The sequence below is a fragment of the Pseudomonas sp. FP215 genome, from assembly GCF_030687795.1.
Taxonomy (GTDB): Bacteria; Pseudomonadota; Gammaproteobacteria; order Pseudomonadales; family Pseudomonadaceae; genus Aquipseudomonas; species Aquipseudomonas salmasensis.
In genome coordinates this window covers 3,211,140-3,268,810 of sequence record NZ_CP117447.1, presented here as the reverse complement: position 1 = coordinate 3,268,810, position 57,671 = coordinate 3,211,140, and the positions used below count along the sequence as shown (strand labels likewise).

Below are 57,671 nucleotides of genomic sequence, written 5' to 3'. Positions count from 1 at the left end.
CGACAGCTGGAATTTCTCGATCAGGTAGAACGTGAAGTAGCTGGTCAGGCTGGTCATGTACCAGTATTTGGAGAACACCAGCACGGCCAATACCACCAGGGCGAAGGTCACGCGGCCTTTGGACAAGCCGTGGGTCGCCTGGCTGCCTTGCTTGAGCTTGAACAGGTTGAGGTGGTGGCGGTACCAGCGGCTCAAGCCGTACAGCACCAGGATGGCGAACACCGCAAACAGGCCGAACCAGGCGATGTGGCTTTGGCCGTAGGGAATGATGATCGCCGCCGCCAGCAACGGGCCGAAGGCGCTGCCGGTGTTGCCGCCAACCTGGAAGGTCGATTGCGCCAGGCCGTAGCGCCCACCGGAAGCCAGGCGTGCAACGCGGGAGGTTTCCGGGTGGAAGGTCGATGAGCCCACGCCCACCAGCGCCGCCGCGAGCAATATCGCCGGGAAGTTGCCGACAAAGGCCAGCATCAAGATGCCGACCAAGGTGCACACCATGCCCGCCGGCAATAGCCAGGGTTTGGGGTGGCGGTCGGTGTGGTAGCCGATCCACGGTTGCAGCAGTGAGGCGGTTAACTGGAAGGTCAGGGTGATCAGGCCGACCTGGGTAAAGCTCAGGCCGTAGTTGGCCTTGAGCATCGGGTAGATCGACGGCAGCACCGCCTGGATCAAGTCATTGATCAGGTGCGCCAGGGCACAAGCGCCCAGGACGCGCATGACTAAGGGGCTTACTTGCGGGCTGGTCGAAGGTGCGGCGGGTGACGCTGTGACTGTGGACATGCGGGCATTCCGTACAAGGCAGCTAACAGGCGTGGAGGCGGGCGGCGGTGATGTGAACCGCCACTCCATCTGGACTCGGCGTTTATGCTAGATTCGGCGCCAATGCCTGTCTCGCGCAATTCGGGCAGAAACCATCGCAAAAAGGGCGAAATGATCAAATCACTGGATAAATTTCTGCGAGAAATCGATGAGGGCGACTGGGCCGTCATCAGCTCGGCCACCGATTACCCCGAAAACTGGGTGATCCCCGAACACAGCCACAACAAGCACCAACTGCTGTACGCCATTGGCGGTGTGATGGTGGTGTACTCGGCCCTGAGGCAATGGACGGTGCCGCCCAATCGTGGCTTTTGGATGCCTTGCGGTCAAGTTCACTCACTGCGCTGCGTGGGCACGCTGCAGATGCGCAGCGTGTTCGTGCGCCCGGACAGCTTCCCCAACCTGCCGGCCGAGCCCAAGACGGTGACGGTCTCGCCGCTGCTGAGTGAACTGATCAAGGCCTCGGTGAGCTTGAAGCCGCCGTATGCCGAGGATTCACGCGACGCGCGGATCATGCACCTGATTCTTGATGAGCTGGCCATCCTGCCGGCCTTGCCGCTGTCTTTGCCCCAGCCTGCCGACCCACGCCTGAGCCCGATCTGCCTGGCGTTGCAGGACGAGCCGAGTGATGCCTCCACCGTCGCCGACTGGAGTGCGCGGTTGGGGTTGGACCAGACCACCATCCAGCGCCTGTTCCGCAAGGAAACCGGCATGACCTTCGGCCAGTGGCGCCAGCAAGCGCGGCTATTGCTGGCGCTGGAACGCATTGCGGTGGGGCAGAAGATCATCGATGTGGCGTTTGAATTGGGCTATGAAAGCCCCAGCGCTTTTACCAGCATGTTCAAGAAGCAGTTTGGCAAAACGCCGAGTCATTTTTTCAAGTAGTGCTGCTCGCCATGCGCGCATGAGCCGTGCGGCGCGATGCCAGGTAAGCCAGCAGCGTGGCAACTACCAGCAAGGCGGCGCTCAGCTCGAAGGTGGCCTGATAGCCGCTCAAGTCGAATGCCACTCCACCGACGGTGGCGCCGGCGGCAATCGCCAGTTGGATGATGGCGACCATCAATCCCCCGCCGGCCTCGGCGTCGTCGGGCAAGGCGCGCGCCAGCCATGTCCACCAGCCAACCGGTGCAGCAGTGGCCACCAGGCCCCAGCAGCCCAACAGCACAGTGGTGGCAATCGCTGAACCGCCGAACGCCACCAACGCAAGGGCGATGCCGGCCATGATCAACGGGATGGCAATCAGCGTCGGGTAGAGGTGGCGCTTGAGCAAATGCTCAATCAACACCGTACCCGCCAGACCCGCCAGGCCGAGCACCAGCAGCATCAACGACAGGGTGGATACCTCAACCCGGGTCACGCCTTCCAGGAACGGCCGCAGGTAAGTGAACAGCATGAACTGGCCCATGAAGAACAGGCTGACAGCGCACATGCCCAAGGCCACCTTGGGGTTTTTCAGCAGGCGCAGTGCATTGCCGGTGTTCGCTGCGCCGCTGTGCTTGAGCGCCGGCAGGCTCAGCCACAGCCAGGCCAGCGCAATCACGGCCACTGGCACCACGCAAAAGAATGCGCCGCGCCAGCCGATCAGGCCGCCGAGAAAGCTGCCCAGCGGCGCCGCAATCACCGTCGCCAGGGCGTTGCCACCGTTGACGATGGCCAAGGCCCGTGGCACTTGGGCGGGCTCGACCAGGCGCATTGCCGTGGCCGCCGACAGTGACCAGAAGCCGCCAATCGCCACGCCAATCAACGCGCGACCGAGCATGAACACCGCATAATTCGGTGCGAACGCCACCACGCTGCCCGAGACGATCATCAGCAAGGTCAAGGCCATCAGCAGGCGCTTGCGATCCATCCGTGCGGCAACCGCCGCGATCACCAGGCTGGTGAGCAGGGCAAACACACCGGACACGGAAATGCCCTGGCCGGCCTGGCCTTCAGTGATCTGCAAGTCAGCGGCCAGCGGTGTCAGCAGGCTGACCGGCATGAACTCGGAGGCGACCAAGGCAAACGCTGCCAGCGACATCGCCAGCACCGCGCCCCAGCGTTGCGGTTGAGGGGTCACGGAACTCACTGCAAGTGGCTCTGGAAGAAGGTGGTGAGCGTGTCAAACGGGATCAGTTCGACGCGGTCGTACAGGTCTACATGGCCAGCGTTGGGGATGACCAGCAATTGCTTGGGCTCGGCAGCGCGTTGGTAGGCGTCTTCACTGAATTCTCGGGAGTGCGCGTCGGCCCCGGTAATCAGCAGCAGCGGGCGCGGCGAGATCGTCTCGATATCGTTGAAGGGGTAGAAGTTCATGAACTTGACGTTGCTGTTCAGCGTCGGCCGGGTGGTGGTTTGCGATGAGGCGCCTGCCGGGGTGACTTCGCCGCGCTGGGTGCGGTAGAAGTCGTAGAACTCGTCGCCGATCGGATTGCCCGTGAGGCTGTGCGGCGTGCCACCGGTGTAGAGGGTCTCGCCGCCCTGGAACTCTACATAGCGCTGGTTGGCGGCCTGGCGCAGGATCTGCTGGCGCTGCTGTAAGGTCATGCCGTGCTTGAGGCCATTGCGGTTGGCCGCGCCCATGTCGTACATGCTGACGGTGGCAATTGCCTTGAGGCGCGGATCGATCTTCGCCGCACTGATCACGAAACTGCCGCTGCCACAAATGCCGATGGCACCGATGCGCTCCCGGTCGACCTGTGGGCGAGTGCCAAGAAAGTCCACGGCGGCGCTGAAGTCTTCCACGTAGAGGTCGGGCAACACCGCGTTGCGTGGTGTGCCGGCGCTTTGGCCCCAGAACGACAGGTCCAGGGACAGGGTCACGAAACCCTGTTCAGCCATTTTGGTGGCGTAGAGGTTGGCGCTTTGCTCTTTGACGGCGCCCATCGGGTGGCCGACGACCAGGGCTGCGTGCTTTGAGCCTGGGGCCAGGTGCTTGGGCACGAACAAGGTGCCTGCGACCTGCATGCCGTATTGATTGTTGAAGGTGACCGGTTCGGCCGTCACTGTGTTGCTGCTGTAGAAGTTATCCGCACCGTTGGACATATCGGCTCCAAATGAAGAAAGAGAAGTCACCAGCAAACCCAAGGCGAGCAAGAGGCGTTTCATAGGGATGTTCCTTGTGAAGTGTCCACACATTTTCCGGGTGACGGCAGGGCTTCTGTAGTGCATTTGAGTGGATTACTTGCCTGATCCTCTGAGTTTCGGCGCAAGGTGACGACGCCCGTGGCTTGCGCGGGTAAAGTGCAATGAAGCATTGAAAGGGTCTGCTATGACGTCCACTCCCACCCCCCTGAACGCGCTGATCCAGTCGATTGGTTCGCGCACGCCGTCGCCCGGCGACTACGCCATGCCGATCCCCGGCCTGGGCTTTTATCGGCGTGAGCAACCCGCTGCGCCGGTGGTGTGCATGGTGGAGCCGTGCATCGTGCTGGTGGCCCAGGGCGAGAAGCAGTTGTGGGTGGGCGGCGAGGGCTACCCCTACGACACGTCCCGGTTCCTGGTGACATCGCTGGACATCCCCGCCAATTCCGAGGTGCTGGCGGCCAGCCCCGAGCAGCCGTGCCTGGGGCTGACGTTCAAGCTGGACCTGCGCATGCTCACCGAGCTGATCGCCCAGGGTGGCCTGCCGCCGGTGCGTGAGCGTGCGGTCATGAAGGGCGTGGGGATCGGCACGGTCACCGACGGCATGCTGGCCGCATTCGCGCGCCTGGTGGCGTTGCTGGATGAACCCGAAGCCATCCCGGTACTCGCGCCCTTGATCCAGCGCGAGATTCATTACCGGCTACTGAAAAGCGACCAGGCCGGGCGATTGCGCCAGATCTGCTCGGTGGACGGGCAGGGCTATCGGATTGCCAAGGCCATCGACTGGCTGAAGTTGAATTTCGACGCCGCCCTGCGGGTGGAAGAGCTGGCAGCGCGGGTGCAAATGAGCGCGGCGACCTTTCACCATCACTTCCGGCAACTGACCGCGATGAGCCCGCTGCAATACCAGAAATGGCTGCGTTTGAATGAAGCGCGTCGGTTGATGTTGAACGAGCACCAGGATGTGTCCAGTGCCGCGTTCAAAGTCGGGTATGAGAGCCCGTCGCAATTCAGCCGTGAGTACAGCCGGCTGTTTGGGGTGCCGCCCAAGCGCGACATGGCGACCCTGCGGGGCAGGGCGGGTGTCAGTGATCTGCCGGGGTCAAATTAGCGTAGAAAATGCAGCCAATCAGCCGTGCGAACAGGCTCAGGGTTTCCGGCAGGTTCGGGTCGTCGAACAACATGGCCCGTGAGTCCAGCGCACACAGCGCGCCGAACAGGCGGCCATCGGGCAGGAAGATCGGCGCGCCGGCGTAGCTTTCGATGGCGTATTGCTTGACCACCGGGCGCGCCGCGAAACGGCCGTTCTGGCTGATCTGAGGAATGAACAGGGTGTGTGGGTTGATGCAGAACTCACTGCACAGGGTGGTTTCAAGGTCGAGTACGTCGTCGACGTTGATGCCCATTTGCAGCGGGTCGTAGGCCGAACACACCACCCATTCCTGGTCAGTGAACTTGGCGATGCCGGCGAATCTCATCCCGGTCAGGCGGGTGACCAGCTTGAGGATGTTGGTGGTTGCTTCTATTTCGGCAATGGCGGCGCGCTCGTCTGCGCTGAGTAACCTGTGTGCGGCGGTGACGCTTGAAACCATGCTTTACGCTCCAATGGCGTGGTCGCAGGCGGCGACCACGCACAGTCAGGTTGTTAATTGATGCGCGGGTGTTGCTGTACCAGGTTTTCCCGCTTGGTTTGCAACGCGGCAATCTCGGCGTCGATGTCTTCGATTTTCTGCTCGATATTGTCGTGATGCTCTTGCAGCAGTTCCTTGGCTTCTTCCATGTCGGAAGCTGCCGGGGCCGCGCCACGCAGGGGTTTGTTGGCAGTTTCCTTCATGGTCAGGCCCGTGATCAGGCCAACCACTGCGAACACCATCAGGTAATAGGCGGGCATGTACAGGTTGTTGGTGCTCTCCACCAGCCAGGCCACGGCGGTCGGCGTAACACCGGCGATCAGTACCGAGACGTTGAAGGCACTGGCCAGGGCGCTGTAGCGCAGGTGGGTGGGGAACATGGCTGGCAAGGTCGACGCCATCACACCGATAAAGAAGTTCAGCACTACCGCCAGAATCAGCAGGCCGCCGAAGATCAGGCCGGTCTTGCCGCTGGTGATCAGCATGAAGGCCGGGATCGACAGGAACAGCAGGCCAATGCTGCCGGCGATGATGAACGGCTTGCGGCCGATCTTGTCGCTGACAAAGCCAATGAACGGCTGCACGAACAGCATGCCGACCATGATTGCGATGATGATCAGCACGCCGCTGTTTTCGGCATAGTGCAGGTTGTGGGACAGGTAGCTCGGCATGTAGGTGAGCAGCATGTAGTAGGTCACGTTGGTGGCCGCGACGATACCGATGCAGGTCAGCAGGCTACGCCAGTGCTTGGTGGCGATTTCCTTGAATGAGACTTTCGGGCCGTGGCTCAGGCCTTCGCGGTCACCCTGTTCGAGTTTGTCGACATGCTGTTGAAACGCCGGTGTCTCTTCCAGCGCATGGCGCAGGTACAGGCCGATGATGCCCAGGGGCAGGGCGAGGAAGAACGGCAGGCGCCAGCCCCAGGCCTCGAACTCAGCCTCACCGAGCACGGTGGAGATCAACACCACCACACCCGCACCGAGGACGAAACCGGCGATAGAGCCGAAGTCCAGCCAACTGCCAAGGAAGCCGCGCTTGCGGTCCGGGGCGTATTCAGCCACGAAAATCGACGCGCCGGTGTACTCACCGCCCACCGAGAAACCCTGGGCCATTTTGCACAGCAGCAACAGGATCGGCGCCCAGATGCCAATGGAGGCATAGCCGGGGATCAGGCCGATGGCAAAGGTGCTCAAGGACATGATCACGATGGTGGCGGCGAGGACTTTTTGCCGCCCGTACTTATCGCCCAGTGCACCAAAGAACAGGCCGCCCAGCGGGCGAATCAGGAAGGGAACGGAGAAGGTGGCCAGTGCTGCGATCATCTGCACGCTGGGGGAGGCGTCGGGGAAGAACACCTTGCCCAGCACGTAGGCGACAAAGCCATAGACGCCAAAGTCGAACCATTCCATGGCATTGCCAAGTGCGGCAGCGGTGATCGCCTTGCGCATCTTGTTGTCGTCGACAATGGTGATGTCTTTCAATCCGATGGGTTTGACGCGTTTTTTACGTAGTTTCATGCGGGCCACTCAAAAGCTGAACAGGGGAGGTGCCATCGCTACGATGGCACCGCTCTGTCAGTTCAGATACAAGTGGACACGAAATAATTCACCGCTTTGTGTATTTTTTCTCCCGGGGGTGAAAATGCCTGGTTCAGGAGGCCGATGCATGGCTACCGGAAAAACAGATCAAATGTGGGAGTTGTCGAGCCCCGGCGAGGCTACGAAGGCGGCGGCACTGTTGGCATTTGTGTTGCCTGAACTATCGCCATCGCGGCCTCGCTAAAGCTCGAACGCTCCCACAGGGGGTTGTCATTGTCAGTCAGGCAAAACAGGGAAGTCATTCATATGCCAAGCAGCCATTCACGCCTTACCTACCGCCAACCACAGGCCGCAGACCTTCAGCGATTGTTCGCGATCTTCGGTGATCCACAGACCCACTTGTTCAATCCTGCTGGCCCGCTCCCCAACCTGGCTGCGGCGCAACGGCTATTGGATCACTGGCTGGAGCAATGGGCATCCCAGGGTTACGGCTGGTGGGCGATTGCCCGCAAAGAGAGCCCCGAACACATCATCGGATTTGGCGGCATTGCGCCACTTAACTACCTGACGCAGCGGCGCATCAACCTTGGCTATCGCCTGGCCGTCGAGGCCTGGGGGCAGGGGTATGCCACTGAACTGGGGCGGGATGCCCTGGCGCTGGCCTTCGACACCCTGTCTTTACCGGAAGTGTTCGGTTTGGTGCGGCCCGATCATGCTGCGTCGATCCGCGTATTGGAGAAGCTCGGCATGCAACGCTTTGGCCTGCTGGATGATGTCCCCGGTCAAGCCCCCAGCCTGGTACTCAGGGTTTGTCATCCTACAACTGCGCAGCTCTGACATTCTCATATTTCACATAAATCATAGATAAACGGCAATCTTTGCGATTGACACCCCGTGGGCGTCCCGATATAAAACTCAAAGTTGTACGATGACATATGACGTTACATATGTCCTACCTAACAAAAATAAAAAGTGATGCCATGAATCTGAACGAGCCCATCAGTGCCCTTCGTGTCGGCCAGGCGGTCGGCAGCTATCGCTGGACGATCTGCGCGATGTTGTTTTTCGCCACCACGGTCAATTACCTCGACCGCCAGGTGCTCAGCCTGTTGGCACCGCAACTCTCGACGCAGTTTGGCTGGAGCAACACCGATTACGCCAACATTGCGGCGGTGTTCCAGTTTGTCTACGCCATTTCCATGCTGTTTGCCGGGCGCTTCGTCGACAAGATCGGCACCAAGGCCGCTTATGTAGTAGCGATTGGTATCTGGTCCACCGGCGCGATCATGCATGCGTTTGCGGTGCCAATGGGCGAGGGCATCGCAGCCGTCAGCGGTGCCATTGGCCTGGCGGTGATCCCGGTGTCCATTGCCGGCTTCATGCTTTCACGGGCGGTGTTGGCGATTGGCGAAGCGGGTAACTTCCCGATCGCCATCAAGGCCACTGCCGAATATTTCCCCAAGAAAGAACGCTCCCTGGCCACCGGCATCTTCAACTCTGGCGCCAACGTCGGCGCGATCCTGGCGCCAATTTGTGTGCCACTGATTGCTGGCATGTGGGGCTGGGAGGCGGCGTTTATGGTCATCGGCATGCTCGGTTTTGTGTGGGTAGCCGTCTGGGCCGCCGTGTACGAAAAACCGGAACAGCAAAAACGCCTGTCGCCTGAAGAACTGGCCTACATCCGCAGCGACCAGACCGTACAGCCGTTCACCCCGGCGCCGACGGGCACCGCTGCGAAGAAAGTCTCCTGGTTCAAACTGTTGACCTACCGCCAGACCTGGGCGTTTGCCTTTGGCAAGTTCATGACTGACGGCGTGTGGTGGTTTTTCCTGTTCTGGCTGCCCACCTACCTGTCTGCCCAATACGGCATGAAAGGTGCCGATATTGTGATGCCGCTGGCGGTGCTGTACAGCATGACCATGGTCGGCAGTATTGGCGGCGGCTGGTTCCCCAGCTACTTCATGGCACGCGGCGATGCCCCCTATGACGGGCGCATGAAAGCCATGCTGGTGATCGCGCTGTTCCCGCTGGTGGTGTTGCTGGCGCAGCCGCTGGGTTACCTCAGCTTCTGGGTGCCGGTGCTGCTGATCGGCGTGGGCGCCTCGGCACACCAGGCGTGGTCATGCAACATTTTCACCACCGTGTCCGACATGTTCCCGCAGAAAACCGTGGCCTCGGTGGTCGGCATTGGCGGCATGGCCGGGGGCTTGGGCGGCGTGCTCATGACCAAGGTCGGTGGCTGGGTGTTCGACTATTACAAGTCCATCAACGACATCCATACCGGCTACATGATCATGTTCGCCATCTGCGCCCTGGCTTACCTGGTGGCCTGGAGCGTGATGAAGACACTGGTGCCGCGCCACAAGGAAATCACTGACCTGTAGCTTTAATGCAACGCCGCTTGCTCCCGATACAACTGTTTGGGCTGTAGCAGCAAACGCCAACCACGATGCGAAGCGAGCCGCTCTTGATCTTGATCTGCTTTTGATCTTAGGCGCCCCGTCAAACCACGCTGGCCGGAATTCGACAGGGATTTGGGGGGTAAACCGGCAGGGATGCCGGTTTAGCCGCCCCGCGCCATGGATGGCGCGTGGCGGCGGCCCCGCAAATCACTGGCGGATTACGGGCACACCGAGCCCCAGCGAGGTGCCGAGTGGTGGGGCAAGAGCCCTTTGGTTACTTTGGGGCTTTTCCAAAGTGACCCGCCGTCAGGGCGGAACCCCAAGTAGCCGTTACCGCAGCAATGGATATGTACACAATCCAACTGTGTCGCCTGCCAGGCCGCCTTCGCGAGCAAGCCCCCACAGTTGGATCGTGGGGGTGTCAGGTAGATATGGGGCGACTGTCAGGCCGTTATCGCAGGCAAGCCAGCTCCCACAGTTGGATCGTGGGGTGCCAGGTAGATAGGCGTCGGTAGGCAGGCCGTCACGGGAGCAAGCTCCCTCGCCACAGGCCCTGCGTCGCACCAACGTTGCGTCGATATCTATACCGGGATGTGAGATCAAGCAGAGTACATATACGGTCTATCAGTCATACTGGCCAACATGACTTTCGACTCGCCTCTCGCCGCTTATCAACATGCCATCACCCAGCCGGGTTTCGTCGCCGACGACGCCCAGCGCCGGGCGGTCCAAGCCCTGCAAGCCTGTCACGAGGCCTTGCACCAAGGGCGTTCACCGATTGCTGGCGTGTACCTGTGGGGGCCGGTGGGGCGCGGCAAGACCTGGCTGATGGACCAGTTCTACCAAAGCCTGCGCGTGCCTGCGCGGCGCCAGCATTTTCACCACTTCATGGCGTGGGTGCACCAGCGCTTATTCCAGCTCACGGGCACCCAGGACCCCTTGCAGGCGTTGGCCCGGGAGCTGAGCCAGGCCGTGCGCGTACTGTGCTTCGACGAGCTGTTTGTGAATGATATCGGGGACGCGATCATTCTCGGCCGCCTGTTCCAGGTGATGTTCGAGGAAGGCGTGGTGATGGTGTGCACGTCCAACCAGCCGCCCGACCAGTTGTATGCCGATGGCTTCAACCGTGAGCGTTTCCTGCCGGGCATCGATGCGCTCAAGCAGCATATGCAGGTGGTGGCCGTGGACGGTGGCGAGGATCATCGCTTGCATCCCGGCGTGGGCATGCAGCGCTATTGGGTGAATCAACCCGAGGCACTGGCGGCGGTGTTCCAGCAATTGAGCCAAGGCCAAACCGTGACCAGCGGGGCGGTAAACGTAGGGCACCGCACCATCATGACGGTACAGGCCAGTGACACCGTGCTTTGGTGTCGCTATGCGGACCTGTGCGAGCAGCCCCTGGCCGCCATGGATTTCATGCTGTTGTGTGATCGCTTCCGCGCCATCCTGCTGGGAGACGTCCCCAACCTTAGTGCACAGAAACGCCCGGGCCGAATTGCCCGTGGCACTGAAGACGGCGCCGAGCGCGTGGTGGCGGGGGATCGAGAGTTGCCGCAGTTGTCGGTGCACGATGACAGCGTACGTCGCTTTATCGCCTTGGTAGACGAGTGCTACGACCGCAAGGTGCCGCTCTTTATCGAAGCCCGTGTGCCGCTAAAGCACCTGTACACCGATGGTTACCTGGAATTTCCTTTCCGTCGCACCCTGAGCCGGCTGCAGGAGATGCAACTGCAACGCTTCGCCACCTAGGAAAAATCGCCGCTTGCGGGCTCATTGCGTGCTTTGATGCGCGTAACCTTCGCACTTTCTGTCAGTTATTTGTCGCTTATCTCCTTCATCTACTGCCGACTCCACGCTTACAATCGCTCTTCTCAAAGGGAAACGATTCCCTGGTTGTCGCTATCGAGGAAGGACATGGACACCCCAGACATCCTGGTGCTGCAAGCCAGCTATACCAACGCCGTGCACGCCGACGCCATTGGCCTGCTGCTCAACCATTACGCTGAAGATCCGATGGGCGGCGGCCACAGCCTGCCAGCCGATCTCTTGCAGCAACTGCCCGCCGAACTGGCCAAGCGCCCCCACGCGTTCAGCGTGCTGGCGTTTGTCGGGGGTGAGCCAGCGGGGTTGGTCAATTGCTTTGAAGGTTTCTCGACCTTCGCCTGCCGGCCCTTGGTCAACGTCCACGATGTGGTGGTGAAGGAGCAATTTCGCGGCTTGGGCTTGAGTCAGAAGATGCTGCAAAAGGTCGAGGAAATCGCCCGGCAGCGTGGTTGCTGCAAGATCACCCTCGAAGTGCTGGAAGGCAATGAATTGGCGCAGTCGGCATACCGCAAGTTCGGGTTTGACGACTCAGTGTTTGATCCCGCCCATGGGCGAATGCTGTTCTGGCATAAACCGTTGTAATAACTAACCGGCAAAAAAAGGGCGCCATTCAATGGCGCCCAATAAACCTTCGCCAACGGAGCAGAATGGCGCAGGGTGCTACGGATTAAGTAAGTATTAATTCAGCTGTTCGGTTGCGTCTGATCAACCGTCTCAGACTTAACCGATTTGCCATCGGCACTGGCAACTTGTTGTTCAGCCTTGCCGTGGGTTTTTTCCTGAATGAAGCTGAAGTTGTTGTAGAACTCCTTGGAACGCTCTGCACCGCCCTCTGCAAAGGCGGCGGCGGAGGTCAGGGTCATCAGGCTGGCCAGCATCAAGGTCGACAGTTTCATCGCGGTATTCCCATTAAAAGTGATAGGTGTCCGGTCGCTCCGTGATCAGATCATGGAGCGACTATGGCGTTATCTTATTAAGTGGGAATTAACTGAAAGTGCCGTTGAAGTTAACAGTTTTGTTAGCTTCAACGTACGCGGCTACAGCTTCCAATCCAATGCCAACGTGACGGAACGCGGCGCGCCACAATACACGCCGTTATAAAAACCGACGCGCTCGTAGTATTTCTTGTCAAAGAGGTTATTCACGTTGACCGACGCCGAAACCTGTTCGTCGAACTGGTAGCGCGACATCCGCTGCAGACTCCTTGTCGTCTTTGATACCTCCCCAGGCAGGGAGGGCTTGGTTCAAAGACGAAAGGAGTTGCGCAACTTCAGGGTTAAACGAGAAAGATTGTTATCTTTTCGTCATAAGACCCTGGCTTACTTGGCCACCACTTCGGCGCCGTCGGCCTTCTTGGGCTTGATCAGGCTGAAGTCGATCAGTGCCTTCTGCTTGGTTTCGTAAGGGTTGCCGATCAGCAAGGGGCGTGGCTTGAAGCTGTCGCTGACCAGGCTCTTGCTGTGGTCCAGTTCGTCGAAACTCAAGCCTGCCATGTCGGCCCAGGTGTGGATCAACTGGGAACTGCTGTACGGCCGTTGCAGGTCGCCGGCAAAGCTCCAGTCGTGGCTTTCGCGCCATTTTGGCGAGGCGTAGGCCATGAACGGGATGGTGTACATCGGCGCGGTCGGCTTGCCTTCGTTACGGCCCAAGGTGTCGTGGCCGGCGGAGTCGAACACGTCTTCGCCGTGATCCGACAGGTACAGCAAGAAGCCGTTGGGGTCGGTCTTGGCGTAGTCCTTGATCAGGCTGGAGACCACGAAGTCGTTGTACAGCACCGCGTTGTCATAGCTGTTGTAGGTTGGCAGTTGCGCATCGCTGACACCCGCCGGCACACCCTGGCGGTCGGTGAATTTGTCGAAGGTCTGCGGGTAGCGGTACTGGTAGCTCATGTGGGTGCCCAGCAGGTGCACCACGATGAACTTGCGTTCGGCGGTATCGGCCAGGGCCTTGGAAAACGGCGCCAGTACGTCGCCGTCGTACTGACGGGCGTTCTGGTTGCGGTTGTTGTTCAGGTACACCTGCTCGTCGGCCTGTTCGGAAAAGGTCGTGAGCATGGTGTTGCGCTTGGTCATGGTCTGCTGGTTGGTGATCCAGAACGTCTTGTAGCCGGCCTGTTTCATCACGCTGACAATCGACGGCGTCTTGAGGTACAGGTCCGGGTTTTCTTCGTCGGCGAAGGTCAGCACCTGTTGCAGCGCTTCAATGGTGTAGGGGCGCGGGGTGATGACGTTATCGAACACGGCCAGTTGGTCGCGCAGCTTGTCCAGTTCCGGCGTGGTGTTGCGCGGGTAGCCGTAGAGGCTCATGCGCTGGCGGTTGGTCGACTCGCCGATTACCAGGACCAGTGTGGACGGCTGGCCGGCCATGCTGTCCTTGAGGTTGTTCAAGGGCGGGATCTTGCTCGCACTGGTGAGCATGCCTTGCATGTTGTCCAACTGCTCGGTGTAGCGACGGTAGGCGACGATCATCTGCCAAGGCACGGCAGGCTCGATGCGGGTTTCGAAACGGTCGATGGCCAATTCCATGGTTTCGCTGGTGGCGATCTGCTTGACCAGTGGGTAACCCACCACCGCCAGGACGATGGCAATGGCTGCCACGATCGACTGGCCGCGCGGCAGGTACACCGGGCGCAAGCGCGTCCACAGGAAGATGGCGAAGGCGGTGTGGGCAATGAACGCCAGCACGATCCACCAGGCAAAATATTGGGTCGCGTATTCGCCGGCTTCAGAGATGTTCGACTCGAACATGATGAAGATGACGCTCTGGGAGAATTCCTGCTGGTAAATGAAGAAATAACCCAGGCTCGCCATGGAGCATGCCCACAGCACCACGCCGATCAAGGCGGCGAGCAGGCGCGTACGACGCGGGAACAGCAACATCGGCGCCAGCCACAGCGCGCTCATGAAGAAGGCCTGGCGGAAGCCACTGAAGCCGGAGGTGCCGGTCAGTTGGATAAGAAGTTGGGTAATACCCGAGAAATACCAGAAAAACAGGAATAACCAGCCAAGGCCGGCCCAATCAAAGCCTTTCGCAGTCGTCGTGCTGCGTTTGAACATCGCCATCCAGCGCCCCATCAGAAAAAGATTGTCGCGCACAGACGCGCAACATCGGGCCGCCCAGGAAGTGAGCGGCATCGCGGAACGGGAGTATCAAGAGGGGAATGTGAAAACTTTGTGAGTTTTCTGTAGGTATTGCCTTACAAGGCTACTGGCGCGGGCTTCAGCACAGCGCAGGCTTGGCATCCGACGGCTGATCGAGATGGGCTTGAAGGTGTGAACGCAGGCGCAGGACTTCCTGTTGCAACTGATCACGCTCGTCTTTCAACTGGCGCAGTTCATCGCGACGGATGGTGACATAGAGGGTCTGTGGCGGACGGGTCATCTGTGCTGTGCTCATTGCTTACCTCGCAAATAGCCGGTAGATCGCGGTGCCAAAACAGGTTTTTGGCAACAGTCGGAAGCAAGTTTGAATTCTTTTTCGCCCCAAGGGAACTTTTTTATTTTTGGTGGTCGTGTGACTTTTGCCGGGGTGATGGTGAAACGATGGCAACTTTTTTGTCATGAAACTACACGGATCCGCTCTGGACTAACCCTCATTAGCCTCATTGCGCTATAAACTATGTCACACATTTTTTAGAAGTTAGGAGCATCAGCACATGCAACTGGGGATTATCGGACTAGGCCGCATGGGCGGTAACATTGCGCGGCGCCTGATGCTCAATGGGCATACCACCGTTGTATACGACCGTAACGAAGCCTTCGTCAAAGCCCTGAGCGAGGAGGGCGCCACCGGCGTCGCCGACTTGAAAGCGCTGGTGGCCGGCCTGCAAAAGCCTCGCGCTGTCTGGGTCATGTTGCCGGCGGGCGCGCCCACCGAAGACACCATCAACGTGCTGAGCGAACTGCTGGAAGACGGCGATGTGATCATCGACGGCGGCAACACCAACTACAAGGACGACGTGCGTCGCGGCAAGGCCCTGGCTGAAAAGGGCCTGCACTATGTGGACGTGGGCACCTCGGGCGGCGTCTGGGGCCTGGAGCGTGGCTATTGCATGATGATCGGTGGCGACACCGAGACCGTGAATCGCCTCGACCCGATCTTCAAAAGCCTGGCGCCGGGCCTGGGTAACATCCCGCGCACCAAGGACCGTTCGGCCTCTGCCGACCCACGTGCCGAGCAGGGCTACATTCACGCCGGCCCAGCGGGTTCGGGGCACTTCGTCAAGATGATCCACAACGGCATCGAGTACGGGATGATGCAGGCGTTTGCCGAAGGTTTTGACATCCTCAAGACCAAGAACTCGGAAAACCTGCCGGAAGACCAACGCTTTGACCTCAACGTTGCCGACATCGCCGAAGTCTGGCGCCGTGGCAGCGTGGTGTCGTCCTGGCTGCTGGACCTGACCGCCGACGCCCTGGCCACCGACCCGAAACTCGACGGCTACTCAGGCTCCGTGGCCGACAGCGGTGAAGGCCGTTGGACCATCGAAGCGGCCATGGAGCAGGCCGTGCCGGTTCCAGTGTTGTCGACCTCGCTGTTCGCGCGTTTCCGTTCCCGCCAGCAGAGCACCTACGGTGACAAGATGCTGTCTGCCATGCGCTTCGGCTTTGGTGGCCATGTGGAGACTTCCAAAAAATGACCGCTAACGGCAAGAAACCCAAGGCCGAACCTGCTCCACCCACCACCTTGTTTCTGTTTGGCGCCCATGGCGACCTGGTCAAGCGCCTGCTCATGCCGGCGCTGTACAACCTGAGCCGCGATGGGTTGCTGGGCGATGGCCTGCGTATTGTCGGCGTTGATCACAACGCCATCAGCGATGCGGACTTTGCCAAGAAACTCGAGGACTTCATTCGTACCGAAGCCTCCAGCAAGGTCCGGGGCAATGCCGAAAACGCCCTCGACCCTGCGTTGTGGGCGCAATTGGCCAAGGGCATCAGCTACGTCGAGGGTGATTTCCTCGACGACAGCACCTATGCCGATATCGCCAGCAAGATCGCTGACAGCGGCACCGGCAATGCAGTGTTCTATCTCGCCACTGCACCGCGCTTCTTCAGTGAAGTGGTGCAGCGCCTGGGCAGTGCCGGCTTGTTGAATGAAACCGACGATGGCTTTCGCCGCGTGGTGATCGAGAAGCCGTTTGGCTCCGACCTGGCCACCGCCGAGGCGCTCAACGCCTGCCTGCTCAAGGTGATGAGCGAGAAGCAGATCTATCGCATCGATCATTACCTGGGCAAGGAGACGGTGCAGAACATCCTGGTCAGCCGTTTCTCCAACGTGCTGTTCGAAGCGTTCTGGAACAACCACTACATCGATCACGTGCAAATTACTGCCGCTGAAACCGTTGGCGTGGAAACCCGGGGCAACTTCTTCGAGAAGACCGGCACACTGCGGGACATGGTGCCCAACCACCTGTTCCAGTTGCTGGCGATGGTCGCCATGGAACCGCCGGCCGCCTTTGGCGCCGATGCGGTGCGGGGTGAGAAGGCCAAAGTGGTCGGTGCGATCCGCCCCTGGTCGCTGGAAGATGCGCGGGCCAACTCCGTGCGCGGCCAATACACCGCTGGCGAAATCGCCGGCAAGCCATTGCCCGGTTATCGCGAAGAAGCCAACGTCGCGCCTGATAGCAGCACCGAGACGTTTGTGGCGCTCAAAGTGATGATTGATAACTGGCGTTGGGTCGGTGTGCCGTTTTACTTGCGTACCGGCAAGCGCATGAGCATCCGCGACACCGAGATTGTGATCTGCTTCAAGCAGGCGCCTTATGCGCAATTTCGCGATACCGAGGTCGATGAGCTCAAGCCCACTTACCTGAAGATCCAGATCCAGCCGAACGAAGGCATGTGGTTCGACCTGTTGGCCAAGCAGCCTGGGCCAACCCTGGAGATGGCCAATATCGAATTGGGCTTTGACTACAAGGACTTCTTCGAAATGCAGCCGTCGACGGGTTACGAAACCCTGATCTACGACTGTATGACCGGCGACCAGACCCTGTTCCAGCGTGCCGACAACATCGAGAACGGTTGGCGTGCGGTGCAGCCGTTCCTGGATGCGTGGAAGCAAGATGACGGTATCCAGGCCTACAAGGCGGGTGAAGATGGCCCGGCGGCGGCCGATGCCTTGCTGGCCCGCGATGGCCGCGCCTGGCATAGCCTCGGATGAGTGACGCGACGATTCAACCCATCCGGTTTGTCCTCAGTGATGTGGACGGGACGCTATTGCATCCCGACCACAGCCTCAGCCAACGCACCGCCGATGCCATCCGCGCCATGCGCGAGGCCGGGGTGCTTTTCAGCCTGGCCAGCGGGCGTCCGCCCAAGGCCATGCGGCATTTGATCGAAACCTTCGGTATTGATGTGCCGGTGGCGGGCTTCAATGGCGGCACGTTGGTCAACCCGGATGGCAGCATCCTGGTTGCCCACCATTTGCCGGCGGAAGCGGCATTAATCACCCTGGCGCTGTTTTCGGCCGAGCCGGACGTGGAAGTCTGGGTGTTTGCCGATGGCGACTGGCTGCGCCGTGATCCGCCCGGGCCCATGGTGCAGCGCGAAGCCGATGGCTTGGGCTATGGGCCGGTGGTGGTAGAGAGTTTCGAGCCGTACCTGGACCGGGTCGACAAGATCGTCGCTGCCAGCAACAACACCCAGTTGTTGGTGGAGCTGGAAGCGCAATTGCAGCCGAAAGTGCAGGGGTTGGCCCAGGTGTCGCGTTCGCAACCGGTGTATCTGGACGTGACTGCGATGCTGGCCAACAAAGGCGAAGCCTTGAAAACCCTGGCCGAGCACCTGGGCGTGCCGCTTGCGCAAACGGCCGCGATTGGCGACGGTGGCAATGACCCGGCGATGTTTCATGTGGCGGGGTTGTCGATTGCCATGGGCCAGGCCGAAGAAACCGTCAAGCGCCAGGCCAATGTGGTCACCGGCAGCAATGTCGAAGACGGCGCTGCCGAAGCGTTCGAGCGTTTTATTCTCGCTGCACGTTAAGCGACGAAGTGTGGCTGCACAACTTCCAGCTCAAGTTTTACTTGGGCTGGAAGTTGCTGCATGCAATTACTTCGGCATTGCCCAGTGTTGCAACTGGTGACCCTCTTTATCGAGCTCGGCGCGGGCTTGCAACAACAGGTTTTCAAGTTGCGCCGGGTCGGTATAGGCAGTAGAGGACAACTGTTTGCTGCCGATGCGGGTGTTGGTACGGTCGATGACGCTCAGGCTGAGGGCGCCAACGCCATCGTGCCAGGCCACGCACTGAAAGGGCTGGAAAGCACGGTCTGCAATCAAAAGAGCTTCGTTGATGCGCAGCGGAGCGTTCATTTGGGTCTTCTCTCTGTATGCCCATTCAAGTGAGTACCGGCGGTTGGGCTGACCGTGCGGTGGGTTACTTGTACTGATGCACGATGGTGGGGTGCGGGTCACATGCTAGGGCAAGAAATTTTAACTTTCCCTGATTGACGTCATGTAAGCGGCTGTTTTGAAAGCGCAATAAGCCTTTCACTGGTGAGCAACTTCTGGCGCGCTACGAAACAGGCATGGCTTTTTGCCCGCACTTATAGCGAAAGGGTACAAGGTCAGCGTCAAAATCTTGCTAGGGTTACCAGCAGTCGCCACAAACTATTGTTTCTAAATAACTTTAATAATCTTGGCGCCAAGGAACAGTCATGATTGCGACGCCCCCTCAACGCCGCTTACTGGTGGTCGACCCCTGTGACGACTGCCACGGGCTTTTGCCCGGTTTACGCACCGCCGGCTGGGAAGTCGACAGCTGTGCCTTGGAGGCAGTGGGTGAGCGCTCCTGCGATGTAGGCCTGCTGCGCTTGCAGCGTGATCACTTGGAGCGTCCCGAGGCGGTGAAGGAGTTGATTGGCCGCAGCGGCACCGAGTGGATCGCTGTGCTCAGCCAGGATGTACTGCGCTTGCAGAACGTCGGCGATTTTGTCTGCGAATGGTTCTTCGATTTCCATACCTTGCCCTTCGATGTGTCCCGGGTGCAGGTGACCCTGGGCCGTGCGTTCGGCATGGCGCGCCTGCGTGGCAAGGGCTACGCGCCGGTGGATGAGCCCCATGAATTGCTGGGCGAGAGCCGCCCCATTCGTGAGCTGCGCAAGTTGTTGTCCAAGCTGGCGCCGACTGAATCCCCAGTGTTGATCCGCGGTGACAGTGGCACGGGCAAAGAGTTGGTGGCCAAGACCTTGCACCGCCAGTCCCAGCGGCACGCCAAGCCGTTTGTCGCGATCAATTGCGGCGCTATCCCTGAACACCTGATCCAGTCCGAGCTGTTCGGCCACGAAAAAGGCGCGTTTACCGGCGCTCATCAGCGCAAGATCGGGCGTATTGAAGCGGCCAACGGCGGCACCCTGTTCCTCGATGAAATCGGCGATCTGCCGATGGAGCTGCAAGCCAACTTGTTGCGCTTTCTTCAGGAAAAGCACATCGAACGCGTCGGCGGCAGCCAGCCGATCCCGGTGGATGTACGCGTGTTGGCCGCCACCCACGTCAACCTGGAGGCGGCGGTGGAGAAGGGCGCCTTTCGCGAAGACCTGTATTACCGCCTGAATGTGCTGCAAGTGGTCACCGCGCCGTTGCGCGAACGCCATGGCGACGTGGCGATGCTGGCTAACCACTTTTCACGTTTCTACAGCCAGGAAACCGGACGGCGCCCGCGCAGTTTCAGCGAAGAGGCCCTGGTGGCGATGGGGCAACACCCGTGGCCGGGCAATGTGCGTGAACTGGCCAACCGCGTGCGCCGAGGACTGGTGCTGGCCGAAGGGCGGCAGATCGAAGCGGTTGACCTGGGGCTGCAAGGCCAACAAGTCATTTCGGCACCGATGGCAACATTGGAAGACTACAAACACCGCGCCGAACGCCAGGCGTTGTGCGATGTGCTCAACCGGCACAGCGACAACCTCAGTGTCGCAGCCCGCGTGCTGGGGATTTCCCGGCCGACGTTCTACCGGTTGCTGCACAAACACCAGATCCGCTAGGGCGGGTAGACCCAATGTGGGAGCTGGCTTGCCTGCGAAAGCGGTGGTTCAGTCACAGATGCAGCGACTGATACACCGCTTTCGCGAGCAAGCCCGCTCCCACAGGGCATCTGCGCCTGGCGCTGATTCTGTGGGCAATGCATGACCAATGAGGGAGCTGGCTTGCTTGGGAAAGCGGTGGTTCAGTTAAATATTCAGTGGCTGACACACCGCTTTCGCGAGCAAGCCCGCTGCCACAGGGGATTGGTGCCTGGCGCTGATTCTGTGGGCAATGCATGACCAATGTGGGAGCTGGCTTGCCTGCGAAGGCGGTGATTCAGTTAAAGATTCAGTGACTGACACACCGCTTTCGCGAGCAAGCCCGCTCCCACAGGGGATTGGTGCCAGGCGCTGATTCTGTGGGCAATGCATGACCAATGTGGGAGCTGGCTTGCCTGCGAAGGCGGTGATTCAGTTAAAGATTCAGTGACTGACACACCGCTTTCGCGAGCAAGCCCGCTGCCACAGGGGATTGGTGCCTGGCGCTGATTCTGTGGGCAATGCACGGCCAATGTGGGAGCTGGCTTGCCTGCGAAAGCGGTAGTGCAGTCACAGATGCAGCAACTGACACACCGCCTGCAGGCAAGCCAATCAGAAGTAATACGGGAATTTCAGGCTGAACGTAAAGTCCGGCGCATCATCGGTCATGCCAATCGCCAGGTTCGGCACGATGGTCAGGTTATCCGAGGCGGCAATCGTCATGCCCACGTTGAAATAACCGGCATTGGCATCGCTGGACACCACCGATTGCCAGTCGCCGCCATCCGGCTTGAGTTTACTCTTGCGTTGCACCAGGTCGGACACCGAGAACGACATGCTCATCTTCTCGTTCAGGGCAAAGGCGACGCCGACCCCGAACTGGAAGCTGTCGCCCAGGCGCACCTTGCCTCCCACCTTCTGATTGACTTGACTGCTGATGTCATCGAAAGAGTCTTCAAAGTTGTGGGTGTACGACAATGAACCGAACAACACAGCCGGATCGAAGGTCTTGACCAGGGAGATGCCCGGTGTAACAGACCAGACCCCGTTGCCCGTCGGCAGGCTTTCGGGCACGTAGAGGTTGTCGTTGTTCGGTTGCTGGACCAGTTTGATGCCAAAAGGCTCCTTGCCCGTCGGTGCCTTGACGCGCACGGATACCACCGCATCCGGCAAGGTCGAAGTTTCGTCGAGGAACTTGTAGGCCACGCCAAAGTTGACATCGCCGATGGTCGGGTCGCGGGTCACGGAGCCTTCGGAGGTGGCGGTGGCGTCGTTGCCAGCGCCGCCCGACTGATAGGTGGACTCGCGGTATACCACCGGCACGTTCAGGTCGAACTGCCAGCGGTTGTCGACGTTGTAGCGCCCGGTGAGGTCCAGGGTCCAGCTGTCGGACTTGATCCGGTCCAGGTTGATGTTGCCGAGGAAGATCGAGTCCAGCGCCAGGAAACCATTGAGGGTCAATTGGCGCGCGTCATAACGGGCATAGGTGATGCCGGTTTCCACGCTGAACTTGCCATTGCCGAAAAAGCCGCTGGCTTCGTTGTACAGGTTGCTCACACTTTGCGCAGGGGCCGAGTCGTCCTTGAGGGCCTGGCCATAGGAACTGCCACCGCCGCCAGCGCCACCGGACGCCGCGGCTGCGCCCGTACCGCTGGCCGCGACAGCGTTAGCGCCGTTCTTGAAGTCGGCAGGTGATTTAGCCAGGCGCCTGGGGGCAGGCGTTGCCGGTTGGTCCTCGACCTGGCGCACACGTTGTTCCAGCACGGCCAAGGCTTTTTGCTGCACGTCATAACGTTGTTTGAGTTCCAGGAGTTCCTTCTTCAGGGTTTCGATGTCAGCGTCTGGCGCGGCATACAGCACGGATGCGGGCAAGAGCGTACTCAAACAAACCACCGCACGAAGCGATAACGATCGATGCATGAAATAAGCCGTCCTTTTCTAATGCGTAAGTGTCGAGGGTCAGCGTAGTTCAATAACCGAGCGTGCGTAGGCCCTTGAGTTGATCCAGGTTGCAATTCAACGCGGCGTTGTTTAGCCCGTTATTGTTCATGACTACGTTGATCTGGGTGATGTTTCTGACAAGGTTGCTGTCACCGGTCAAAACCGTGCCTTGCAGCACGTTCCCCGCGCCGATCTGTTGCAGGCTGTTGCCCTGGTTGTGATTGGCCTGGATGGCCATCTGCACTCCGCCACTGTTGGCCGAGACGCTGACACGGCCTGCGGCGCTGTCGCCGGTCACTGTGCCGCCCGCCACCAGCACCTGGCCGGACTGCAGGTTATTGGCGGGGGTAACCCCATTCTCGACGTTGATGCCCACATTGTTGTAGGCGGCGTTGCCATCGCCGGCGGTGCGTACACTTTGGGTCACGCCCTGGCCGCTGCCGAGGCCGGCACCCCCGACCACATTGCCGGTGCCCGTGTTGGGAGGGGGGCCAGTGCCGGTCGAGCCGGTGGTTTGCACATAGAACTGAGGAGTAATGGTGCTCTTGTCGATCTGCATGTTGGCCGTGCCGGTGATGTTGCTACCTTCGGCATTGGTCCAGGTGCTGCTCATGACAATGCCAAAGCTGATGATGCGCCCCGGCATCACGTAACGGCCACGCAGCTCGGCCATTTCGGCGTCCTTGAGTTCGATGGGCTTGAACCCCGAGGACGCATAAGCAGGCATTGAGGCGGCCAGACACAAGACCGTCAGCCAACGGGAAGTGTTCATCTGCTGCTCCTGGGGCGTCCTGCCCCTTATTGCGCTTCTAGAAGAAGTCGCTCTGGATAAAACCGAAATCCATCAGCTCGGCATCGCCCACGGGCCGGAACTCATTCATCTGGCTCTTGGCGGTCAGCGGCAGGGGCGGGTCGAGCAAGACGTTGGCCTTGTCGTAACCCTCGCCTAGTACGGCGAAGACAATGCCATTCCAGCCTTTGACGAAATCGTCATGGGAATAGCGCTTGTGGCCCAGTACGGGGTCGCCGATGTACACCCAGTCCTTGTCGGCCCGTTGCAACACCACGAAGTGCTTGTAGCCGCGGATTTCCAGCAGCACCACCACGGGGATTTTCACGGTCAGCAGGGTCTCGGGCGCGATCTTGTAGCCCCGGGCGCGCATGCCGATGCTTTCGAGGTAGCGCTTCATGTCCAGCATGGAAAAGCCCTGGGTTCGTACCAGGTCTTGGTCGGCAGTGACCAGCATGCCTTTGATGATGTGGGCTTCGTCGACGTCCAGCCAATAGGCTTGGCGCAGGATGGTGGCGAGTGCCGCGGCACCGCAGCTGAAATCGGTTTTCTGTTCCACCAGGTTGGCGAACCGGCGCTCGCGAATGCTCTCGACCTTCTTGAAAATCACCGCACCACCGGGCATGGCGGAAATCGCCATGGTGCCTGCCCAGCTCGTGCCGGTGAGTAACATCAAGAGGGTGAGGGTCGCGATACGCATGATCGAATGACCTGTTGGACACTGGAATAAAAAAGGGCCTTGTTGCCAAGGCCCCGTTGGATCAGAAGCGCACGCCGCTGGCGCAGACGCTGCAACCTTGGCCGATCGACAGGCTGTTGCTGCCTTGGTTGCCCGCACCCGATTGCAGGTTCACGCCTACGTTGCCGGAGTTGTGGTTAACCGAGTTGTCGAGGCTTGCGTTGTTGGACACGTACTGAGGCTTGCCATAACCATGGCTGCTGGCGGCCGTGTTCAGGTAGCTGTTGTTGAGCGAGTTCTGCTCGGTGTTGGAAGCCGCTGCGATGTTCTTGCCGTCAGCGGTGGTGATGGCCAGGTTGTTTTTACCCTGGTTGCCCTGGCCGGCCTGGCCGTTGTAACCCACGTTGCCGGAGTTGCCCTTGATGGAGCCGTCCAGAGAGGCGTTGTTTTGCGTGCCTTTGTTGACGAAGTTGTTGTGCGAGCTGCCTTGGTCCACATCGATCACGGCAAACACGGTGGCAAAGTCGCCTTTTGCACTGGAGATGGCGCCGGCATTGTCAGCCTGGTTGCCGGAACCGGATTGTGCGTTGACCCCGACATTACCGCTGTTGCTATTTACTGAATTGTCGGCTGATGCGTTGTTCTCGGTGTTGGTATCGTCGAATTTGTTGTGTTCGCTTTTTTGTACGTCAGTGACGACAGCGGCCACAGTGCCGGTGGGTTGTGGGGCTGGATGCCAACCACCCGCTTGAGCAGCAGCAGCCATGAGTGCGGCGAGAGCGAAAACCATTGGTTTCAGAGCCATTTGAGGTTTCATGGTGTTTCTCCTTGCTTCTAATTAGTTGGTTAAGTGTTGGTACGGTCTAACGAACGTCTACCAAGCGGTTACTTGATAGTGATGCCCAGGGTGTTAGCCACTCGGTTCCCCACCCCTGCACTCTGGACCACCTGCGTCACTCCTCGGCTGCCGGTGAAGGCCTGGTCGCTGGTCACGACCTGGCGGCTGCCAGTGGTGGGGGTGAGCCCTGAGTCGGTTGCCAGCGTCGTCGTGTTCTGTTGCAACAGGACGCTGTCATCGATGCTCAGCGGGCCAGGGTTGAGGCTGATCCGCACAGCGTTGATGGATTGGTTATTAGCCCCGGCCGCCTGGTTGATGCCCAGCACACCGTTGCCACTGCTGAATGAGTTGCCCTGGATCGCTGCCTTGGCGTTCAGGGACGGGTCGACCTTGCCGTCGACGCGCTGAATGTCGACGTTGGTGGCCTGGCCACCCAGCGCGATGGCGCGGCTGTTGGACATTTGTTGCTGGTTGCCGGCGGCCTGGTTGATCGACAGCACACCGTCGTACTGCTGGCCGCTGTTGTTGATCACGGCGGTGTTGTCGGCCATGGCCGTGGCGCTGCCCAGCAGGGCGACTATCAACAGGGCGCGCTTCATCACTTGCCCCCCATCATGCTGCCGAGGTTGTTGAGCGGCGCCATGCCACGCTGGATCGAGTCGCTGATCTGCCCGCCCATGCTGCTGCCGCTGCCCGCACCATGGCCGGCCGCTGCGCCAGCGCCGAGGGTCGACATGCTGTTTTGGGTGGCGCCCAGGCCTGACAGGCTGCCGTTGGGCTGGAGGGAGCGGGCGAGGCTGGAGCCACTGCTGATGCCGCCGATATCCCTGTCGCTGAGTTCGCCGGTCAAAGCGTTGTTGATCTCTTTGCTGGGGTTGGCATTGGCGGTGTTGGGGTAGGGGTCGGGCAGCGAGGTGCGCCCATACATATGGCCCTGCACGGTGCGCCCGGTCACGATCACGCCGTCACCCGCCTGGCTTGTCAGGCTGACACCGGCACTGAGCACGCAGCTGATCAGCAGTACGTTTATCGACGAGGCGTGTGTGAATGTGTTCACGGCGGCAGTCCTTATTCTTCACGCTGACCCTAAACAGCGTTATCAGGGAAGGAGCAGAAGGCGTGCCGCTTTCTATTAGATGTGGTTATTCAAGGGCTTGGGATTAAGGCAAGGCAAAGTGATGGCAGCCCTGTTTCAGGTTTGAAACAGTCCGCAAAGCGTGAGATAGGCCCATGCTCGCCTCACGCTGTCTCAGCGATGTAACACTGCCTGTGACAGAACCATGAATCCGCACACGGCGGGCGATGCAGGCGAGGGAGGTGTTTCAAAAACGGACACCCGCGGCCCAAACGTACCCGTTCGTGCGAGCGGGCTCAGCCCTTGGGGGTTTTACGCGGAATGGAATTGAGTACAGGGTTGCCGTCCTGGTTTTGGGTCAGGTAGACCGGCAACACCTTGGGCAGGGAGGGCACGAGGTTGTTGACCTCGTTGATGTTGTAGATGCCGCCGATGCGGATCGCGCCGGTACTGGCGTCGGCGAGCATCACCGGCTTTTTAAGGTAGCGGTTGATCAGGGGCAGGGCGTCCGTCAGGGTCAGGTTGTCGAGCACCAATTTGCCCTGGCGCCATGCCAGCGCGGTGTCATCGGGATTAATCGCGGCGACTAGCGGGGTGGCGTCACCCTGACGGAAACTGGCTTGCATGCCCGGGCTCAGCGGCACACTGGCGTGCTCGCCGTCGCTGGAAATCTGCACCGAGCCTTCCAGTAACGTCACCCGCACCTGGTCGTCATATTCCCAGACATTGAACTGCGTGCCGGTCACTCGCACCTGGCCTGTGCCGGCTCGCACGATAAACGGGTGGTCGCGGTCGTGGGCGACTTTGAAGAACGCTTCGCCCTTTTTCAGGGTGACCCGGCGCTGGTCCTTGTAATGGCTGTAGACCAACTCGGTGCCCAGGTTCAACTCCACTTGGCTGCCATCGCCCAAAGTGACTTTTTTCAAGCCATTGGCGGCTTCGAAGTGTTCATAAGAGCTGGGCAACCAGCCCGCTTCCCAGCCGGTGAAGGCGGCAAGCGGCAACGCCGCCAGGCACACCGCTGCGGCTACCGCGTAGGTACGCAGGCGGTTGCGCGGCTTCTTGAGGGGCACCACCACTGCCTCTGGTATATGGCGGGGCAGATGATCAGCCACGTCCCAGATCTCAAGCATGGCCGCATATTCGAAAGCGTGCAGCGGATGGGCATCGTGCCATTGAGTAAAAGCCTGACGTTCGCCCGGCGTGCAATCTGCAGCATGCAGGCGCATGCACCAATGCGCGGCGGCGTCGGTGATGGCGTCATATTCGGTTTCTGAAAGGGGCTTTTCGCTCATTAACTCATCCTGATTTCCCACATTCTAACCTCCCAAGGTAGACGGCGAGAACCGCATCATGGCGATTGCACATCAATTGGAACTTATTCTTGTTTGCGTGCGCCTAAAAAATCAGGAATTAACCTGTCGTCCACTATGGAGTACGAAAATGTTGAAGAAAACCTTGATCGCCCTGTGTGCTACTTCCGCGCTGTTGAGCGCTGGCGCCGCCATGGCCGACAAGCCGGGTGCAGGCTGGATCACCATTGAAAAAGCCATTGAGGTGGCGAAAACCAAGGCCGGCTACGTTGAAGTCTACGCCGCTGAAGCCGATGACAATGGCTATTGGGAAGTCAAAGGCCGCAAATCCGATGGCACCGTATATGAAGCCCGCATCGATGGCGCTTCTGGCAACGTGCTGCGTGACCAGAAAGACTGATGTTCCTGCCGGGGGCCGCTCAGGCTCCCGGCTCCAGGTAGCGCCCAAGGTGGGTGATCAGGTATGTCACTGAGTCTGCGTTGGCCAGGATGGTATCAATGCGTTTGTCAGGTACAGACATGAAGATGACTCTTGCGTCCTGCAAGGTCTTGGCGCCCGTCGCCTTGAAAATTTTCTTTTCAATTGCCGAGCCTGGCTGGAAATCCTCCCACAGCTCGGTGAGACTGTCTTGAGTCTTGAACAGCATGGTTGCAGGCGTCATCGTCGATAACGCCGTGCTGCGCAGATCTTCCAGGGTGGTTTTAAGCACTTCGGCGCCGGGCCTTTGGATATTGATCAAGTCCGGGAAGGGCCGCATGCTGTCCAGGTAGGCGATGTCTACGGTGTCCAGCTTCAAGTGCGTCAATTCGTGAATCAGCGTACTGGCTCTGGCGTGCGTCGATATGTTGAAGGCCACATTCTCCAGCAGGCGGTTCTGATAAACGTCCAGATTGGGGTCGAAGAAGCGGCTCAGCAGATACAGTTTTCGCTCCCTGTCGGCGGGAATCATGAACGCATAATCCGATGCGGGATCCTGTCGGCTGGTGCCGACCACAAAACGCATGGAATTTGGACCGGTCAAGCTGGGGTCGGTGAGCTCATTGAGTATCTCGTCGATTATTTTGGTGACTTTCGAAACCTGGTCCGGCGTCAGGGTGACGACACCGAACATTTCTCCCAAAAAGCGCCCAACCCGGCTGTTCGGGTCGCGTTGTGTGGCGAATTGCGCGACGTTGCGGCGGCAGTTCAGCGCGTAATAAGTCGCAAAGTTCAGCGCTTCGGTGATGGCTTGGGCTTTCCAGTAGGTCAACGCACCGATATCGCGGATGCCCACCGCTTCAATATTGATATCCCGTGCTTCGTTTCGCCATGTCTTGAGGTATGACTGAGCCCTGCCGAAGCGCGGCTCTTGGTCGCCCAGCTCCAGTACCCATATGCCCTGCGTATTGCGACCGATGTACGGCCCAACCTGTTCATCGTTGGCGAGGCGCCAGCGTTGTGCGGCTTTCTTGACGCTATACACCTTGCCGGCCAGCGGCACGTAGTATTTCGAGGCTTTGCGGTCTTCATACACCTGGCTGAGCGTGCTTTTTTTCAGGTCTTGCAATGCCACATCCTGTGCCTCGAACGGCTGCAGCCGGGTGCGCGAAGGGCTGGTGATATGCCAGGTGTCGAGGGTGGTGGCGGCGGGCAGTGACGTGTCTGTCAGCTCGGCCAGCGAGCGCTCCTTTTCGGAGGGCGGTGCAAGGGCGGTACCGTCCAGCGCACTGCGCAGGGCGGCCATCTGCGCCACGCCCCTGACGAAATCCTTGAGCGCAGCCTTCCACTGGTGCAGTTGCAAGGCTTCGGCCGAGCGCTTGAACAAGGTGTAGCTGCGCCATACCACCAGCGGGTAGGCGAGTTTGCCCGCCATGAACTGTACCGCCGTGGGGATTTCCTTGCCGAACAAGCGGGTCGCATGGTCCCACAAGGTCTTGGCGCCTTCTTCGAATTGGCTGCCCAGCACCTTGAGCAACATCGATGTATTTTCACTGAACAGGTAATGCAGCACATTGCCCGCCACTGGCGATGCGGCCAAGCTGATATCGGAGGGGCGATGGCGACTGTCTTTGAGCAAGTGGCGGTAAGTGGCCTGGTGCGGATCTTCCAGGTGCATAAGCACCCAGTCCTGCAGTGCGCCCGGCCTTTGTATCTCATCGAGCAGGGCCGTTTCATCCGTATATTCCTTGAACACATGTTGTTCGCTGTACGGCGCGTAAAGCACCCATGGTCCATCGCCGGGACTCTGCGGGCCGATCAGGTACACGCCCAGCACTTTGGCGGTACTGGCGCCTTCGGTGGCGATCAGTTCCAGCGGTCGAATCATCGCCGTGGCGCCACTGAGTGAGGCGCGGGCCACGGCGTCCGGCATATCGAAAATCTGTTGCACCAGGCTTAACGCCTGGGTGGAAAGGCGTTCCTGCAAGCTGTGTTCGTGGGCGCATTGCAACGCTTGCCAAGGCAATTGGCGGCAAAACAGGCGTCTGCGTTGGCGCGCATCGTCGGTTTTTGTTTCAAGCTGGCTTCGCACCCGTTGTTGATAAGCACTTTTGAGGTCCAGCTGTCGCACCATTTGTATCACCGCACTGGCGTCCAGGGCTTTTGGTAATGGCTTGGCGATGCGTGAGCGCGGGCGGATGTGTTGCGCCGTCAGGTTTGGCCAGTGCCGCAAGGCAAAGTCGGTCAGGTTGTCGACATTCACATCGAGCACCGCATGGGTGGGGATCAGGATGTCATCGGGGTTGAGCCCCTTGCCGGGAAAGCGCGCCTCAAGCAGCGCCGTCAGCGTGGTTAAGGCATACGCGCGGATGGGTTGGATGTCATGCAGGTAGTCGTGTTCCTCGTCGGCGTTGTTGCAGTACTGCTCCAGAAGCTCGGCCTGGTGGATTTGCTCCTGAGGCGGCGCCATGCCGAGCCACACCGGCAGTGCCTGCTGGTTGACCATGGCATCGGCCAGCGTGATCGCCCTGCCAAGGTTGGTGGGCGGCGGCTGTTCGATGACGGCGTCCAACCGGTCTTGCAAGGCGCGGGCCCCAAGGCCCATGGATAGCAAGTGATCAACGCCCGCCATGACCGCGTCGTTGTAGCTGTTTACTCGATCATTCAAAAGGTCCTGATCGATACGTTGCAGCGGCCCCTGGCGAAAGGCCTGATGGGGCTCGCGCAAGCAGAACGGCAGGTTCTCCAGCAGGCTCAAGCTGTTGAGCGGGTGCGCCAGGCGTTGGGTGATTTCATCGCGCAGGTCGCTGACGCAGGCAAAGACTTCGTAGCCCAGGCGCGGGGTCCAGAGCAGCGCCTGGCCCGAGCGCTGCGGGTCGAGACCGCCGCGCTCAGTGATGACAAAAATATTGGCCAGCGGTTGTGGCGTATCGACGGCGTTCAGGTCCAGCGTCAAGCCATAGGCATCCGGCAAAAAACCGTTAAGGCCATGGCGGGTCAAGCGCGACAGACTCTCGGGCTGAAGTAGCGTGTCGACAATGGCCTTGCTGGCGGGCGCCAGGGTTTTATCCAGCCACCTCAGCTCGGCTTCGCTGCGTAACCCCACCAGCATCGAGTGGGCGTGTTTGGCGAGAGTCTTGACGAGAAAATCATGGGGTTGCTGGCGTATGGCCTGCTTGGAGAACAGCAGCAGGACGCGCTCGATGATGGTGTTGAACGTTTTGAGCGTCATGCTCGACAACTGCATGAAGACATTGCCTTCGCCCTTGGTATAAAACTTCGTCCGGGATGAAAAGGGCACTGCGGGCGCCTCTTGGGCCAGGCGTTCAATGAAGTGTTCAAGCATGCTCAATGACTGCACTGGCGTGCGGTCCTCACGCTCCTGGGCACGGGTGGCGTAGGTGTTGATATACACCTCGCTGGCCTTGACGGCCTGTTGCTGCAGTTTCAGTTCGGCGTTGAGCGTATCAGCGATGGTGCTGCGTAACGTCGGATGGTTCGCGCGCTCCAGCGCCAGTGCGTGCTCAACCGTTTGCAGGCTCTGGAGCTGGAGCCGGGCACGCTCGGCCTTGACCGTCGAAGGGCGGCCATCGCCGCGGGTGACCGGATGCAAGGTCCAGCGCCCGGCGGTCTCCAGCGTGGCCAGTTGACTGTCCAGCAGGGCACGCACATCCAGGGCGCTGTCGAGCAGGGCCGCCAGGTCTACTTGGCCATCGCTGCGTCGGTAGATTGCCAGGGCATGGTTAAGGTTGTTTGTTTGCTTGCGCACAATGTCTTGCACCAGGGTTACAAACACATTGCCGGGAATCGGCCTTGCCGCGATGGCGATCGGGTCCAGGCCGAGCAGCGTGTCGCGCTCATCCAATGAGAGCGCGTTGAGCCATTCGTCCTCGTAACCTTGGGCCTTAAGCATGCTCAGCAACCGGTCTTTGAGGTCATCGAGGTTTTCCAGCACCTGTAACCCCCGCGATTGGGTGTAGAGGTAAGCGTGGCGCTCGGTGATCATCAAGGTGCTCGCCGGTTCAACGTAGTGTTGATGGGGCGCATAAAGGCGTACCTTTTCCACATTGAGGTCTTTGGCATGGGCACTGCGGGCACTTTGGTCGCTGAGGAACAGTGCCTGAAGTGCGTCACTTTCATCGGCGGTGATAATGTCGCTCTGGCGTTTGAGCAGCACATCGAGGCGAAACTTCTGCGCCATGACCTGGGCAAAAAAATCCACGCGGGAGGTGCCGCTGTCGATATCTTCATTCCAGTAGGTCTGCAGCAGGCTTTCCAACAGCTTCGAAAAAATGCTTGAGCTCTGTTCGATCAAGGCTTCCCAGCGTTGGCGATCTTCTTCCCGTTCGGCGCTGGTCAGGTCAGTGGTGTCATGTTTTGGGTTCGAGTATTCGCGGGTTTGCCCTTTGGGCCACCCATGGCGCACATAAAATTGCAGCAGCGCTTCGCTCAAGGTCAGCACATTGACCCAGCGTGGCGTTGCCTGCTCAGCCTCGCGGGTGAAGACATTGACCCGTGTGTCCCGTAGATCCAGGTGTTTGAACTGCTGGCGGCCCATGATGCTCAGCAGCGTATCGAGCATGTCCGGCAAGGTCGGGGTTTTTTGCAGGTGGCCGAGCATGGCTTTGACATTATCCAGCTGGCAGGCCTGCAGCATGCGCCCTTGCTCTGGCATCACGTCACCTTCGATGATCTGAGTGGTCAGCACCATGGGCGTGTCAGCGCCCAGCGAGTTGCGTTGATCCGTCGACAGGTAGTTGAGCAAAGGGGCGCTCTGCTGTGGGTCTTCCAATTGCTCGGTCAATTCGCTCAGCAGTTCAGCATGGCTGTCATAGACCTGGATGCCGTTATCCGGGGTGTAGAGCAACGCCTTGGCGTCGTCGGGTGTCGGGCTGATTGCGAACGCGCCGGCAAGGGGGATGGGGGGCTTACCGGAAATATTGATCAGCACCTTTTCAACGCGCATGGGGTGATCATGCCGGCGTGTGTCCTGCCGAGATTCGTCGGTGGCCAGGTAGAGGTTGTACAGCCATTCACGGTCTTTGGCGGTGAGCCCCAGCGTGCGTTCACGGGCGGTGGGCGAGGCTTTGCCTTGGGGTTTGAGAAACTCGGGGAAAAAATACGGGGGCGTTAAACGGATCACAGCCTGTCTCCGGCGTGCCAGCAAAAGCACAGGGTAGGCAAGCGCCCGTGACGCAAGGCGGTAAATAATCAGCGTTGCGCACGTTGACAGCGCAGAGCGTGCGTGGTGTTTAATCGAGGGTCTGGATGTTCCATTCGTTGCCCCTTCCAATCATAAAAACGGAGCTTCAAATGTCTGCGCAGTCCCCGACAGTTGCCCCCGCTTGCGCCTCGATCGGCTTCGCCGAACTGGTGGAGTTGCTTCAACAGGTCTTCGTCAGGCACGGCACGTCGCCGCAGGTTGCTGCGATTCTTGCGCACAACTGCGCCAGCGCCGAGCGTGACGGTGCCCATAGCCACGGTATTTTTCGCATCCCCGGTTACCTGTCGACGCTGGCCAGTGGCTGGGTCAACGGTACCGCCGTCCCCAGTGTGACCGATGTGGCCTCAGGCTGTGTGCGCGTCGACGCCGGCAACGGTTTTGCTCAACCGGCCCTGGCGGCGGCGCGCCCGCTGCTGGTGGAGAAGGCACGCAGCGCCGGCATCGCGTTGCTGGCCATCCATAACTCCCATCACTTTGCGGCCCTGTGGCCGGACGTCGAGCCGTTTGCCGAGGAGGGGCTGGTGGCACTCAGTGTGGTCAACAGCATGACCTGTGTGGTGCCCCACGGCGCGGATCGCCCATTGTTCGGCACCAACCCCATCGCGTTTGCGGCGCCACGGGCCGACGGCGCGCCGATTGTGTTCGACCTGGCCACCAGCGCCATCGCCCATGGTGACGTGCAGATCGCCGCACGCAAAGGCGAGCGCCTGCCGGCAGGCATGGGCGTCGATAGCCTGGGGCAGCCGACCCAGGACCCTAAAGCTATTCTGGAAGGCGGCGCACTGTTGCCGTTTGGCGGGCACAAGGGCTCGGCACTGTCGATGATGGTGGAGTTGCTGGCGGCCGCGCTGACGGGCGGCAACTTCTCGTTCGAATTCGATTGGACGGACCACCCTGGCGCGCGCACGCCTTGGACGGGCCAATTGTTGATCGTGATTGACCCCAGTAAAACCGCAGGGCAAAGCTTCGCCCAGCGCAGCCAGGAACTGGTGCGGCAGATGCATGCGGCGGGGCTGCGGCGCTTGCCGGGGGATCGGCGCCATCGTACGCGGGCGAAGTCGCAGGAAAGCGGAATAGAGCTGGATGCGCAGGCGTTGCGCGAGTTGAGGGCGTTGGCAGCGGGGTGAAACAGGCTGCGCGGGTGCGCAGCCTGGATGCATCAGTTACGGCGACCCAGCAACAGGCCGACCACCAGGCCAAAGCCTGCGGAAATGGCCACGGTCTGCCATGGGTGCCCACCGATATAGGTTTCGGTGGCATCCACGACCGGCTTGCTGCGTTCGCGCACGTTGGACACCGATTCCAGGGCTTGCTTGAGTTTGATGGCGACCTGCTCGCGCAGGGTTTCACCTTCCTCGCCCACCAGGGATGCGCTGCTTTTGAGCAGTTTGTCCGATTCTTCGATCAACGCGCTCAGTTCGCTGAACGCTTGGTCCTTGATTTGATCTTCGACAGCTTGGGCGGCGGTTTTGCGGGCCATTGAGTGACTCCTTGCAGGTGGATGTGGCAGTGAACAATGGAGTATCGGGGGGTGGCAAAAGTTGCAGTTTTTTTCCCCACACGCTCATCCGAGGCAAAATCCGGATCGGGAACGTTGGGCCTACAGTGTAAGATGTCACCTATTTGTGCAGCAGGTAATTCAACATGAGCTTCAATCTCGCCAACAAGACCCTCGCCGAACGCGCCGAGCTGGAAGATGAAAAGTCGCGCCTCTACGACCTGTGGCAAACCAACCTGGGCAAGGCCAAGGGCGAAGCCGCGCGCTTGTTCGGTGAGCGCGCCAAGCGCAAGGGCAAATGGGCCGAATGGGTGCGTGCCGAACTCGACGGCATGTCGCCGCCGGAGTTTTCCAACATGGTGCGCAGTGAAGTCAACAAGCTGATGGCGGCGGCGAAGTAAAGCACGCCACAATCGCCTCGCGCACCTTGAGCAACAGCGGGTCCAACTGAGCCTGGGTGCGCCAGCCCAACTCCACCGGGTAATGCGGTAGTGCCAGCGGGCAGGGCAGCACGCGCAAGCCGGTCATTTGCGCAATGGCATGGGCCGCATGCCCGGGAATGGTTGCCACTGCGGTGCTGCCTTTGAGCAGATATGGCAGCGCGGCAAAGTGGCTGGTGGACGCGCACACGTGGCGGCGCAGCCCGTGCGCCGCCAAACCTTCATCGATAATGCCGATAAACCCGCCTGACGACACCAGTACATGCTCGCGTGTGACAAACCCCTGCATGTCGATGGCCTCCTGGCCCGGCGCCAGGCTATGGGGGTCTACCAGGCAACGGTAGTCACCTTCCCCCAGCACCTGCCGGCTCAGCCTGCGCTCGGTAAAACCGCCGGCGGTAATGGCCAGGTCCAGCGTGCGGTCGAGCAGGGCGGCGGCGACGATCTGGCTGTAGGTCTGGCGAAAGATCACCCGTAGCTTGGGCAGGCGCAGTGCGATGGCCTCCATCAGGCTTCGGCCATAGGCAATCTCGAAGTCATCTGACAGCCCCAGCACCACCGAGCGCCCCTCGTAGTGCAGGTTTTGCGGGCTGATCATCGCCAGGCTCTGGCGGCAGCGATCCAATGCCTCACTGATCACCGGTTTCAGCTGGTTGGCCCGCAACGTCGGCGCCAGGCCGCGGCCGGTGCGCACGAACAAAGGGTCGCCGTACAGCTCACGCAAGCGCCGCAAGCCCGCGCTGATCGCCGACTGCGTCACGCCCAGGCGCAGCGCCGCACGGCTGGCGCTGGATTCGTCGTGCAGGGCTTCGAAGGTTTTGAGCAGGTTCAGGTCAACCTGGGCGATATTCATTTGGCTCATATCATTTAGCACTGAGGTGGGCTTTATTCATGATCGAGTCTGGCCGGAGAATGGGCAACCCTTATCTATCGGAGTGAGCCTGATGCCTGTATCGACTGTCGCAGCCCTGCAAATCGGCGCCTTGCCTGGCGGCAAGGCTGACACCCTGGCGCAGATCCTGGCCTATGAGGAGCCAATCCAGCGCAGTGGCGCGCACTTGGTGGTCATGCCCGAGGCGTTGCTGGGTGGCTATCCCAAGGGCGAAAGCTTTGGCACCCAATTGGGTTACCGCCTGCCCGAAGGCCGGGAAGCCTTTGCGCGGTATTTTGCCAACGCCATCGACGTGCCGGGGCCGGAGACCGAGGCGCTGGCCGGGTTGTCGGCGCGTACCGGTGCCAGCCTGGTGCTGGGCGTGATCGAACGCAGTGGCAGCACGCTGTATTGCACTGTGTTGTATTTCGAACCCTTGGGCGGCCTGGTGGCCAAGCACCGCAAACTGATGCCGACCGGCACCGAGCGGTTGATCTGGGGCAAGGGCGACGGCTCCACACTGCCGGTGATTGACACTGCGGTGGGGCGTATCGGCGGCGCGGTGTGCTGGGAAAACATGATGCCGTTGCTGCGCACCGCGATGTACGCCAAAGGCGTTCAGGTGTGGTGTGCGCCCACCGTGGACGAGCGCGAGATGTGGCAGGTGAGCATGCGCCATATTGCCCATGAAGGGCGTTGCTTTGTGGTCAGTGCTTGCCAGGTGCAGGCATCGCCTGAAGCCTTGGGTGTGGAGGTTGACAACTGGCCGGCGGACCGTCCGTTGATTGCCGGTGGCAGCGTGATTGTCGGGCCCATGGGCGATATTTTGGCGGGGCCGTTGGTGGGCGAGGCGGGGTTGTTGACGGCGCAGATCAATACCGATGATCTGGTGCGGGCACGGTACGACTATGACGTAGTGGGGCATTATGCCCGGCCGGATATTTTTGAATTGGTGGTGGACGAGCGCGCCAAGCCAGGCGTTCGCTATATCACTGACTGAACGCACTCAACCTGTGGCCTGCCAGGCGACGCCTATCTACCTGACACCCCACAATCCAACTGTGGGAGCTGGCTTGCCTGCGAAGACGGCCTCACAGTCGACACCGTAATACCGTGTACATATCCATTGCTGCGGTAACGGCCGCCTAGGGTTCCGCCTGACGGCGGGTCACTTTGGAAAAGAGCCCCAAAGTAACCAAAGGGCTCTTGCCCCACCACTCGGCACCTCGCTTAGGCTCGGTGTGCCCGCAATCCGCCAGTGATTTGGGGGGCCGCCGCCACGCGCCATCCATGGCGCGGGGCGGCTAAACCGGCATCCCTGCCGGTTTACCCCCCAAATCCCTGTCGAATTCCGGCCAGCGTGGTTTAACGGGGCGCTTGAGATCAAAAGCAAATCAAGAGCAAGAGCGGCTCGCTTCGCATCGTGGTTACCGGTGGCTGCGGCGAACTGCACAGTTGTATAGATACCTATGGCCATCGCAGGCAAGCCAGCTCCCACATTTGATCTTGAGTGTTCGGGGGATTTGGTTTTCAGCCACTTACCAAGTGGCGGTGTTGGGCAGGTCCAAGGTGCCACGTTCCACAAAACGCATGGTGCCAAACAGGCCACCCGCCAATTTGCCGCGCAGCACGTAGGGCAGGTTGTTCAGGCTTTGGGTCTGGCTCAGGCCCAACGTCTGGCGCAACACCGAAAACGCTGAAACGCTGACTGGCACCATCAACACGGTTTCAGAAAAGCGTGGGATGCTGCCAGCCTGATCGCTGACGCCAGAAGCGAGTGGCCGGCCATTGACCTCCAGGTCCAGGGCCACGCCGTTGTAGTCGATTGCCGCTTCATTGGGGTTCTGTACCCGCAGCTTCACGGCAAAGCGTACTTCCAGGTCCTGGCTTTGCAGCGGCTCGATGCCCACTACATTGATGTTCACCGGGTCGCGGTTGGGGAACAGTGCGCAGGCGCTCAAGGTCAGCAGCAACAGCGATAGAACCATGAGCTTGCGCTAGAGAAATGCTCCTACTTTGGGGTGACGTCCGGGTCTTGCATGACCTTGAGGGTAGAGGACTCCGGCTCGAATTCATCTTCTTCCAGCTCTATGAACTCTTCGGGCAGGAAAATGTTCAGCAAGATCGCACAGAATGCGCCCACGGTGATCGGCGATTCGAAGATGTTGTGCAGCGCCTTGGGCAGCTCGCGCAGCACTTCCGGCACGGCGGCGACGCCCAGGCCCATGCCTAGGGAAATCGCCACGATCAGCACATTGCGCCGATGCAGGCCCGCTTCGGCGAGGATCTTGATGCCGGCCACGGCCACGGTGCCGAACATGATCAGGGTTGCGCCGCCGAGGACCGGCTTGGGCATCAGTTGCAACACTGCGCCGATCATCGGGAACAGCCCCAGCAGCACCAGCAGGCCGGCAATGAAGTAGGCCACGTAGCGGCTGGCCACGCCGGTCAATTGGATCACGCCGTTGTTCTGGGCGAAGGTCACCATCGGCAGGCTGTTGAAGGTGGCGGCCATTGCGGAGTTGAGGCCGTCGGCCAGCAGGCCGGACTTGATACGCTTGATATACAGCGGGCCCTTGACCGGTTGCTGGGAAATCATCGAGTTGGCGGTCAGGTCACCGGCGGCTTCCAGGGGCGAAATCAGGAAGATTACCGCCACCGGGATAAACGCCACCCAGTCGAACGAGAAACCGTACTTGAACGGCACGGGCACGCTGATCAGCGGCACCTGGGGCAGGGCGGCCATGTCGACGCGGCCCAGCAGCCACGCGACTACAAAGCCCAGGGTCAGGCCGATCACGATCGAACCCAGGCGCAGGAACGGGTTGTTGAAGCGGTTGAGCACCACGATGGTCAGCAGCACCAACGCCGCCAGGCCCATGTTGCCCGCCGCGCCCAGGTCGCTGGCGCCATAGCCGCCGGCCATGTCGGTGACCGCCACCTTGATCAGCGACAAACCCATCAAGGTGATGATGGTGCCGGTCACCACCGGGGTGATCAGTTTGCGCAGCTTGCCGATGAACTGGCTGAGCACCACTTCGATAAACGCCGCGAAAAAGCAGATGCCAAAGATCGTCGAGAGGATCTCATCGGTGCCGCCGCCCCGGGCCTTGACCATGAACCCGGCGCTCAAAATCACGCTGATAAAGGAAAAGCTGGTGCCTTGCAGGCACAACAGGCCCGAGCCCACCGGCCCGAAGGTGCGCGCCTGCACAAAGGTGCCAAGCCCCGAGACAAACAGCGCCATGCTCACCAGGTACGGCACTTCGCTTTCCAGCCCCAGTACGCCGCCAACGATCAGGGTGGGCGTGATGATGCCGACAAAACTCGCCAACACATGCTGCAACGCGGCAAAAATCGCGGCGGTGAAGTGCGGGCGGTCTTCGAGGCCGTACATGAGGTCGGATTTATAGCGCGGGCGGGGGGCTTGAGCGTCAGACAAAATGATGGCTCGGGTCAGAAAATGGAGGCGCAGGATGCCAGAAAGTGCCAGGCGCCTGAAGTGTAAAAAAATATTTATAAAGACCCTGCGCTAAAGCCATGGCCCAGCCGATATCAAGCATAGGCCCACACTACAACGACAACAGTGGTGACCAAGGTCTGGGCAGCGCGTTGACGCTGACGGATCGTTTCGCGGCAAGGATGCACGCAAACACTACTTCTGAGAGCAGCCCTATGTCCCTCCGTCACCTGAATATTGCCCCTCGCGCGTTTATCGGTTTTGCCTTCATTGCGGTTCTGGTGGTGCTGCTGGGCGTGTTTGCGGTCAACCGTATGACGCAAATGCGCCAAGCCTCCCAGGACATGAGCGCCAACCAACTGCCCAGCATGACTCACCTGGGCACCATCACCGAAAACGTGCTGCGCATGCGCATCCTGTCGTTTCGCGTGCTGGTCAACCGCGAGCCTGCCGCCTTGCAGGAAGCCGAGACGCGCATTGGCGTGCTGGCTGACAAGGTCAAGACCGCCCAGGCCGCCTACGCCACGCTGCCTGCGGGCGCGGAGGAAGCTGCGTTGTACAAGGCCTTTGGCGTCACCCTGGACAACTACCTCAAAGCCCAGGCCGAGATGTTGGCATTGTCCAAACAAGGCAAGGTCGACGAGATGCGCGCACTGATCAACAGCCGCATCAAGGACGGCACCGACCAAATGGGCGAGCAATTGAACAAGCTGATCGCCATCAATGCGGCCGACGCCAAGCAAGCCGACGTAGATGCCGGGCAAAGCTACGAGGGCGCGATCACCGGTGTGGTAGCGGTCTCTGTAGTGGCGGCGTTGCTCACCGTGCTACTGGCCTGGTTGCTGACCCGCAGCATCGTGACCCCGCTGCGCAAGGCGGTGGAAGTGGCCGAAACCATTGCCGCCGGCAACCTCAGCAAAACCATCGAGGACGATGGCAAGGACGAACCGGCGCGGTTGCTCAGTGCGCTGTCGACCATGCAAGCCAGCCTGCGCCAGACCATCCAGCACATCGCCGGTTCGGCCACGCAACTGGCTTCGGCGGCGGAAGAGTTGAGCGCGGTCACCGAAGAGGCCTCCCGTGGCCTGCAACAGCAGAACAATGAAATCGACCAGGCCGCCACGGCCGTCAATGAGATGACGGCGGCAGTGGAGGAAGTGGCGCGTAACGCAGTGTCCACCTCCGAGGCGTCCGGGCAGTCCAACCAGGCCGCGCGGGAAGGCCGTGATCGGGTGATGGAAACCGTCGGTGCGATCCAGACCATGACCCAGGACGTGCAGAACACCTCCGCGATGATCGAGGGCCTGGCCGCCCAGGGCCGGGATATCGGCAAGGTACTGGATGTGATCCGCGCGATTGCCGAGCAAACCAACCTGCTGGCGCTTAACGCAGCGATTGAAGCCGCCCGTGCCGGCGAGGCCGGACGTGGCTTTGCGGTGGTCGCCGATGAAGTGCGCGCCCTGGCCCATCGCACCGCACAGTCGACCCAGGAAATCGAGAAAATGGTCGCCGGCATCCAGAACGGCACCGGTGAGGCGGTGCAGTCCATGCAACAAAGCAACCAGCGCAGCCAGACCACCCTGGAAATGGCACGCGCAGCCGGCGCCTCACTGGAACAGATCACGGCATCCATCAGCCTGATCAACGAGCGCAACCTGGTGATTGCCAGCGCGTCGGAAGAACAGGCCCAGGTCTCCCGCGAGGTGGACCGCAACCTGGTCAACATCCGCGACCTGGCCACCCAGTCGGCCGCGGGCGCCAACCAGACCAGCGCGGCCAGCCATGAACTGTCGAGGCTGGCGGTGGACTTGAATGGGATGGTGGCCAGGTTCGTCGTCTAACAGCGGCCACAAAACCCTGTGGGAGCTTTACAGCCAGCACATCATAGGTTGGCTTACCGTTATCGCAGCATAGGTATCTGTAGCGCTCAACGGTAACCACGATGCGAAGCGAGCCGCTCTTGATCTTGATCTGCTTTTGATCTTGATCTTAGGCGCCCCCCCCGGTGTCAGGGTAGTTGTCGTGTCCCCCGCTTTTTGAAAAGCATTCCGGGGGCGGCAAGAGTATGGTCATGCCTTTCTATTCAGAAGAACGTAAAGCTGCGCTGCTGAAAATGATGCTTCCGCCCCTGAGCCTCTCGGCGGCGGAGGTCGCTCGGCGCGAAGGTTGTAGCGATATGTCTCTCCATTATTGGCGCAAACAAGCTGCCGCCAGAGGAACGCAATTGTCCGATGCCAAGCAACCGGCCGAAAATTGGTCAGCCGAATCCAAGCTGGCGATCATAGAAACAGGTTCGCTATCGGAACTGGAAATCGGTGAGTACTGCCGACGAAAAGGTATTTTTCCCGAGCAAATAACCGATTGGCGCAACGCTTTTATTGCCGGCAGCACGAAACAGTCAACCGCGAAAACTGCAAGCTCCGGACAGTCACGAGATGATAAAAATCGTATCCGTGAACTTGAACGTGAGTTGCGCCGCAAAGATGCAGCCCTGGCTGAAACAGCGGCTTTACTGGTACTACGAAAAAAGCTCAATGCCTACTGGGGGAGCGACGACGAGGCCACCTGACCTTGTTGCCAGAACGGTATTTACTCGTTGATTGGCTTAATGAAGCCATTCTGGCGGGCGCCCGCAGGGCGCCTGCTTGTCAGGAGGTAGGCATTTCACTGAGGACGCTGCAACGCTGGAGCTTGCCGCAAGAACTCTTGGCAGATGGACGCACGACGACGCTCAGGCCGATACCGAACAACGCGCTCAGTGAGCTTGAGCGACAAGGCATCGTGACGCTGTGCAACAGCAAAGCTTACGCGCACCTCCCGCCAAGCCAGATCGTGCCGCAATTGGCCGATGAAGGAAGATATGTAGCCTCGGAGGCGACTTTTTATCGTGTGCTGCATGCGGCAGGTCAGCAGCATCACCGATCCAGAGCCAAGCGACCGCATCGCCATGAGGCACCGACCACTTACGCAGCGACTTCAGCTAATCAGTGTTGTCATGGGACATCACCTACCTGCCGTCCCCGGTTCGCGGGAAATTTTACTATCTCTATCTGATCGAAGACATCTACAGCCGAAAAGCCGTGGCTGGGAAGTTTATGAAGCCGAGAGCGGGGAAAAGGCGGCAGCGTTGCTGCAACGAAGCGTGACTCAGGAGAAGTGTTGGCGCCAGCCGCTGGTGCTTCACTCGGACAATGGTGCACCAATGAAATCGGTGACGTTACTGACCAAGATGTATGACCTGGGCATCACGCCGTCTCGCGGTCGACCACGGGTTAGCAACGACAACCCGTACTCGGAATCACTGTTCAGGACACTGAAATACTGCCCGCAGTGGCCACAGGCAGGGTTTACCAGCCTGGATGATGCGCGTATCTGGGTGAGGAATTTTATGACCTGGTACAACACCGTGCACCGTCATAGCCGGATCCGCTTCGTAACACCGGCTCAACGTCATGAAGGAAAAGACCGAGAAATCTTGGCTCGTCGAGATGCGATATACCGGCAGGCCAGAGAGAAAAGACCGGAACGATGGTCAGGAGAGACACGCAACTGGAACCCTATCGGGACGGTGTATCTGAACCCCGAAAGGGAGCTGACCGTGGTAATAAAAATCGCGTAGCGCGACGGTGGACGCGACAACTACCTTGAAAAACGCCGGCCCCGTTAAACCACGCTGGCCGGAATTCGACAGGGATTTGGGGGGTAAACCGGCAGGGATGCCGGTTTAGCCGCCCCGCGCCATGGATGGCGCGTGGCGGCGGCCCCCCAAATCACTGGCGGATTACGGGCACACCGAGCCTAGGCGAGGTGCCGAGTGGTGGGGCAAGAGCGTTTTGCTTACTTTTGCGCTGTTCAAAAGTGAGCCGCCGTCAGGGCGGAACCCTAGGTGGCCGTTACCGCAGCAATGGATATGTACACGGTCCAACGGTGTTGACTGTCAGGCCGTCTTCGCAGGCAAGCCAGCTCCCACATTTGGACTGCGGCGCGTCAGGTAGATAGGCGTCGGCTGGGAGGCCGTCTTCGCAGGCAAGCCAGCTCCCACAGTTGCTCTTGTGTTGTATCAGTGCCTCCATGCCCCAGGATTCACCAGGTTTACCGGCTTTTCGCCAGCCAGTGCCGCCAGCAGATTATCCACCGCACACTTGGCCATCGCCTCCCGCGTCTCATGGGTGGCCGAGCCGATATGCGGCGTAGCTACCACATTATTCAACCGCAACAACGGCGACGCATGATCCAGCGGCTCTTTCTCAAACACATCCAACCCCGCCGCGCGGATAGTGCGTTGCTGCAACGCTTGCACCAGCGCCGCCTCATCCACCACCTTGCCTCGCGAGATATTGATAAAAATCGTCTCTGGCCCCATCAGCGCGAATTCCTCGGCGCCAATCAACTTCTCGGTTTCAGCGGTCAACGGCAATGTCAGGCAGACAAAATCCGCCTCTTTAAGCAAGTCCTGCAGGCTTCGATACTGCGCGCCAAAGCGCGCCTCCACCGCCGGCTTGGGCGAATGGCTGTGGTAGATCACCGGCATGCCGAAGCCAAAATGCCCACGCTGTGCCAGGGCTTCGCCGATGCGGCCCATGCCGATGATGCCCAGGGTCTTGCCATGGACATCGCTGCCAAAATGCGCCGGGCCGATGTTTTTGTTCCACTGGCCGGCACGCACCATGTCGGCCAGTTCCACCACGCGCCGCGCGGTGGCCAGGATCAGCGCAAAACCGGTGTCGGCGGTGGTCTCGGTAAGCACATCCGGAGTGTTGCTCAGCAGGATGCCGCGCTCGGTCAGGTAGTCGATATCGTAATTGTCGACGCCCACCGAGACGCTGGCCACGGCTTCCAGCTGGGGCGCCAGGTCGAGTAGCCGTGCGTCCAGGCGCAGGCTTGCCCCCAGCAGGCCGTGGGCGGTAGGCAGGGCATCGCGCAGCTTGGCCAGGCCGGTTTCATCCAGTGCGTCGATCAGCGTGACCTCGACCTGCTCATGCAGACGAGCCATGAGCGGCGCGGAGAGTTTTTTGTACAACACGACAGACTTTTTCATGAGGTTTTTACCTTCAACTCCAGGGTTGGCGCCGGCACGCGGTCACTGGCGCCGGGCTTGAGGAAAATCGTCAGCACCACGGAAAGCATTAAGGCGCCGCTCATCAGCAGGTACGAAGCGCCGGGCGAGCCGGTGCTGCTGTTGAGGTAACCCACCAGGTACGAGCCACCGAACGAGCCCAGGGCGCCCATGCTGTTGATCAGCGCCATGGCGCCACCGGCGACGTTGGCCGGCAGGATTTCCGGAACGATGGCGAAAAACGGGCCGTAGGGTGCGTACATGCACGCCCCGGCGATCACCAGCAGGGTGTAGGACCACCAGAAGTGTTCGGCGCCCAATACGTAGGACGCGTAGAAGGCAATCGACGCAATCAACAGCGGCGGCCAGACAAAACGCTTACGTTTTTGCAGCTTGTCCGAACCCCAGGACACCACGAGCATGCCGATCACCGCCGCCAGGTACGGCAGGGCCGAGAGCCAGCCGGCTTCGACCATGTCCATCTGCAAACCGGCCTTGAGGATCGACGGCAACCACAGCACGAAGCCGTACACGCCAATGCTCCAGCAAAAGAACTGCAGGGCGAGAATGATCACCTTGGGCGAACGGAACGCCTCGGCGTAGTTCTTCACGGCCTTGATCCCCACCTGTTCGGCGGCCAGGGCGGTTTCCAGGCTGTGCTTTTCGGCGTCGCTCAGCCACTGGGCATCCTTGGGGCGCTCATCGGCCAGCTTCCACCAGATAAACGCCCACAACACTGCCGGCAGGCCCTCGATGATAAACATCCAGCGCCAGCTGAAATGCTGCACTAGGTAGCCCGACACCACCGACATCCACAGCATGGTCACCGGGTTGCCGAGGATCAGGAAGGTGTTGGCCCGCGAGCGCTCGGCACGGGTGAACCAGTGACACAGGTACACCAGCATGGCCGGCATCACGGCGGCCTCGACCACCCCGAGCATGAAGCGGATGACGATCAGCATGTAGGCGTTGGACACCACGCCAGTCAGCGTGGCCAAGCCGCCCCAGAGGATCAGGCTGACGAAGATCAGTTTCTTGACGCTGCGCTTTTGCGCGTAGATCGCCCCTGGCACCTGGAAGAAAAAGTAGCCAAGGAAGAACAGCGCGCCGAGCAGCGAAGACATGCCCGGCGTGATCATCAGGTCTTCGGCCATGCCGGACGCGGCGGCGAAGCCGTAGTTGGCGCGGTCTAGGTAGGCCAGGCTGTAGGTGATAAAAACGATAGGCATGATGTACCACCAGCGACGGGTGGCGAGTTTCACGGTTTCCATGGGGTTGCTCCTGAGCTTGTTGTAGTTGTGGCAACAGGTAATGGGTCACGCAACGGATCGGGTGGGTAATTCAGCGCGGGTCGGCAAACCCTCCATATCGCCACGGCTCTGCACGGCGCGGCTGCCGATCCAGTTGCCGCGCTGCACGGCCTCGGGGAAGCTTGAGTTTTCCAGCAGGGCGCTGATCATGCCCACGGCAAAGCCATCGCCGGCACCGACCGTATCCACCACCTTGGCCACCGGTACGGCGGCGACAAAACCCTGGTCCATATGGGTGCGGTAATAGGCGCCCTCGGCGCCCAGCTTGATCGCCACGGCTTCGGCGCCCTGGTCGAGATAGAACGCGGCGATGTCTTCTGGATCGTCGAAACCGGTGAGCAGGCGGCCTTCGCCCAGGCCCGGCAACACCCAGTCGGCCAGAGCGGCCAGGGCATTGATTTCGCGGATCATCTGCGCCTGGCTGGCCCACAGGGACGGGCGCAGGTTCGGGTCGAACGACACGCTGCGCCCGGCCTTGCGCATTTGCGTCATCAGCTCGAACGACAGTGCGCGGGTGGCGTCGGATAACGCTGGCGGAATGCCGGTGGCATGCAAATGGCGAGCTTGCAACAGCGCCGGGTGGATGGCATCGATGCACAAGTGGCTGGCCGCCGAGCCTTTGCGAAAGTACTCCACTTGAGGGTCTGCGCCGGCCTCTTCACGGGACTTGAGTTGAAAGCCGGTTGGGTGCAGCGGGTCGACGGCCACATGGCGGCAATCGAGCCCCTCTTTGCTCAGGGTGTCGACCACAAAACGCCCGAGGGAGTCGTTACCCACGCGGCTCAGCCACGCCACGTTGAACCCCAGGCGCGACAGGCCGATGGCGACGTTGCTGTCGGCGCCGGCAATGCGTTTGTGAAACTGCCCGACCTGGGCCAGGTCGCCGGTCTGTTCGGCGACAAACATCGCCATGGTTTCGCCAAACGAGAGGATATCGATCTCAGACATGGGCGTTCTCCACATGGGGTTGGCCAAGGCGGGCGAGGGCTGTGACCTGTTGCGCGGTGACTTCGATCAGGTCATCGCCCTGCAACGGAAATTCCACCGCCCGGGTAATACCTTGAGTCATGTGTTTAAGCAGTTGTTCCCACAGATGCAGGTCGGTGGCGCCCGGCGGCAAGGCCACCAGCTTGCCGTCGGCGCGACGGGCCACGGCCTTGCAGTGCAGGTAATCCACATGCCGGCCCAGCAACCGCGCAGCGGTGAGCGCGGATTGGTCTTGCCACTGCCAGTTGCCGATGTCGAAGGTCATTTTCACTGGCAGGCCCAGGCGTTCGACTTCGGTGAAAAACCGTTGCATCGGCTCTATGCGCCCGCCGTGCAGGGTCTGGTCGTTTTCCACCAGCAGCTTGACTGGGTGGCGGTTGAGCAGGGCGTGCAGGCTTTCCAGATCGTTGGTATCGGTGAAGTAACCGAGGGATACCTTCAGCCAGCCCGAACCAAAGGCCTGGGCGCGGTCCAGGGTCGCGGCCAGCTCGGCATTGGGCTGGGCACGGCCGGCGACCCAGAGTTCCAAGGGCGAGGAAAAGACTGATTCCAGGCCTTGTTCTGCAGCGGCCAGGGCCAGCTCGGCCGGTTGCTCGGTGGTGAGCAGTTCTTCACGCCACTCAATGCGCTGTGCACCGGCGGCGCTCAGCAGCGCGACAAAACTCAATTGGCTTTGCTGGCGAACCAGGTCGGCGCCGTAGCTGGAAAGGCTGATGGAGACGGGGTATTTATGCATTGTTGTTTACCTCTGAAACCGGTTTCATTTTTTTCTGAAAAAAAACGCACAACCCTTGTAGGAGCGAGCTTGCTCGCGAAAAACTCGAGGGCGCCGCGCTCAACCTGATGCTGCGCGTTATTGTTAACGACTTTCGCGAGCAAGCTCGCTCCTACAAAGGGACAGAGCGGTCGAGCCGCGGATAATCAGCTCGGGTAAAAAATCCAGGGTGCGGGTGGGGGCGGTGTCGCCGCGCAGGCGCTTGAGCAAACAGTCAAAAGCGCTGGCGCCAATCGCTTGCGTCGGTTGGGCGAGGGCGGTGATGCCGCTACCTACCAGCGGGTACCAGTCCAGGTCATCCAGGGCGATCAAGCCCACGTCTGCGAACAGGTCGCAGCCCAGCGCCTTGAGCGCACGGGTGCAGGCCAGCGCCGCCACGCCATTGGCGCAAAACAGTGCCTTGGGGCCGGGTTTGGCGAGAAAGGCTTGCAGACGGTTTTCCAGTTCGCCATCCAGTTCAACCACGGCACCTGTCAACGCCGGGCGCTGGGCAATCTCGATGTTGAAACTCGCCAGGCGTTCCAAGCGTGAACTGGTGCCGTCGGTGGTCTCGCTCACCAGCAGCACCTCGCGGTAACCCTGCTTCTCCAGATGGTCCATCGCCATACGCACTGCCGCCGGGTTATCCAGGCCCACCAGGTCGCTGTGCAAGGGCTCGACCTTGCGGTCCACCAGCACCAGGGGCATTTCCCGTTGCAGTTCCAGCAGTTGGTCGAGGTGATGGCCCAGGGTGTTCACAATCAAGCCTTCGATGTTGTACGAGCGCAGCGCTGCCAGATGCTGGCGCTCCTGCTCGTCATCGCGGTCGGTGTTGCACACCACCAGGCTGTAGCCGTGCTGGCGGCACGCGGTTTCGACGCCGTGCATCACCGCAATGGAGTAGGGGTTGCGGATATCCGCCACCAGCATGCCGATCAGGCGCGTACGCCCACGCTTGAGGCCACGGGCCATCTGGTTGGGGCGATAACCGAGTTCGGCGATGGCCTGTTCGATGCGCAGGGCAATGGCATCGGAGAGCAGGGCGCGGTCATCGCCGATAAAGCGCGACACGCTGGCCTTGGACACACCGGCGCGTTCGGCGACATCGAGCATTGTCACGCGGCTGCGCTGGGCGGCGGAGAATGAAGTCACGGTGGAGCCTTTTTTATTGGAATTCGGATTGCACTGAAACCGGTTTCAGAAGACACCAGCCATTGCTTGCAGTCAAGAGGAAATTCGCAGGATGACACCCTGTTCAGTTTGATGAGTCCGACGGGCGGCAATTGCACCTGTTAGTTCTGACAGTATCCGGGCGGGCGTTTCGGGTGTTCAATCGGCTTCAAGTTAACGGCATTACCGCATTAAGCATGTTGGATGTTGGGCCCACAGGAGGGCGGCATGAGCAAGTCAAAACCGATAAAGTCAAAGCCCAAAAAATCACAGGCGGGTAAAGTTGTTGCTGGGGCTGAGGCCGTCCTGGATTTTGATGGCCCCCGGGTGGTTCGCGCGCTGTCCGATGGATTAGTGCCTGCGCAGTACTATTTCAACAATCTGGAGTGCGAAATCGTTACTCCATGGACCTTTCTGCCCGGACCTGGCGAGACTCATTACGCCGTACCCGTATGGCATGACCAAAGCGCCGCACCCATCGACGTGCTACCGGCCTTGCGACTGGATGGCCCACTCACCCCTGGGGACTTTCCTTATCCATTTGAAATTCGCCAGGACCTCCTGCTGAACAGTGCGATTGTCTATCTCTCTTTTCGAGTCCATCTCGACTCGCCAACCTCACCAAATTTCGATACTTCTTTGCCCACCCTGCTCAGAATAGACCGCGATGCGCCTGGGGTGGGAGGGCCGCTGCTACCAGCCATTTTTCCGGTTGATCCGATCACTGACGTTTACTTGGGCATGACGCCACTGGTGCCCATGGAAGTTCCTGGGGGTTATCTGGGACGTGAGATTGGTGATGAAATACTGATGTATTTTTCGGATATGAACACGTTACCGACCGGTGCTCCCGCTGTGGTTTCCCCGCCGCTGATCAGTGCTACTGGGCAAATATTCGTAGATGTCCCCAATACGGTTTTCCAGAACTTTCCGGGTGCTGCTTTTATTTTTTGCTTCTACCGGCTGCGCGATCGCGCCGGTAATCTCAACCCAGAGTTTTCACCTGTAGCGCAGGCCGCGCTGCGAGTGGGGCTGCCCGCCCCGACTTATATGCGGCCGCGCTTTCCGCAGGCTGACTCCGAACCGATAGCGAACCCGAACAGATATATGACGTGCGCCTGCACACCCAAAATCTGGTTCGGCGTCGAAATTCGCATTGACCCGAATACAGGCCCGGGCATGGGTATCCAGCACGGGGACTTGGTCGTGATGCACTTTCAGGGATACGGGCAGGCCCCCGATGAGAATCCACTTCCTGACATCGTCGATACACAAAGTCATATTTGGAACGAGGTGGTAGACGCCTTGGGTTACTCCTTCTGGATTCTCGATGTAGAACGTTTGATCCGCCCGCTCAAGTTAAATGCGGGAGGGGAGGCGAATTACAAGGTGTACAGGGGGGGGGGATTGATTGGTCGGTCTGCCTCCCGGTTCGCACGGTTTGACCGCGTAGTGCCTTCGGCGCCACCCGCTCGCTATTGCTGGATTCACGGCGATGCGCCTGAGCCCTGACCCGGGGCGCACACGTACCGCCTCCTGTGTGTTTAGCGCTATCGGGGCACCGAGGCGGATTTCATTGCAAGCATTTAGTGTTGTGGCTATGCCGCATATGAAGCGGTAGGGAGAGGTATTGCCGGGAAATGAGTTCGTTGGTACTTGAGATCGGAGGTCGAACGCAGCCCGGCGGATGAGTGGTTTTTGTAAGAAACCTATATTGGACGAACGTGGAGATCATCAAAAATGAGCAGCAATCCGAATGTGCCACTGGCCCCCCGGGCAGCCCCAGCCGCTCCCACTATTGTGGGGGCACTGGATGATGCCTCCGGGACGATTTTGGCCAGTAATGCGACGGCCGACCTCACTGTACGATGCAAAACGGGCGACTTTTCAGATTTTGATGATTTTATCCAAGTCGAAATGGCGGACATAACGCAAACATTAATTGTCTGGGTTGCTGTGACACCGCCGATGCAAATGAGTACGGACTCCGCTTTCCCTATCCCTGATAGGTTCAATATCACCGTACCCGCTCCAGCAGGTGGTTTCCGGCATGGTTTCTATCAGCTACGTAGCGTTCAATACCTCAACATCGGTGGTGTTCCGGCAGCGCTGGGAGAGCATTCGGACCCTGGCAATTTTACCGTTGACCTGCTTTCGCCCTATTCCGATGCCACCTTTCGTGAGCAGCCCAATGCAGTAGGATGGCCCGCAACGCTTCCCGCAGGTGCCGTGATCGACAATAACTATTTGGTGATGCATGGCGGGGTGCAGTTCGATATTCCCGATAACACCTTCGTGCCTGTTCCTGGCAGGTGGGCTGCCGGTGACTTCATTACCTTCTATTGGAGCCCGGTGATGTTCCCGCGCCCAATGGACATCGTCAGCCCCCCCGGTGGGATTCCAATGCTGGAGACGGGCAATACGTATTTCCTACCGGCAGCAATGATTGATGTAAGTGGGGACTACTACGCGTTCTACACCCTCACAGACCGGGCGGGTAACGTCAGTCGCCCTGCGTACGTCGAAACTCGGCGCGTTGCGTTGATCGACGATCCGGATCGCGGAACCCCGCATTTACCGCTGGCACCTTTCCCCGATCCTGGTGAAACAGACAACTTGATTGATATCAAGGATTACCTGCTTAACCCTGAAGTATGGGTCAGGACGTATAACAATCACGCCCCCTTGCTTGATCGGCTGGAAGTGGATATTGGCGGCCTGGGTTACAACGGTCTGGGATTGCCATTCACAACGTTCCCGCAGAGATTCAGTAATTTGCAGGCTGCATTCCGTGCCGCTTATACCCAGGCCATTGGGCCACAGCCGACGACCGTGCAGTATCGAATTTCCCGCAATGGTACTTTTTTCCCTTCGTTCCCTCACACGTTCATGCTCGATTTGTCGGTAGGCGGTCCCGTCAACCCTGGGGAGCCAGGTTCACCCAACATCAACCTTAACCAGGCCCACGTATTCGGTGCTGGCTCGACGACTCCGGACGTATTGCTGCCTGCCCATGCTGATCAAGATGTACGCGTGGACATCGTGCCGTGGACCGTTGCAGAGTTGCCGCATGCGGGGTTGTCGATCATCTTGCTCTGGGAGGATGAGCGGGTCGGACCGTTCCCTGTCAGCGCGACGGCCAATCCGATCTCGTTCTTTATTGGCTGGGACGTAGTCGCCCGTCATGGCAACGACATCAAGACCATCAAGTATCTGGTCCTCGACCCGGCGGCGACAACCAACGAAAACGAGTCGCCGCCCACCACGGTCGATGTGCAGGGCGCCGTCGTCGTGGAGTTGGCGAAAGCAGAGTATGTGGTTGCGACCGCGGGTCGTTGGTTCTGTTCGGACTTGGAGACTCGGACGCCCGGCACTCCGCCCGTGCTGTTTGGTAAGGTTCATGTGCCAGGCGATATACGCATGGCCGTCGGTGTGCCACTGACCTTGACGTTGAGCCTTACCAATACCCACGCCAGCCTGCCACCTGGGCCGTTCCCGTTGACGCTTACTCACCCAAGCTTGAGCCCAGCAGACATCGCCAACGGGATCACGTTCGAAATTGACTACCAGCCTTACCTGGCCCAGGCCCCGAGGGGGACGTGCGTGGCGACCTATGAAACGGTTCTGAGCAATGGAGTGACCGGCCATGGTGAGCCATCGGTTATACGTAGCACGCTGGCGAACACCCACTTCTTCTGCGACGGGGCCAATATTCCTTCACCTTGATCAAGCCTGAAAAGAATAGGGGAGCGCAGCTCCCCTTTTTTGCTTTGCGCAAGTATTTCCCCCTGCCCGGACCGCCGCCGGTTCACTCGCCTTAATAAGATAATTCCTACATAGCTTGGGATGCTTGATCCGTACTCTCTGCGCCGTACAGGTAAGGCTCCATTCCTTGGGAACGAGCCAAACCGTTTTCATCGGCTCTACCCCAGAGAGTGAACGACCATGCACGTACCCGCCCACTTTAAGCTCAAGCCCTTGAGCGCGATTATGAAAGTCCCGACCATGACCCTGCTTATGTTTGCAGCGGTTCAGGGGGCTGCCCACGCCGATCATTTGATTGGCGAACAAAAGACCATTGACGCCAGTGAAGCGTCCAAAGACTGGCAACTGGATCATAAGTCCGAACTGACCCTTAATGGCGCCGCTGCACAGAGTATCCGGGTCAATGATTCGGCGTTGATCGTGAACGCCGGCAGCCGTGTGAATGATATCCGCGCTACGCAAGGCTCGACTGTCAGCCTCACTGGTGCACATGTGGAGTCGAGCAACCCGTCGTTTGGCGCCGTACGCCTGGATGACAGCACCGCAACCATCACTGGCAGCACCCTGATCAGCCATACCAATTTTGGCTTGCAGGCGTTTCAGAGTGCCGGTTCGCTTAAGGGTGGGGTTGCTGAAGTGTTCAGCAGTGTCATCAAAGGCGCTGCTGCCGGTGCGCTTGCGCAAGGTAACAGCGAGCTGCATTTCAACCAAAATACCTGGGTTGAAGGCACCGGTGCCGACAGTGCTGGCGTTCGACTGGACAGCGGCGCACTCGTAACCGCCAGCCAAAGTACATTGATCGGTGGCAAGAACGGTGTACTCATGACGAACCTGTTGAACAGCGCTGAAACCGGCAAGCTGGTGCTGGACAACTCGCATGTCGAAGGTCGCACGGGTTCCGCGATTCTTGTAGAAGGCAGGCCGGGTCGTGTTCCGACGGTCGACATCGACGTACGCAATGGTTCGACCTTGACCGGTGGTAACGGCACGCTGCTGGAAGTGAACGATGGCGCGACCGCCAATATGAATATCGATAACAGTCGTTTGAACGGCAATGTGATTGTCGAGGATGGCAGCACCGCGCATTTGAGCCTGCAGAACAATGCCGGCCTTACCGGCCAGTTGAAAAATGTCACCAGCCTGAACGTGGGCGATGCATCTTTTTGGGAGTTGACCGGTGACAGCCAGGTGGGCGCCTTGAACCTGGCTGGTGGCACGGTGACGTTTGGTGCCACTGATGCGTTTTATCAGTTGGGCCTGGACACACTGGAAGGCAACGGCACCTTTGTCATGGGCACCGATTTTGCCCGTGGTGTCACCGACTTTCTTAACATCGAGGGTGAGGCCAAGGGCAATCACAGCCTGTTGCTCACTGCTAGCGGTGCGGAGCCGGTCAACCCTGAAGACATTCGCATCGTGCACACTGGTGGCGGCGACGCCCATTTCTCCCTGGTGGGCGATGCGGTCGACGTAGGTGCCTACTCCTACGGCTTGAAAAAGGAAGGGACCGACTGGTTCCTTGACCCGAACAATCGCGTGATCAGCCCTGGTACGCGTTCAGTCATGGCGCTGTTCAATACTGCACCTACCGTGTGGTACGGCGAGGCAACTTCACTGCGTACCCGTATGGGTGAATTGCGCTTTGAACCTGGCCAGTCGGGTCTGTGGATACGCGGGTATGGCAACAAATACAAAGTGTCTGACAGCACGGGCTACGACCAGACCCAGCAGGGCTTTACCCTGGGCGCCGACATGCCGCTGGCCGATAGCCAGTGGTTGGTGGGTGTGATGGCTGGTCACAGCACGTCTGACCTGAACCTCAAACGCGGTACATCCGGTAACGTGAAAAGCTACTACCTGGGCGCTTATGCCACCTGGCTGGACGAGGAGAGTGGCCTGTATTTCGATGCGGTCGCCAAGGTCAACCGGTTCCACAACGAGTCCAAGGTCGGTTTGAGCGACGGCACCACGTCGAAAGGCAAGTACAACAACACCGGTGGTGGTTTGTCGGCAGAGTTCGGTCGCAATATCAAGCTCGATGACGGCTTCTTTGTTGAGCCGTATGCCCAGGTGTCGACCGTGGTGATCCAGGGTGCCAATTACAACCTGGACAATGGCCTGCAAGCCAAGGGTGAGCGTACTCGCTCGATCATGGCCAAGGCCGGTGCAACGGTTGGCCGTGATATCCAACTCGACAGTGGCAGCGTGGTCCAGCCCTACCTGCGGGCGGCAATGGTGCACGAGTTTGCCAACAACAATAAGGTGTCGGTGAACAACAATGTATTCAACAACGACCTATCTGGCTCGCGTGCCGAGTTCGGTGCGGGGGTGGCGGTGAAGCTGTCGAAGAACCTGCAACTGCATGCTGACCTTGAACACAGCAGCGGCGGCAAAGTTGAACAGCCTTGGGGTGCCAACGTGGGTGTTCGTTACACCTGGTAAATCCCGATTAGGAAAAAGCCCGTATCGCTAGATACGGGCTTTTTTTGTTTGCTGGTTCAGGTGTGAATGTCGAAGTTAATGATCAAGTCGTGTATCTGTCCGTTCGCGTCGGTATCGGTGGTAGCAACAGCGGCGCCTTGTACCTTGATAAGGTGCGGGAAGATTTTTTGAATGGACAAGGTGCCGACAATGCCGCGAACGGCATAGGGTTTGTCCGGTGTCTTGACCGATAGCCAAATTCTGGTGGAGGTGAATTCACTCTGCGCCAAATTGAACGTGGTGCCGGCCGGCGTATGATCCGCAAACTGAATATAGATTTCCCGCACTGTATCCTGGCCCTCGGTGTTGCGCCCGGTAATACCCAGAATGCGTTGGAAGGGGTCATTCACAATATTGATGGTTTTGATCTCGATGCTCTGGCCATCCAGGAACACCGAGAAGGTTCCCTCTGCCTCAAGTGCCCTGGGGAACAATACGCTCTGTTGGTGGGACGTCGGCGTTGCAGTTGGTGCTGGCATGATTGCGTCTCCATCTTTGATGAATAGGTCAAAACACGGAACGGTGCCTGGCTTTATCGACAACTGTCCTCGAATCAGCCACCGTACCTTGGTTTCAATTAGACGCGTTTTCTTGAATAAATCTACTGTCAGATATGACAGTTCAATAGGTCGGTTCGTTATTTCTTTTAGGCTTAAGCAAGTGCTCAGCAAGAGGGTGTATCGCTTAACCGAAGAGTCCTGCCGCAATATTGATCGAGAATCCCAGGATCGCTGTATTGAACAGAAACCCGATCAACGACTGCCCCAGCACCACCTTGCGCATGCTTCGCGTGGCCACACCCACATCCGAAGTCTGCACCGCCACGCTGATGGTGAACGAGAAATACAGGAAGTCCCAGTAGTTGGGCGTCGTCAGTCCCTCGGCAAAACGCAGCGCCGGTTCCTTGCCGTCCCAGGTGTAATAAAGGCGCGCATAATGCACGCTGAAAATCACTCCGATCAGCAACCACGAACCGATGACTGTCAGCCCGGTGAAACCGTAGTGCAGCAGGCGTTCCGAGGTGGCAAGGTCTTTGCTACCCACCAGTTCGAAGGTGATGGTCGCCAAACTGGCGATGGCGGCGATACATACCATGAACAGCACCAGGCCGGCGTTCTCGTCTTCGATTTCGGCGATGCGCTTGACGTCCGGGGCCTTGGCACGAATGGTGAGCCACAGCATCAGTACCAGGTAGGTCCAGACGCCGACGTTCCAGCCGATCAGGATTTTGCTGGCGAGGGTGTTGGCCGGCACCAGGAGGCCGACGGCCAGGCCCAGTACGGCGGCGGATGAGAGGCGAGGGTGGGTGCGGGCGAGGAAGGGCATGGCGGCTCACAGATAACTATGTTTGAGCACCATAGCTTATTCGGGTGTACCTGATCATGAATGCAATCAATAACCCTGTGGGAGCGGGCTTGCTCGCGAAGGCGGCCTGGCAGTCAATACAGTTGGACCGGGTACATATCCGTTATTTAGGTAACGGCCACTTAGGGTTCCGCCCTGACGGCGGCTCACTTTGCAAAAGCGGCAAAGTAAGCAAAACGCTCTTGCCCCACCACTCGGCACCTCGCTTAGGCTCGGTGTGCCCGAACGCAGGCTTGAATCCGTGGGCCGCCGTCATGGGCCATCCTTGGCCCAGGACGGCTAACCCGGCGTCCTGCCGGGTTACCCACGAATTCAAGCCTGCGTTCGGCCAGCGTGGTTTAACGGGGCGCCTGAGATCAAGATCACAAGCAGATCAAGATCAAGAGCGGCTCGCTTCGCATCGTGGTTAGCGGCGACGGGTTCAACTTGCAAGCCACCACATTGGCTGCGGGGTTGATCAGTTTGGTTTATGGCGCTTGCGCACCAGCTTCATTACCACCACGAAGAACACTGGCACAAACACCACCGCCAATGTCGCCGTGATCATCCCGCCAATCACACCGGTACCAATCGCCTGCTGGCTGGCCGAGCTGGCCCCGGTGGCAATTGCCAAGGGCACCACGCCGAGGATGAACGCCAGGGACGTCATGATGATCGGCCGCAATCGCAACCGTGCTGCTTTCAAAGTGGCGTCGATCAAGTCCTCGCCCTGGTCATACAGGTCCTTGGCGAACTCGATGATCAGGATCGCGTTCTTCGCCGACAGGCCGATGATGGTGATCAAGCCAACCTTGAAGAACACGTCGTTGGGCATCCCGCGCAAGCTCACGGCCAACACCGCGCCCAGCACCCCAAGCGGCACCACCAGCAACACTGAGGTAGGGATCGACCAGCTTTCATACAGCGCGGCCAGGCACAGGAACACGATCAGCAACGACAGGCCCAACAGCAGCGGTGCCTGGGAGCCGGACAAGCGCTCCTGCAATGACAACCCCGTCCATTCCTGGCCCAGCCCGGCAGGCAGTTGGCTGACCAAACGCTGGATTTCGTTCATGGCCTCGCCCGTGCTGTGCCCCGGCGCCGCTTCGCCGCTGATGGCGATGGCCGGGTAGCCGTTGTAACGGGTCAACTGCGTCGGGCCTTGGGTCCACTTGGCTTGGACAAACGCCGACAGCGGCACCATCTTCCCGGCGTTGTTGCGCACGTGGATCTTCATCAGGTCGGCCACTTGGCTGCGCTGGTCGCCTTCGGCCTGCACCACCACGCGCTGCATGCGGCCCTGGTTGGGGAAGTCGTTGATATACGCCGAGCCGATCGCGGAGGACAGCACGTTGCCCACGTCGGCAAACGAAACGCCCAAGGCGTTGGCCTGCTTGCGGTCCACTTCCAGCTGCACTTGCGGCGCTTCGGCCAGGGCGCTTTCACGCACGTTGGCCAGGATCGGGCTTTTCGCAGCAGCGTCCAGCAGTTCGGTACGCGCGGCCATCAACCCGGCATGGCCGACGCCACCGCGGTCCTGCAAGCGGAACTCGAAACCACTGGACGTGCCCAGGCCGTCGACCGGTGGCGGCAGAACCGCGTAGGCAATCGCGTCCTTGAGTTCGCTGAAGGCCATGTTGGCGCGATCAGCAATTGAGGACGCGGAGTCATCACTGCCACGTTCCGACCAATCCTTGAGCGTGGTAAACGCCAGCGCCGCGTTTTGCCCAGAACCGGAAAAGCTGAAACCCATGATCATGGTGGTATCACCCACCCCAGGCTCTTCGGCGTTGTGTGCCTCGATCTGCTCGGCCACCTGCACCGTACGGTTCTTGCTGGCGCCCGGCGGCAACTGGATATCCGTGATGGTGTAGCCCTGGTCTTCCACCGGCAGGAACGAGGAGGGCAGGCGGCTGAACAACAGCCCCATGCCCACCAGCAAGACCAGGTAGATCAGCAAGTAGCGGCCGCTGCGCTTGAGGGCATAGGCC

The 57,671-nt window shown here is 59.8% G+C and carries 47 protein-coding genes and 2 pseudogenes (2 of these 49 cut by a window edge); 19 read left to right on the top strand and 30 right to left on the bottom strand.

Features of this window, described 5'->3' with window-relative positions:
* Positions 1–777, bottom strand: partial view of an MFS transporter gene (locus tag PSH76_RS14795; RefSeq protein ID WP_034135455.1) — the 5' portion only. It extends 435 nt beyond the left edge of the window; only the first 777 of its 1,212 coding nucleotides appear in the window; the start codon lies at positions 775–777; its stop codon lies off the left edge, out of view.
* Between the two features lie 102 nt (positions 778–879).
* Between PSH76_RS14795 and PSH76_RS14790 the strand changes: the two genes are divergently transcribed.
* Complete coding sequence (locus tag PSH76_RS14790) at positions 880–1,701, top strand: helix-turn-helix domain-containing protein (protein WP_034135456.1); 822 nt, start codon at positions 880–882, stop codon at positions 1,699–1,701.
* Here the strand turns inward: PSH76_RS14790 and PSH76_RS14785 are convergent.
* A complete protein-coding gene (locus tag PSH76_RS14785) occupies positions 1,694–2,884 on the bottom strand; it encodes an MFS transporter (protein ID WP_056784672.1) in 1,191 nt (396 codons plus the stop codon). The genes PSH76_RS14790 and PSH76_RS14785 overlap by 8 nt on opposite strands.
* Positions 2,881–3,903 (bottom strand): alpha/beta hydrolase, encoded by a 1,023-nt coding sequence (locus PSH76_RS14780; protein WP_305494399.1) that lies wholly within the window; start codon positions 3,901–3,903, stop codon positions 2,881–2,883. The genes PSH76_RS14785 and PSH76_RS14780 overlap by 4 nt, the downstream gene beginning before the upstream one ends.
* A 163-nt stretch (positions 3,904–4,066) precedes the next feature.
* Between PSH76_RS14780 and PSH76_RS14775 the strand changes: the two genes are divergently transcribed.
* Complete coding sequence (locus PSH76_RS14775; RefSeq protein WP_032892102.1) at positions 4,067–4,990, top strand: AraC family transcriptional regulator; 924 nt, start codon at positions 4,067–4,069, stop codon at positions 4,988–4,990.
* Here the strand turns inward: PSH76_RS14775 and PSH76_RS14770 are convergent.
* Both PSH76_RS14770 and proP read right to left on the bottom strand, forming a co-directional pair.
* Positions 4,965–5,471, bottom strand: a complete 507-nt coding sequence (locus PSH76_RS14770) for a GAF domain-containing protein (RefSeq protein WP_032892101.1) — start codon at positions 5,469–5,471, stop codon at positions 4,965–4,967. The genes PSH76_RS14775 and PSH76_RS14770 overlap by 26 nt on opposite strands.
* A gap of 53 nt (positions 5,472–5,524) precedes the next feature.
* Positions 5,525–7,027 carry a glycine betaine/L-proline transporter ProP gene (gene proP, locus PSH76_RS14765; protein ID WP_032892100.1) on the bottom strand — a complete coding sequence of 501 codons (1,503 nt, stop codon included), beginning with the start codon at positions 7,025–7,027 and terminating at the stop codon, positions 5,525–5,527.
* Between the two features lie 327 nt (positions 7,028–7,354).
* On the opposite strand from proP, the gene PSH76_RS14760 reads away from it, so the two are divergent.
* From PSH76_RS14760 to PSH76_RS14745, 4 genes are all read left to right on the top strand, one after another.
* Positions 7,355–7,885: a GNAT family N-acetyltransferase gene (locus PSH76_RS14760; protein WP_305494398.1), complete on the top strand. Its 531-nt coding sequence runs from the start codon at positions 7,355–7,357 to the stop codon at positions 7,883–7,885.
* A 143-nt stretch (positions 7,886–8,028) separates the two neighbouring features.
* Complete coding sequence (locus PSH76_RS14755; protein WP_305494397.1) at positions 8,029–9,432, top strand: MFS transporter; 1,404 nt, start codon at positions 8,029–8,031, stop codon at positions 9,430–9,432.
* A 660-nt stretch (positions 9,433–10,092) separates the two neighbouring features.
* On the top strand, positions 10,093–11,199 hold the full coding sequence (gene zapE, locus PSH76_RS14750) for a cell division protein ZapE (RefSeq protein ID WP_305494396.1): 1,107 nt from the start codon (positions 10,093–10,095) through the stop codon (positions 11,197–11,199).
* A 165-nt stretch (positions 11,200–11,364) separates the two neighbouring features.
* Entirely contained in the window at positions 11,365–11,856 is a 492-nt protein-coding gene (locus PSH76_RS14745; protein WP_032892096.1) for a GNAT family N-acetyltransferase, read from the top strand.
* A 101-nt stretch (positions 11,857–11,957) separates the two neighbouring features.
* Here PSH76_RS14745 and PSH76_RS14740 read toward each other — a convergent pair whose 3' ends face one another.
* The 4 genes and pseudogenes from PSH76_RS14740 to PSH76_RS14725 all read right to left on the bottom strand — a co-directional run bounded on the left by PSH76_RS14740 (position 11,958) and on the right by PSH76_RS14725 (position 14,655).
* Positions 11,958–12,170, bottom strand: coding sequence for a hypothetical protein (locus PSH76_RS14740; protein WP_003190877.1), 213 nt, complete (start codon positions 12,168–12,170; stop codon positions 11,958–11,960).
* A 141-nt stretch (positions 12,171–12,311) separates the two neighbouring features.
* A pseudogene (locus PSH76_RS14735) lies at positions 12,312–12,464 on the bottom strand (hypothetical protein); the annotation flags it as partial.
* Between the two features lie 129 nt (positions 12,465–12,593).
* A complete protein-coding gene (locus tag PSH76_RS14730) occupies positions 12,594–14,336 on the bottom strand; it encodes a phosphoethanolamine transferase CptA (RefSeq protein ID WP_032892095.1) in 1,743 nt (580 codons plus the stop codon).
* A gap of 157 nt (positions 14,337–14,493) precedes the next feature.
* Positions 14,494–14,655: a DUF6026 family protein gene (locus tag PSH76_RS14725; RefSeq protein ID WP_003190881.1), complete on the bottom strand. Its 162-nt coding sequence runs from the start codon at positions 14,653–14,655 to the stop codon at positions 14,494–14,496.
* Between the two features lie 274 nt (positions 14,656–14,929).
* Between PSH76_RS14725 and gnd the strand changes: the two genes are divergently transcribed.
* Genes gnd through PSH76_RS14710 form a run of 3 tightly spaced genes read left to right on the top strand, consistent with a single transcriptional unit; the run spans position 14,930 to position 18,254 of the window.
* Positions 14,930–15,913 carry a phosphogluconate dehydrogenase (NAD(+)-dependent, decarboxylating) gene (gene gnd, locus PSH76_RS14720; protein WP_032892094.1) on the top strand — a complete coding sequence of 328 codons (984 nt, stop codon included), beginning with the start codon at positions 14,930–14,932 and terminating at the stop codon, positions 15,911–15,913.
* A complete protein-coding gene (zwf, locus tag PSH76_RS14715) occupies positions 15,910–17,433 on the top strand; it encodes a glucose-6-phosphate dehydrogenase (protein ID WP_003190883.1) in 1,524 nt (507 codons plus the stop codon). The genes gnd and zwf overlap by 4 nt, the downstream gene beginning before the upstream one ends.
* On the top strand, positions 17,430–18,254 hold the full coding sequence (locus tag PSH76_RS14710) for a Cof-type HAD-IIB family hydrolase (RefSeq protein WP_014718745.1): 825 nt from the start codon (positions 17,430–17,432) through the stop codon (positions 18,252–18,254). The genes zwf and PSH76_RS14710 overlap by 4 nt, the downstream gene beginning before the upstream one ends.
* 66 nt (positions 18,255–18,320) lie before the next feature.
* Here the strand turns inward: PSH76_RS14710 and PSH76_RS14705 are convergent, their stop codons facing one another.
* Positions 18,321–18,581, bottom strand: coding sequence for a hypothetical protein (locus tag PSH76_RS14705; protein ID WP_032892091.1), 261 nt, complete (start codon positions 18,579–18,581; stop codon positions 18,321–18,323).
* 344 nt (positions 18,582–18,925) lie between these two features.
* Here PSH76_RS14705 and PSH76_RS14700 point away from each other — a divergent pair, with 344 nt between their 5' ends.
* Positions 18,926–20,248 carry a sigma-54 dependent transcriptional regulator gene (locus PSH76_RS14700; protein ID WP_003190886.1) on the top strand — a complete coding sequence of 441 codons (1,323 nt, stop codon included), beginning with the start codon at positions 18,926–18,928 and terminating at the stop codon, positions 20,246–20,248.
* A 630-nt stretch (positions 20,249–20,878) separates the two neighbouring features.
* Here the strand turns inward: PSH76_RS14700 and PSH76_RS14695 are convergent.
* The 7 genes from PSH76_RS14695 to PSH76_RS14665 form a co-directional block, all read right to left on the bottom strand.
* A complete protein-coding gene (locus tag PSH76_RS14695) occupies positions 20,879–22,186 on the bottom strand; it encodes a hypothetical protein (RefSeq protein WP_305494395.1) in 1,308 nt (435 codons plus the stop codon).
* Positions 22,187–22,235: 49 nt separating this feature from the next.
* Positions 22,236–22,979 (bottom strand): hypothetical protein, encoded by a 744-nt coding sequence (locus tag PSH76_RS14690; protein WP_305494394.1) that lies wholly within the window; start codon positions 22,977–22,979, stop codon positions 22,236–22,238.
* Positions 22,980–23,016: 37 nt separating this feature from the next.
* Positions 23,017–23,697 carry a C39 family peptidase gene (locus PSH76_RS14685; protein ID WP_032892087.1) on the bottom strand — a complete coding sequence of 227 codons (681 nt, stop codon included), beginning with the start codon at positions 23,695–23,697 and terminating at the stop codon, positions 23,017–23,019.
* A gap of 61 nt (positions 23,698–23,758) precedes the next feature.
* Entirely contained in the window at positions 23,759–24,493 is a 735-nt protein-coding gene (locus tag PSH76_RS14680) for a hypothetical protein (protein WP_153476042.1), read from the bottom strand.
* A 68-nt stretch (positions 24,494–24,561) separates the two neighbouring features.
* The gene (locus PSH76_RS14675; protein WP_305494393.1) at positions 24,562–25,113 is read right to left on the bottom strand and encodes an adhesin; all 552 of its coding nucleotides are present in this window, start codon (positions 25,111–25,113) and stop codon (positions 24,562–24,564) included.
* Positions 25,113–25,571, bottom strand: coding sequence for a hypothetical protein (locus tag PSH76_RS14670; RefSeq protein ID WP_032892084.1), 459 nt, complete (start codon positions 25,569–25,571; stop codon positions 25,113–25,115). The genes PSH76_RS14675 and PSH76_RS14670 overlap by 1 nt, the downstream gene beginning before the upstream one ends.
* A gap of 314 nt (positions 25,572–25,885) precedes the next feature.
* Positions 25,886–26,884: a FecR family protein gene (locus tag PSH76_RS14665; RefSeq protein WP_032892083.1), complete on the bottom strand. Its 999-nt coding sequence runs from the start codon at positions 26,882–26,884 to the stop codon at positions 25,886–25,888.
* Positions 26,885–27,032: 148 nt separating this feature from the next.
* Here PSH76_RS14665 and PSH76_RS14660 point away from each other — a divergent pair, with 148 nt between their 5' ends.
* On the top strand, positions 27,033–27,302 hold the full coding sequence (locus PSH76_RS14660; protein WP_003190899.1) for a PepSY domain-containing protein: 270 nt from the start codon (positions 27,033–27,035) through the stop codon (positions 27,300–27,302).
* 19 nt (positions 27,303–27,321) lie between these two features.
* Here PSH76_RS14660 and PSH76_RS14655 read toward each other — a convergent pair whose 3' ends face one another.
* On the bottom strand, positions 27,322–32,463 hold the full coding sequence (locus PSH76_RS14655) for a dermonecrotic toxin domain-containing protein (RefSeq protein ID WP_305494392.1): 5,142 nt from the start codon (positions 32,461–32,463) through the stop codon (positions 27,322–27,324).
* Positions 32,464–32,633: 170 nt separating this feature from the next.
* Between PSH76_RS14655 and PSH76_RS14650 the strand changes: the two genes are divergently transcribed.
* Positions 32,634–33,671: an Ldh family oxidoreductase gene (locus PSH76_RS14650; protein WP_305494391.1), complete on the top strand. Its 1,038-nt coding sequence runs from the start codon at positions 32,634–32,636 to the stop codon at positions 33,669–33,671.
* A gap of 32 nt (positions 33,672–33,703) precedes the next feature.
* Here PSH76_RS14650 and PSH76_RS14645 read toward each other — a convergent pair whose 3' ends face one another.
* Positions 33,704–34,024, bottom strand: coding sequence for a YqjD family protein (locus PSH76_RS14645; protein WP_019817806.1), 321 nt, complete (start codon positions 34,022–34,024; stop codon positions 33,704–33,706).
* Between the two features lie 164 nt (positions 34,025–34,188).
* On the opposite strand from PSH76_RS14645, the gene PSH76_RS14640 reads away from it, so the two are divergent.
* Positions 34,189–34,443 (top strand): hypothetical protein, encoded by a 255-nt coding sequence (locus tag PSH76_RS14640; RefSeq protein WP_003190904.1) that lies wholly within the window; start codon positions 34,189–34,191, stop codon positions 34,441–34,443.
* Here PSH76_RS14640 and PSH76_RS14635 read toward each other — a convergent pair.
* A complete protein-coding gene (locus PSH76_RS14635; protein WP_305494390.1) occupies positions 34,415–35,335 on the bottom strand; it encodes a LysR family transcriptional regulator in 921 nt (306 codons plus the stop codon). The two genes, PSH76_RS14640 and PSH76_RS14635, sit on opposite strands and share 29 nt — an antisense overlap.
* Positions 35,336–35,426: 91 nt before the next feature.
* Here PSH76_RS14635 and PSH76_RS14630 point away from each other — a divergent pair, with 91 nt between their 5' ends.
* Positions 35,427–36,353: a carbon-nitrogen hydrolase family protein gene (locus tag PSH76_RS14630; RefSeq protein ID WP_305494389.1), complete on the top strand. Its 927-nt coding sequence runs from the start codon at positions 35,427–35,429 to the stop codon at positions 36,351–36,353.
* 538 nt (positions 36,354–36,891) lie between these two features.
* Here PSH76_RS14630 and PSH76_RS14625 read toward each other — a convergent pair.
* Entirely contained in the window at positions 36,892–37,341 is a 450-nt protein-coding gene (locus PSH76_RS14625; protein WP_305494388.1) for an LEA type 2 family protein, read from the bottom strand.
* Between the two features lie 23 nt (positions 37,342–37,364).
* On the bottom strand, positions 37,365–38,795 hold the full coding sequence (locus PSH76_RS14620; RefSeq protein WP_003190912.1) for a nucleobase:cation symporter-2 family protein: 1,431 nt from the start codon (positions 38,793–38,795) through the stop codon (positions 37,365–37,367).
* Positions 38,796–38,893: 98 nt separating this feature from the next.
* Here PSH76_RS14620 and PSH76_RS14615 point away from each other — a divergent pair, with 98 nt between their 5' ends.
* Together PSH76_RS14615 and PSH76_RS14610 are read left to right on the top strand one after the other, a co-directional pair.
* Positions 38,894–40,654: a methyl-accepting chemotaxis protein gene (locus PSH76_RS14615; RefSeq protein ID WP_370874655.1), complete on the top strand. Its 1,761-nt coding sequence runs from the start codon at positions 38,894–38,896 to the stop codon at positions 40,652–40,654.
* A 230-nt stretch (positions 40,655–40,884) separates the two neighbouring features.
* A pseudogene (locus tag PSH76_RS14610) lies at positions 40,885–42,432 on the top strand (IS3 family transposase).
* A 441-nt stretch (positions 42,433–42,873) separates the two neighbouring features.
* On the opposite strand, the gene PSH76_RS14605 reads toward PSH76_RS14610, so the two are convergent.
* From PSH76_RS14605 to PSH76_RS14580, 5 genes are all read right to left on the bottom strand, one after another.
* On the bottom strand, positions 42,874–43,851 hold the full coding sequence (locus PSH76_RS14605) for an NAD(P)-dependent oxidoreductase (protein ID WP_138762594.1): 978 nt from the start codon (positions 43,849–43,851) through the stop codon (positions 42,874–42,876).
* Complete coding sequence (locus PSH76_RS14600) at positions 43,848–45,140, bottom strand: MFS transporter (protein ID WP_278916470.1); 1,293 nt, start codon at positions 45,138–45,140, stop codon at positions 43,848–43,850. Before PSH76_RS14600 ends, PSH76_RS14605 begins: the two co-directional genes overlap by 4 nt.
* 45 nt (positions 45,141–45,185) lie before the next feature.
* The gene (locus tag PSH76_RS14595; RefSeq protein ID WP_305494387.1) at positions 45,186–46,127 is read right to left on the bottom strand and encodes a sugar kinase; all 942 of its coding nucleotides are present in this window, start codon (positions 46,125–46,127) and stop codon (positions 45,186–45,188) included.
* Positions 46,120–46,902, bottom strand: a complete 783-nt coding sequence (locus PSH76_RS14590; RefSeq protein ID WP_305494386.1) for a sugar phosphate isomerase/epimerase — start codon at positions 46,900–46,902, stop codon at positions 46,120–46,122. Before PSH76_RS14590 ends, PSH76_RS14595 begins: the two co-directional genes overlap by 8 nt.
* Positions 46,903–47,025: 123 nt before the next feature.
* Entirely contained in the window at positions 47,026–48,072 is a 1,047-nt protein-coding gene (locus PSH76_RS14580; protein WP_305494385.1) for a LacI family DNA-binding transcriptional regulator, read from the bottom strand.
* A 246-nt stretch (positions 48,073–48,318) separates the two neighbouring features.
* Here PSH76_RS14580 and PSH76_RS14575 point away from each other — a divergent pair, with 246 nt between their 5' ends.
* The 3 genes from PSH76_RS14575 to PSH76_RS14565 all read left to right on the top strand — a co-directional run bounded on the left by PSH76_RS14575 (position 48,319) and on the right by PSH76_RS14565 (position 54,297).
* Positions 48,319–49,602, top strand: a complete 1,284-nt coding sequence (locus PSH76_RS14575) for a hypothetical protein (protein ID WP_305494384.1) — start codon at positions 48,319–48,321, stop codon at positions 49,600–49,602.
* Positions 49,603–49,830: 228 nt separating this feature from the next.
* The gene (locus PSH76_RS14570; RefSeq protein WP_305494383.1) at positions 49,831–51,816 is read left to right on the top strand and encodes a hypothetical protein; all 1,986 of its coding nucleotides are present in this window, start codon (positions 49,831–49,833) and stop codon (positions 51,814–51,816) included.
* Between the two features lie 219 nt (positions 51,817–52,035).
* A complete protein-coding gene (locus tag PSH76_RS14565) occupies positions 52,036–54,297 on the top strand; it encodes an autotransporter outer membrane beta-barrel domain-containing protein (protein WP_138762598.1) in 2,262 nt (753 codons plus the stop codon).
* A gap of 56 nt (positions 54,298–54,353) precedes the next feature.
* Here PSH76_RS14565 and PSH76_RS14560 read toward each other — a convergent pair whose 3' ends face one another.
* The 3 genes from PSH76_RS14560 to PSH76_RS14550 all read right to left on the bottom strand — a co-directional run.
* Positions 54,354–54,815 (bottom strand): hypothetical protein, encoded by a 462-nt coding sequence (locus PSH76_RS14560; protein WP_138183575.1) that lies wholly within the window; start codon positions 54,813–54,815, stop codon positions 54,354–54,356.
* A 205-nt stretch (positions 54,816–55,020) separates the two neighbouring features.
* Positions 55,021–55,662, bottom strand: coding sequence for a DUF1345 domain-containing protein (locus PSH76_RS14555; protein WP_138762599.1), 642 nt, complete (start codon positions 55,660–55,662; stop codon positions 55,021–55,023).
* A gap of 496 nt (positions 55,663–56,158) precedes the next feature.
* On the bottom strand, positions 56,159–57,671 hold the final stretch of the coding sequence (locus PSH76_RS14550; protein WP_305494382.1) for an efflux RND transporter permease subunit. It continues 1,586 nt past the right edge of the window; only the last 1,513 of its 3,099 coding nucleotides appear in the window; its start codon lies off the right edge, out of view — the gene reads right to left on this strand; its stop codon occupies positions 56,159–56,161.

Coding starts and splice junctions, on each gene's coding strand:
- PSH76_RS14790 (WP_034135456.1), top strand. CDS start 880: ATGCCTGTCTCGCGCAATTCGGGCAGAAACCATCGCAAAAAGGGCGAA.
- PSH76_RS14780 (WP_305494399.1), bottom strand. CDS start 3,903: ATGAAACGCCTCTTGCTCGCCTTGGGTTTGCTGGTGACTTCTCTTTCT.
- PSH76_RS14775 (WP_032892102.1), top strand. CDS start 4,067: ATGACGTCCACTCCCACCCCCCTGAACGCGCTGATCCAGTCGATTGGT.
- PSH76_RS14770 (WP_032892101.1), bottom strand. CDS start 5,471: ATGGTTTCAAGCGTCACCGCCGCACACAGGTTACTCAGCGCAGACGAG.
- proP (WP_032892100.1), bottom strand. CDS start 7,027: ATGAAACTACGTAAAAAACGCGTCAAACCCATCGGATTGAAAGACATC.
- PSH76_RS14760 (WP_305494398.1), top strand. CDS start 7,355: ATGCCAAGCAGCCATTCACGCCTTACCTACCGCCAACCACAGGCCGCA.
- PSH76_RS14755 (WP_305494397.1), top strand. CDS start 8,029: ATGAATCTGAACGAGCCCATCAGTGCCCTTCGTGTCGGCCAGGCGGTC.
- zapE (WP_305494396.1), top strand. CDS start 10,093: ATGACTTTCGACTCGCCTCTCGCCGCTTATCAACATGCCATCACCCAG.
- PSH76_RS14745 (WP_032892096.1), top strand. CDS start 11,365: ATGGACACCCCAGACATCCTGGTGCTGCAAGCCAGCTATACCAACGCC.
- PSH76_RS14740 (WP_003190877.1), bottom strand. CDS start 12,170: ATGAAACTGTCGACCTTGATGCTGGCCAGCCTGATGACCCTGACCTCC.
- PSH76_RS14730 (WP_032892095.1), bottom strand. CDS start 14,336: ATGGCGATGTTCAAACGCAGCACGACGACTGCGAAAGGCTTTGATTGG.
- PSH76_RS14725 (WP_003190881.1), bottom strand. CDS start 14,655: ATGACCCGTCCGCCACAGACCCTCTATGTCACCATCCGTCGCGATGAA.
- gnd (WP_032892094.1), top strand. CDS start 14,930: ATGCAACTGGGGATTATCGGACTAGGCCGCATGGGCGGTAACATTGCG.
- zwf (WP_003190883.1), top strand. CDS start 15,910: ATGACCGCTAACGGCAAGAAACCCAAGGCCGAACCTGCTCCACCCACC.
- PSH76_RS14710 (WP_014718745.1), top strand. CDS start 17,430: ATGAGTGACGCGACGATTCAACCCATCCGGTTTGTCCTCAGTGATGTG.
- PSH76_RS14705 (WP_032892091.1), bottom strand. CDS start 18,581: ATGAACGCTCCGCTGCGCATCAACGAAGCTCTTTTGATTGCAGACCGT.
- PSH76_RS14700 (WP_003190886.1), top strand. CDS start 18,926: ATGATTGCGACGCCCCCTCAACGCCGCTTACTGGTGGTCGACCCCTGT.
- PSH76_RS14695 (WP_305494395.1), bottom strand. CDS start 22,186: ATGCATCGATCGTTATCGCTTCGTGCGGTGGTTTGTTTGAGTACGCTC.
- PSH76_RS14690 (WP_305494394.1), bottom strand. CDS start 22,979: ATGAACACTTCCCGTTGGCTGACGGTCTTGTGTCTGGCCGCCTCAATG.
- PSH76_RS14685 (WP_032892087.1), bottom strand. CDS start 23,697: ATGCGTATCGCGACCCTCACCCTCTTGATGTTACTCACCGGCACGAGC.
- PSH76_RS14680 (WP_153476042.1), bottom strand. CDS start 24,493: ATGAAACCTCAAATGGCTCTGAAACCAATGGTTTTCGCTCTCGCCGCA.
- PSH76_RS14675 (WP_305494393.1), bottom strand. CDS start 25,113: ATGAAGCGCGCCCTGTTGATAGTCGCCCTGCTGGGCAGCGCCACGGCC.
- PSH76_RS14665 (WP_032892083.1), bottom strand. CDS start 26,884: ATGAGCGAAAAGCCCCTTTCAGAAACCGAATATGACGCCATCACCGAC.
- PSH76_RS14660 (WP_003190899.1), top strand. CDS start 27,033: ATGTTGAAGAAAACCTTGATCGCCCTGTGTGCTACTTCCGCGCTGTTG.
- PSH76_RS14650 (WP_305494391.1), top strand. CDS start 32,634: ATGTCTGCGCAGTCCCCGACAGTTGCCCCCGCTTGCGCCTCGATCGGC.
- PSH76_RS14645 (WP_019817806.1), bottom strand. CDS start 34,024: ATGGCCCGCAAAACCGCCGCCCAAGCTGTCGAAGATCAAATCAAGGAC.
- PSH76_RS14640 (WP_003190904.1), top strand. CDS start 34,189: ATGAGCTTCAATCTCGCCAACAAGACCCTCGCCGAACGCGCCGAGCTG.
- PSH76_RS14635 (WP_305494390.1), bottom strand. CDS start 35,335: ATGAATATCGCCCAGGTTGACCTGAACCTGCTCAAAACCTTCGAAGCC.
- PSH76_RS14630 (WP_305494389.1), top strand. CDS start 35,427: ATGCCTGTATCGACTGTCGCAGCCCTGCAAATCGGCGCCTTGCCTGGC.
- PSH76_RS14625 (WP_305494388.1), bottom strand. CDS start 37,341: ATGGTTCTATCGCTGTTGCTGCTGACCTTGAGCGCCTGCGCACTGTTC.
- PSH76_RS14615 (WP_370874655.1), top strand. CDS start 38,894: ATGGCCCAGCCGATATCAAGCATAGGCCCACACTACAACGACAACAGT.
- PSH76_RS14605 (WP_138762594.1), bottom strand. CDS start 43,851: ATGAAAAAGTCTGTCGTGTTGTACAAAAAACTCTCCGCGCCGCTCATG.
- PSH76_RS14600 (WP_278916470.1), bottom strand. CDS start 45,140: ATGGAAACCGTGAAACTCGCCACCCGTCGCTGGTGGTACATCATGCCT.
- PSH76_RS14595 (WP_305494387.1), bottom strand. CDS start 46,127: ATGTCTGAGATCGATATCCTCTCGTTTGGCGAAACCATGGCGATGTTT.
- PSH76_RS14590 (WP_305494386.1), bottom strand. CDS start 46,902: ATGCATAAATACCCCGTCTCCATCAGCCTTTCCAGCTACGGCGCCGAC.
- PSH76_RS14575 (WP_305494384.1), top strand. CDS start 48,319: ATGAGCAAGTCAAAACCGATAAAGTCAAAGCCCAAAAAATCACAGGCG.
- PSH76_RS14570 (WP_305494383.1), top strand. CDS start 49,831: ATGAGCAGCAATCCGAATGTGCCACTGGCCCCCCGGGCAGCCCCAGCC.
- PSH76_RS14565 (WP_138762598.1), top strand. CDS start 52,036: ATGCACGTACCCGCCCACTTTAAGCTCAAGCCCTTGAGCGCGATTATG.
- PSH76_RS14560 (WP_138183575.1), bottom strand. CDS start 54,815: ATGCCAGCACCAACTGCAACGCCGACGTCCCACCAACAGAGCGTATTG.
- PSH76_RS14555 (WP_138762599.1), bottom strand. CDS start 55,662: ATGCCCTTCCTCGCCCGCACCCACCCTCGCCTCTCATCCGCCGCCGTA.